Source organism: Caldicellulosiruptor naganoensis (assembly GCF_026914285.1).
Taxonomy (GTDB): Bacteria; Bacillota; Thermoanaerobacteria; order Caldicellulosiruptorales; family Caldicellulosiruptoraceae; genus Caldicellulosiruptor; species Caldicellulosiruptor naganoensis.
This window is the reverse complement of the sequence record NZ_CP113864.1, coordinates 347,501-405,171: the sequence shown is the minus strand read 5'-3', so window position 1 is coordinate 405,171 and position 57,671 is coordinate 347,501. Positions and strand designations below refer to the sequence as shown.

The window sequence follows — 57,671 nt, the reverse complement described above, 5'->3', positions numbered from 1 at the left end:
TGGAGAGTTTTTACAAGCTTTTTCACTCTCCTTTCTTTCCTTTTGCTCCCAAAGTTAGCTTCTGCTATCTTTTGGGAGAGTTCTTCAACTTTTTGTTCAAGCTCTTGGCTATCATAATCAGCTTCTAAATTGACATCCAACTCGCCAAGAATTCTGTCTTCTTCCTCATTTATCCTCTCTATTTCATTAAGAATTTCTCTTACTTTTTCTCTTAATTTCTTTTTGTATGTTCTTGTACTTCTTGCCCATACAAATGTATACTTGTTCGCATTTGCTTCAATCTTTGTCCCGTCAAGGTAGTAATACTCAAAGTTTACATACCCCAGTTTTACAAGAAGTTCAATAACTTGTGCGAAAATCTCTTCAATGCAATCACCTATTATCTCTTTTCTGAATCTATTGATAGTTCTGAAATCAGGGGTTTGAAGTTTTGAAAGCCACATAAAGGTTATATTCTCTTGAAGTGCTTTTGCTATCTTTCTTGAAGAGTATATCCCCTGTATGTAAGCATAGATAAGTACTTTCAAAAGCATCAAAGGATGGTAGCTGGAAGTCCCACCACCTTTGTATTTCTCTACTATGGTTGAGATATCTATTTTATCAATGATTTTATCGATTGCTCTTACTAGATGAGTTTGAGGGATAAAGGCTTCAGGGTCGATTGGCATTATTAATTGGTTGGGGTTATATTCTTTGAAGACTATTTTATCATGTTTGCGTGGCATATTAATCCTCCTTATCTTGACTTTGTCAGTTTGAAGCTCAAAAAGCTTGGGAGGACTGGGATTGACAAAATATGGACCTCAATTTTGTCACTACATCATTTGCTAATACCAATAAATTCTAAGCCTTCCTCATATGTCATGAAGTTTTTTGGACCCTTTATCTTCATTACATTCAGTATATCTCCAGCTTCTCCCTCAATTTTTTGCTTTATCAAATATTTCTTCCCTTTTATCTCTATTTCAAAAAAGTTCATTGAATATATTGCTTCCATTATCCTTTCACTACTTATTCCTTTACCTTTTCTCCTCAAAATATATTCCAATGTCCTTTGCAGTAAAAATGCCAAAAAACATATCACAAAATGTCCTTTTATTCTGCTTTCTGTAAAGTGATATATCGGTCGCACTTCTAAACAGCTTTTCATTACTCTGAATGACTGTTCTATCTTCCATAAATCGTGATATGCTCCTAAAACCTCTTCTACATCCATATCCTTTTTGCTCGTTTGAATTGCATAATAACCGTCAAATTTCTCATCTCGTTTTATCGCTTCCTCATCCAATACATATTCTTCTGATTTTGATTTCTTCTTCAAATATTTCCTTGCACCTTTCTTTTCTAAGGCTGTTATGCTTCCTTTGTTCTCTAAAAGCTCTTTGGCTTTTCTTACCAATCTCTCTCTGTCTTCTTTGTCTTTCTTGGCTCTCTTGCTTGAATACGTTATTATCAAATTCTCTTCTATTTTGAACTCTTTACCCTCTTCATCCTTGACAATATTTGTTCTTTCCAATACCTTATATTTGAATTCATCACCATAAATTTCTTCAGCATTCAAACATCTTTTGCCATCAAGTCTTTTATATCCTTCTTCATTAAAAACTTCATCTAAAATTTCTTTACTTGCATTCTTTAATCTGCTTGCTACTATATAGTCGTACCCAGCTTCTTTTATCATCTTTAAATTTATTCTGCTGTTAAGCCCTTTGTCTGCTACTATTATTATCTTATCTATACTAAATTTTTCCTTCAGCTTCCTCAGTATCTTTACCATCGTCTTGCTATCTATCGTATTACCAGGAAAAAGTTCATACCCTATCGGTCTGCCTTCTTTGTCCACCAAAAGCCCTAATACAACTTGCACTTCATTTACCTTGTTGTCTTTGCTAAACCCAAAATTTTTAAGTTCATCCGCTCTACAACTCTCAAAGTATATTGTCGTCACATTATAAAACACTACATCAACTACCATCTTAAATAAGTCTTTATTTCTCTGATACAGGTATGTCTCTAAATCTTCTTTTACACTGTCAAGAAAATCTAAACACCTGTACAATTGATTCAAATCTATATCCTCTTCAAATCCAAAATATTTGCTTCTCTGATGATAAGTTCTTAGTTTGCTCATTGGCTCTATCAATCTCTGTATGGTCATTAAAAAACTTACTTTGTCTACATCAAATTTTATCTTTCTCTCTTTTGCTGCTTTCCCTTTTAAAAACTTATCAATTTCAAGCTCCTGCCATAACTTTCTGTATACAATGTATCCCCAGTTTTTTACAACTGCATCCGAAATATCTTCTTCAGATTCAATAGTAACAGCTTTTGCATTCTCAGTAGTTGTTTCAGCGACAATATCAGATAGTTTTTTTACAATGTTTTTAAAAGCGGGGTCATCTTTGAGAATATCAAGTCTACCAAAGTTAAATAGTACTCTTTGCTTTAATTTACCATTTTCACGGTAATTTTCGACTAACCTAACATACTGATAACCGCCAGCATTAGTAATTTTGACAAACATATGGCAACTCCTTGAAGATAGTTTGTTATATTGTACCACAAAATATTTAAAAAGTCAAGCAAATTCAGTATATATTAAGCTAAAATTTGTCCCTACATTTTTTAAAATTTTTTATTTTTCTCTTCTTGAAACCCGCATAAATTAAGACTTTGTTATTTTTTGTTAGCTCAAAAACACCTCTTAACTGACAAAGTCAAGATAAAGGCTTCAGGGTCGATTGGCATTATTAATTGGTTGGGGTTATATTCTTTGAAGACTATTTTATCATGTTTGCGTGGCATATTAATCCTCCTTATGTAATCATTTCTGAGATATTATATCATAAATATCTTACAATGTAAATACAGTAAAAATAAAGAGGCTGTCACCTCATCTTTTTAGACAGCCTCTTTTATTACTTTAAATAAAAATCTCTTTCAAATCATTCCACAGTCACACTTTTTGCCAAGTTCCTTGGCTTGTCAACATCGCAGCCTCTTTGCACTGCTGTGTAGTATGCAAAAAGCTCTTGACTTTGTCAGTTTGAAGCTCAAAAAGCTTGGGAGGACTGGGATTGACAAAATATGGACCTCAATTTTGTCACTACATCATTTGCTAATACCAATAAATTCTAAGCCTTCCTCATATGTCATGAAGTTTTTTGGACCCTTTATCTTCATTACATTCAGTATATCTCCAGCTCCTCCCTCAATTTTTTGCTTTATCAAATATTTCTTCCCTTTTATCTCTATTTCAAAAAAGTTCATTGAATATATTGCTTCCATTATCCTTTCACTACTTATTCCTTTACCTTTTCTCCTCAAAATATATTCCAATGTCCTTTGCAGTAAAAATGCCAAAAAACATATCACAAAATGTCCTTTTATTCTGCTTTCTGTAAAGTGATATATCGGTCGCACTTCTAAACAGCTTTTCATTACTCTGAATGACTGTTCTATCTTCCATAAATCGTGATATGCTCCTAAAACCTCTTCTACATCCATATCCTTTTTGCTCGTTTGAATTGCATAATAACCGTCAAATTTCTCATCTCGTTTTATCGTTTCCTCATCCAATACATATTCTTCTGATTTTGATTTCTTCTTCAAATATTTCCTTGCACCTTTCTTTTCTAAGGCTGTTATGCTTCCTTTGTTCTCTAAAAGCTCTTTGGCTTTTCTTACCAATCTCTCTCTGTCTTCTTTGTCTTTCTTGGCTCTCTTGCTTGAATACGTTATTATCAAATTCTCTTCTATTTTGAACTCTTTACCCTCTTCATCCTTGACAATATTTGTTCTTTCCAATACCTTATATTTGAATTCATCACCATAAATTTCTTCAGCATTCAAACATCTTTTGCCATCAAGTCTTTTATATCCTTCTTCATTAAAAACTTCATCTAAAATTTCTTTACTTGCATTCTTTAATCTGCTTGCTACTATATAGTCGTACCCAGCTTCTTTTATCATCTTTAAATTTATTCTGCTGTTAAGCCCTTTGTCTGCTACTATTATTATCTTATCTATACTAAATTTTTCCTTCAGCTTCCTCAGTATCTTTACCATCGTCTTGCTATCTATCGTATTACCAGGAAAAAGTTCATACCCTATCGGTCTGCCTTCTTTGTCCACCAAAAGCCCTAATACAACTTGCACTTCATTTACCTTGTTGTCTTTGCTAAACCCAAAATTTTTAAGTTCATCCGCTCTACAACTCTCAAAGTATATTGTCGTCACATCATAAAACACTACATCAACTACCATCTTAAATAAGTCTTTATTTCTCTGATACAGGTATGTCTCTAAATCTTCTTTTACACTGTCAAGAAAATCTAAACACCTGTACAATTGATTCAAATCTATATCCTCTTCAAATCCAAAATATTTGCTTCTCTGATGATAAGTTCTTAGTTTGCTCATTGGCTCTATCAATCTCTGTATGGTCATTAAAAAACTTACTTTGTCTACATCAAATTTTATCTTTCTCTCTTTTGCTGCTTTCCCTTTTAAAAACTTATCAATTTCAAGCTCCTGCCATAACTTTCTGTATACAATGTATCCCCAGTTTTTTACAACTGCATCCGAAATATCTTCTTCAGATTCAATAGTAACAGCTTTTGCATTCTCAGTAGTTGTTTCAGCGACAATATCAGATAGTTTTTTTACAATGTTTTTAAAAGCGGGGTCATCTTTGAGAATATCAAGTCTACCAAAGTTAAATAGTACTCTTTGCTTTACTTTACCATTTTCACGGTAATTTTCGACTAACCTAACATACTGATAACCGCCAGCATTAGTAATTTTGACAAACATATGGCAACTCCTTGAAGATAGTTTGTTATATTGTACCACAAAATATTTAAAAAGTCAAGCAAATTCAGTATATATTAAGCTAAAATTTGTCCCTACATTTTTTAAAATTTTTTATTTTTCTCTTCTTGAAACCCGCATAAATTAAGACTTTGTTATTTTTTGTTAGCTCAAAAACACCTCTTAACTGACAAAGTCAAGAATAAAGAGGCTGTCACCTCATCTTTTTAGACAGCCTCTTTTATTACTTTAAATAAAAATCTCTTTCAAATCATTCCACAGTCACACTTTTTGCCAAGTTCCTTGGCTTGTCAACATCGCAGCCTCTTTGCACTGCTGTGTAGTATGCAAAAAGCTGCAGTGGCACAACTGTCAAAACTGGTGCTAAAATGTCAAGCGTTCTTGGAATATACAAAACATGGTCTGACACATTTTCTATGTCGGTATTTCCTTCCTGCGCAACAGAAAGTACAACAGCACCACGGGATTTTACCTCTTTTATGTTGCTTACCATCTTTTCAAAAAGCTTCTCTTGTGTTGCAAGCGCAATTACAAATGTTCCGTCTTCAATCAGTGCTATTGTTCCATGTTTTAGCTCACCTGCTGCATATGCTTCTGAGTGAATGTATGAAATCTCTTTGAGTTTTAAAGACCCTTCCATTGCAACTGCAAAGTCCAAGCCTCTTCCTAAATAGAAGATGTCTTTTGCATTGAAATGCTCTGATGCATATTTTTGAATGTTCTCCTTGTGTGTCAGAACATACTCAACCTTTTCAGCAAGTCTTTTTATCTCATCTCTGATATTTGCAAACTCTTCATAAGAAATTGTTCCAAGCTTTGTTGCAAAGTCAAGCGCAATAAGATACAGGCATATTAGCTGTGTTGTGTAAGCCTTGGTTGATGCAACCGCAATCTCTGGTCCTGCCCATGTATAAAGACAGTCATCTACCTCTCTTGCAATTGATGACCCAACAACATTTACAATCCCAAGCGTTCTTGAACCTCTTGCCTTTGCTTCTCTCATTGCAACAAGTGTGTCTATTGTCTCACCAGACTGGGAAATTACAATTGTTAATGTATTCTCATCTACTATTGGGTCTCTGTATCTGAACTCACTTGCTATATCAACCTCAACAGGGATTCTTGTGAGCTTTTCAATGACATGTTTTCCGACAATTCCCGCATGGTATGCTGTACCGCATGCAACGATAAATATTTTGTTGAGTTTTTGCAAATCTTCTTTTGTAATATTAATTCCATCAAGGTTCACTTCAAAACCACTATCTGGGAGCCTTCCTGTCAAGGTATCTCTGATAGCCTTGGGTTGTTCCATTATCTCTTTTATCATAAAATGTTCATAGCCGCCCTTTTCTGCACTTGATACATCCCATGTAACATGAAATACCTCTTTTTTAACTGGCTCTTTTTCAGTGTTTACAATCTCTACCTTATCCTTTGTCACAATGGCAATCTCATTTTCTTCAAGAATATAGGTATTTCTTGTGTACTCAAGGATTGCTGGGATATCTGATGCTATGAAGTTTTCACCCTGGCCAAGTCCCACAATTAATGGACTGTCTTTTCTTGCTGCAAGTATCATATCCGGTCTGTCAAGGCAGAGAACGCCAAGCGCATATGACCCTTGAATCTTTTCAAGAGTCTTTATAAATGCATCTAAAATGTCACCGTCATAGTAATACTCTATAAGATGAGCAACAACCTCAGTGTCTGTATCAGATGAAAAAGTGTAACCCTTTTTTATGAGAAATTCTTTTAGCTTCAAATAGTTCTCTATGATTCCGTTGTGGACAATTGCAATCTTGCCGCTTTGACTCACATGGGGGTGCGAATTTTCATCAGATGGCTCACCGTGTGTTGCCCACCTTGTATGACCAATCCCAACAAAACCTTCAATGGGATTTTGATTTAGCTTCTCTTCCAAAATGGTAAGTCTTCCTTTTGTCTTTACTATGTCAATCTTTGATTTATCTATATCGATAACTGCCACACCGGCAGAATCGTATCCCCTGTACTCAAGTCTTTTAAGCCCAGAGAGCAAAATAGGGACACAGTTTTTTGTACCAACATAGCCAACAATTCCGCACATTGTTTTTGTCCTCCTCTTGAGCTTTATATTTAATTTCCAAGCTGCTATTTTCTCATAGCCAATACAAGGATATAAGCCTTTTTTCTTTCTGCCTTTGTCCCAGAAGTTGCCTTCCGGGGTTTGTAGCAGAAAGTCACGAGGGAAAAAGGCAAAACCCCGCTGGGGCACCCGCCGAAAACCTCGATTCTCCCCAGTCCTCGTCAACCTCTGGAAAAAATACGCAAAGGCAATAGCGCTATAATTTCCAGAGGTCCTGGCGCTTTGAAAAAGCCTTTAGTTTAAAAGGCCTTTTTAACTTGGCCTAAAAAGTCTTATGAAAGCCTTGACTCAATCAAGCTTGCAAGATTATCTGCATCTTTTTTAATCTCTTCATAGTCTTCACCTTCAATCATTACCCTGATTAAAGGCTCTGTGCCAGATGGTCTTATCAAGACTCTTCCTTTGCCGTTTAGCTTTTCTTCAACCTTCTTGATTGCCTCTAAAATTACAGGGTCTTTTGAATAAAGGTCTTTCTTTCTATTTTCAACCTTAGCGTTTACAAGCACCTGAGGATATACCCTCATGATCTTTGCAAGGTCAGAAAGCTTTTTACCACTCTCTTTTATAATCTTTGTCAGCTGAAGGCTGGTTAAAATTCCATCGCCTGTTGTTGCAAAGTCTAAAAGTATTATGTGGCCTGACTGCTCGCCGCCAATTGAATACCCGTTTTCGAGCATCTTTTCAAGAACATACCTGTCTCCAACTTTTGTAACTTCGAGGTTGATGCCAAGTTCTTTTGCTGCAACAAAAAGTCCCATGTTGCTCATGACTGTCACAACCAAGGTGTTGCGACTTAGTCTTCCCTGCTGTTTTAGGTTTTGTGCTAAAAGAAGCATTATTTTGTCCCCATCAATAGTATTGCCCTCTTCATCAACAAAAAGCGTCCTGTCTGCATCACCATCATATGCAATGCCAAAGTCAGCTTTGTTTTTAACAACTTCTTGCTGGAGCATTTTGAGGTGTGTAGAGCCACACTCTTTGTTGATGTTTGTACCATCTGGCTGGTTGTTTATTACTACAACCTCTGCACCAAGTTCTTCAAAAACCTCTGGAGCTATTTTATATGCTGCACCATTTGCACAGTCAATGACAATCTTAAGTCCTTTGAAGCTTGCACCATTTAATGTTGATTTTAAGTATTCTTGATAGTCCTTTTTAAGGTCAACCTTATTTACCCTGCCTATCGCATCAAATTGAGCGTGTGGAACCTCATCCCATTTTTTGTTTAAAATAATGTCCTCAATTTTTTCTTCAATCTGGTCAGAAAGCTTGAAGCCCTGGGAATTAAAAAACTTAATACCGTTGAATTCATAAGGATTGTGTGATGCGGAGATCATAATCCCTGCATCAAACCCGTGGGATTTTACCAAGTGAGCTATTGCAGGTGTTGTGACAACTCCTGCTAAGTACACATCTGCTCCGACAGATGTAAGTCCGGCACAAAGGGCAGCTTCCAGCATATCACATGAGATTCTTGTGTCCTTGCCGATTAAAATTTTGGGCTTTTGCTTAGTTTCAGTGAGCACATACGCTCCAGCCCTTCCCAAGTCAAACGCAAGTTCGCATGTAAGTTCTTTATTTGCAACGCCTCTCACACCATCTGTCCCAAAAAGTTTTCCCATTCTCGTCCCCCTTTCATATGAAAGTGATTTATTACTTTATCTATTATATACCTATGTTCGAAAAATAACAATGTGAACATTTATTTAGTTGGTTCTTTGGTCAGAGAATAACTTTACTGGAGTGTGGAGTATAAATTTTAATCCAGTAGTTTTTTTCAAGAGGTATAAATTCAATGTTATCAACAAAAAGAATACCTTGAAGTTCAACTCTATTTTTCTGATTGTTAAAGAGATATTTACCATTTTGTTTCACAAAATAGATGTATTCTAATAACTGGTAAAGGCCTTCCATCATGTATTCCCTATCTGTAGTATATTTCACCTCTCCAATTACCAATTTCATCAATTCGCCATTGTCTTTATTGCGAATTTCTATTAGAATATCAGGCCTACCACTCCAAAAACTGTCATCAGAAATATCTCTGCTGCCAAAAATACAAAGAGCCAGTTGTTTAGCCATTTTCTTTGCATTTGTATATCTTTTGAAATACTCATTATCTACATCTTCCACCTCTTCAAACCCCACTTTAAACATAATGTCTTTTAAATTAGAAACATTGTGATAAAGATGATACTCAAATACCTCATCTTCCCACATAGCAATTTTATTATTTTTCCCATCTACAACAAATAACTTTTCATCTGAAGCGTTATCCCTCAAAATTCTAATTATCCAGTAGAGTTCAAACAACGTACTGTCATCAGCCACTTCAATAAAAGTTTTCTCAAATAGATTTTTTATTTCTTCCTCTTCTAAATCAAGCCGCACAACTCTTCTATATTCTCTTAAAAGCTTTGCAGCTTGGCTATATAAATTATTTCTGTGCTTTGAAACCATTTCAATCATTCTATCTGTTATCTTTGCATGGTTAAGGTCTATTTTACTTAAGTATGAATTTTTTTCATACAGTTCCTTAACAATTTTATTTATCTCTTTTCCCCTTTCATACCATTCAAATTTAGTAAACCTTTCCATACCAATATCCAGAAATATAGTTTCATACAATACTCTTACGAATTCCTTCAAAACAAGGTTTTCCTTTGTACTATACAGTTTATTTGTCTGATTGCAACACAAGAGTGTTGAATCTTTACAATTTTGGTTAAACCTCTTTATAAGTGTCTTCTGCCAATTTATCTGACCTTTAACTTGAACATGATTTGTTTCTTCACTTAGAATGGTTGAGACTTTTAATTTTCTTAGCATACTTGGAAGATTTAATACAAAATCTCTCACTTCTGATTTTAGTAAAAAATGAATTTTCAATAGGTCTTCTATCCTATGAATATTCAAATTCAATTTGTTTAAAAAAGTAAACAGTGACAATTTGCCGGATTTGAGGTAAATAATTAAATGGTCTTTAATGGCTTCATAAAGTACTTCCTTTGGTGTTTTCATAACTATCACCCATTGTCAAAAGCTAATGCCAAAAAAATCACTTACAAAATCTTTTAACTTTTCTTTCTGCTTTGCAAAATCATCGACTTCACTTTGACATAATTCTTCCACAAAGTTTTTTATCTCATTTTCTAAAAGTCCTTCAAACTGTGGTAAAATATACAAAATTACTGCAGAAGTATAATCCCCTTCAATGCTTACATATCTTGCTACATCTTCAACAATTCCTGGCCCAATTTTTCGATATCTATTAGTAATTTCCCAAACCTTTGCTAAACCCTCTTTTAAGCTAATGTTGTTAATGCTCTTGTCTTCTATTCCCCAAATTCTTAAATACTTCTCTACAAGTTCACCATCAATGTTTTTGGGAATGGTAACAGGAATGAAGGCAAATCTTCTCATGAATGCATAGCTCATCTCATAAAGAGAAGTTTTGTCATATGTATTCATTGTCCCAATTATTCTAAAATCTCTCGGCACTATATATTCATGGTCTTTGGGATAGATATCGTCATCACCCTCTTGAGGCCTTACAATTATGTTTTCTCCTTCCTTGGTCTTAAAACTCAGAATTACCCTTTGACCTGTTATCACTGAAAAAAGAGCGCCAAATGCCTTGTCTATATCTGCTCTGTTAATTTCATCAATGATTAGCCATTTATTGGTAAGTGTTTTACTATTTTTGTCTTTAAAAAGCCTCAAGAATACTCCTTCATCAAAGAACAGACTTCCATCAATGTCAGGCTTATATCCGCCAATTGTATCATATGTTGACCAATCCGACATAGCTGTAACCATTTCATACTCAACACCATAACTTTTGCATATTTCTTTTGCCAATTTTGTCTTGCCAGTTCCAGGTGGACCAATCAAGATTATATGCTTACCAGATTTTAGTGCTGTGGAGATTCTTTTGAGTAAAACCTCTTCATCTTCGAAAAATAAATTTTCTATTCTTAGGGTTTTGTCAAAATCAACACTTATTTCAAGCTTCTTTCCTTCCTGAGTACTCACTTCATTGTGTTGTTCCAAATAATTAAGCTCTTTGAATCTATCAAAAACATCAACAAGCTTTTCTTCAACCTTTGAAAAAGAAAAATCTTCTATATTTGTAATAATCTCAATATCCTCTGTTTTCCCATTTATTCTTCGTTGCAATTTTGAACCAACATAAAGGCCATATCTCACTCCTTTTGCACTCACATCAAAAAGCAGTTGTGCTGATGTTTTGTGTGTCTCTTTATCCTTAGGATACAAAGCAATCCCACATATTGAAGATCCAAAATTAGCCGGTCCTTCAAAGTCGCAGATGTATTTGTTTTCTTTGAATTCAAAATCAGAAAAGTGTTCTATTGACTTTAAAGCATTGTAAATTTTCTTTAACTCAATATTTACTTTTTCCTTGAATCTGTCATAATAGAAGGGAAATAAAATTCCAAAATCAGACCAGGATTTTAAGATATTTTTTTCTGATTTGTTTTGAATGTCATTTTTCAGCTTCTCAAAATCTTCAACTGTTATCTTCTTGTTTTGCAAAATCATATCAGCAACCTCGAATCTTATGAGATTTACTTTTTCTTTTTCTGAATATTTATTTTTTAAGTACGCAATATAATCTTCTGGAAGATTATTAATATAATCAATAAATTCTGTAATATCCTTTTCAAAAGTATGAAGCATTTTTGCATGACCATACAGATACTTGACAGCTATCTTACACATTAACTGTTTGTAAGATGTGACACAGAAAATAAAATCTTGAGTATCTAACATAGAAGGGTTTTTCATATAGCCTTTTTGTACAAAGTAATCTGTCAAAATTTCACATATTGAGTAGTAATTGTAATACTTCTCAGCGACATCTTTTGAAAATTCACCAATTCCAAATGACTCAAGAAAATCTTTAAAAGCATCATCCTTATACAAAGGATATCTACGCATATCGTATCCTGCCAATAAATATCCAACAAGTGGAGTGCCAAAACTGCCCCTGGGTTTGTAATCTTTAGCACTATCTATAAACCTTTTTATTCTCAGATTCAAATTTGCAGAGTCTTCATATAAAAAGTTTAAAAGTTCAGCCACTTTAAAAGGGTCTTGCATTGCAAAATTGAACAAATCAAACAAACATTTCCAATGAACAAAACTTCCGCTTGGGGGATTTTGATTTTGAAATTCTTTGATGACTTCCAAGACATTTTCTGCTGTAATTCTTTTGTTGTTTAAATAATCATTGAGTTTTTTCAAAACCAGCTCTTTGTATTTTTCTCCATATTCGTTACTTTCTTTAAATTTTAAATACTCCTCCACAGCTATATCTATATAATTATCTTGGAAAAGCTTTCCTTTCACATCTTCAACCTTCATTTTAATCTATGCCCCCAAAGTTGTGTTGTTTTTCCTTTGACTTATTTTAATGTTATTATAGCACATTATTTTTACTATTGGTGCCACAAAATCCTCAAATATCTTTTTAATCTTAACTTTTGCTTCAAATCTTGAAACCTTCTTTATACATTTGTCCATCTTCTATCTCAAAACTTTTCAACACAATAACACAATATTTCTTTACATATTGCCATTGAATTCTTCTTGACTTCTTCCTTAAAAACCTGTCTTTGTGTACAATACTCAATTAAATTTGTGCATATTAACTATTTTTAAAAAGCTAATCTGATTGTGATTAGTTCAGATATTATAATAATTTCAAGAGGTGTTATATCAAAATTTAATATCGAAAGGAGTGTGAGACTTTTTTCCACAAGAATCAAACATATTCCTCATAATATCTATAAGAAGGTGGAAAACGGATGCAACTTGCTATATCTGGACCTTTCAGAGCTCTGAGGCACAAAAACTACCGGTATTACTGGTTTGGGCAGGCAATATCGGTAATTGGTTCATGGATGCAGAACATGGCAATGCAGTGGCTGGCTTTAGAGCTTACAAATTCAGCACTGCTTCTAAGTATTGTCACAGCTATAGAGCAGGTCCCTGTTATGATTCTTTCCCTTTTTGCCGGTGAAATCTTGGACAGAAAGCAGAAAAAAAGAGTAATTCTGATCACTCAAATCCTTCTTTTATTCTTTGCCTTTGTTTTATTTTTGATTACATACACAGATGTTGTTCAGTATTGGCACTTAGTGGTTTTAGCCCTTATGAGAAGAGTTGTTACAACATTTGACAATCCCGCAAGGCAATCTTACATGATAATTCTCGTTGGAAAAGAGGACTTGCCAAACGCTGTTGGTCTTAACTCTATGATTTTCAACCTTGCAAAAATCATAGGCCCTGCTGTTGCAAGCTTGGTAATATCAACAGTTGGAATTGAAATGTGTTTTTAGCAAACGCTATAAGTTTTGTGCCAATCATTATAGGCGTATTTCTGATTGACGCCAAAGAACCTCAAAAAGAGGAAAATGATAAAAGTGTTTTTGCAGAGGTGATAGAAGGGCTAAAGTATGTGTATAAGACCAAAGTACTTGTGTGAGCAATATCGCTTGTTTTAATCATGGGCACATTCATACTCAATTTTAACGTTCTTATCCCTGTGTATGCAAAACTTGCTCTGGGCAGAAATGAAACAGGTTTTGGACTTTTAATGTCATCGATGGGAATTGGATCACTTATAGGCGCATTTTTGACAGCTACAAGAAGAAAGGAAAAGATTAATCTAAATCTTCTTTTTAAATTCATTCTTTCTGTTTCACTGGTTTACATTCTTCTGGGAATAAACAAAAGCTATAAAGTTGCTTGCGTGCTATTTGTGCTTGTTGGTCTTCTTGCAATAAGTTTTAACACAAGCGCAAACGCACTTTTGCAGCTTTCATCAAGCGACGAGTTCAGAGCAAGAGTACTGAGTATTTACTTTCTTTGCAATGCTGGAACAACACCAATTGGCAATCTATTTACAGGTACAATTTCACAAAAAATCTCTCCCTGGGCTGGGTTTTATATATCCGGCCTGGTTACTATTGTTTTAACCACAATGGTTCTTATCACCACATTTAAGAGAAAGTCCCTTGAAAAAACTAAATAATTTTAATCAGCACCATCAAAAACGGCATTATTACAACTGAAAACACAGTGGAATATGTAATCATAGCAGTAGCAAATTCATAGTCACCATTATATACTCTTGAAATTATAGCTGAATTTACCATCACAGGCATTGCAGACATTATGATAAACACATCACGCATGAGTTTAGGAACAGGAATAAAATGTGAAAGAAGCCAAGTGATAAAAGGTGTGACAAGGAATCTTCCTGCAAATACCAAAATGCTATCTTTGTCAAATCTAAAATTTTTAAACCCCATCTCGTACATTGTTATACCCACACAGAAGATGGAAAGGGGGGTTGTAAGTCCTCCTACCATTTTAAAACTGTCAAATATAAATTTTGGAAGCTTTATCTGCAAAAGTACAAGACCAACTCCTATCAAAAATCCAATCAAAGGCGGGTTAAATATGCGCTTTAGAGTATCTATACTCAAAACCTTTTGATTTTCGGTTTTGTTGTCTCGGATAATCCCATATACACCTAATGTCCACCATATTGTAGTGTTTGCCATGTAATAAAGCAGTGTATAAGGTGTTGCGACATCTCCAAAAAGCGCAAGAGACATAGGAAGCCCTACAAATATCGAATTTGAAAGCGAAAATATGGCTGCAAAAAGACCTCTTCTGTGAGCTTTTACATTTGCAACTCTTGCTATTATCACAGCCATACTGTAAGAAAGCAGGATTGATAAAAATGGAATCAAAAGCCCTCTTGCTGAATGTTCAAGCTCATTTTTTGTAAATGTTGAGGTGAGGTTTGCTATCATATAAAGCGGCAGCGACACATTTACAACAACCTTTGCAAAAAGGTCTGATACTTTTGAGTCAAACCACCTGTACTTTGCAAGAAAATACCCGAGCATAAGAACAAATAAAATCACAAGTACTCCCTGAATGGCATTTAAAAATGTATACAACAACATTTTTTGCCCCCTTTAAAACTTCTATTTGTAAAAAAGGACAGTTTTCAAATTATTATACCATCAAAAATTTCATTTGGTAGACAATATTTGATTGTCACCATACTGACAACTGGGGCAACTCATAAGTCTTAAAACGGTGCATGGGCTTTATTGGTCTTGGAAACATCTTTGGGCTTTTAAATTGGAATGATTCTAAAATTGGTAACAACAAGCCATTTTCGTGTTTTGGCAGACCAACACCATCCGCCCTGGATGAAGAGAAAGAGCAGCATAAATATTGCAGGGTGTATTAAATTTTTCAGCAGTTGTTTATAACAAAATATCAAGGTTTTGTAATTTTTCTTCCTAAACTACAATATCTTGATAATAAGGTTATCTCCGTTCTTTTATCTATTCGTGATAACACTTTTTGGGGCTATTAAAGAGTAAAGTTTTGTGGTAAAATTTAATAAATCTTACAAACAAAAAGAAAAAGTGGTGTTAAATTCAAATGAAGCAAGAACAAATAGCAGCTCAGCTTTTCACGCTGCGCGAGTTTTTAAAAACTGAAGAAGATATATACAATACTTTAAAAAAGGTTAGCAAAATTGGGTTTAGATCTGTACAAATTTCAGGTATGGCTAAGATTGACACCTATAAGCTAAAAAACATGTTAAATGAATTTTCCTTAACAGTTTGTGCAACACATACCCCTTTTGAAAGGCTGAAAAACGAAATTGAATCTGTAATCGAAGAGCATAAGATATTAGGCTGCTATCATATTGCAATCCCATCTGCTCCAGACGAATTTAAAAGTTTTGAAGGAGCACTTGAATTTGCAAAAGAGTGCAATGAAATTGGAAAAAAGTTAAAAGAAGAGAATATAGTGCTTTCTTATCACAACCACAGTTTTGAGTTTAAAAGATATGACAGTAAAACATGGCTTGAGATTTTGATTGAAAATTCAGAGCCACAGCTTTTAATGTTTTAAATTGACACTTACTGGGTTCAATTTGCTGGAGCAAGTCCTGAAAAGTGGATACGAAAACCAAAAGGTCGAATTCCACTTGTTCATTTAAAAGACATGGGAATGCTTGAAGATTTTAAGCAAGGTATGTTTGAAGTAGGTTTTGGGAATTTAGACTGGGATGGAATAATAGATGCTTGTATTGATGCAGGTGTTCAGTGATATATAATTGAGCAGGATATCTGTCAAAGAAGTCCTTTTGAAAGTTTGAGACTCAGCTTAGACTTTTTAACGAAAAATTATGTAAAGTAAAAAAAACCTTTCAAACATAGATAAGATAAGAACAATCAAGGGGCTTTTAGCACAAATTCTGTGCAAGCCCCTTTTTTTCCTATTTAGAATCCTTTACCTTTTATCTTTTCAATCTCCTTTAAGACCTCATCGTCACTTTCAAGAGGGAGCTTTACAGGTTTCCCTGTCAGGCTTGAGAGATAAATGGCAAGTATTATTTCAACAGGATGTCTTCCTTCCTCAGCAGGGATAAGTGGTTTTGTTCCGGTTTTTATAGCATTTATTACATCTCTGTACTGTCTTACATGTCCTTCTTCTTTGATTGCAGCAGAAGATGCACCAGCAGAGCCATCTTCCTCTTTTTTGTAGATCTCCAAATATTCCTTCTCAGACCCATCTTTGAAGTAAAGACTTTCAAGCCTGGTGTTAACAGCTATTGCAGAGCCTTTTTCACCAAAAATCTCAAGCCGCGTTTCAAAACCTGGATATGCACTTGTTGTTCCAACTATCTCACCTATCGCCCCATTTTCAAACTTGACCACTGCAACAGCTCCATCTTCAACCTCTATTCGCCTATGTGCCCTTGTTGTGCAGTATGCAAAAACCTCCACAACCTTTCCAACAATCCACTGAATCATATCTATGTAGTGTATAGACTGGTTCATAAGCGCACCACCTCCATCTAAGCTCCATGTACCGCGCCAGCTACCGCTGTCATAATATTCCTGAGACCTGTACCATTTAGTATAGCTTGTTGCTAAAACAATGTTTCCAAACTTTCCTTCTGCTGTGAGCCTTTTTAAAAGCTGCATACAATCGCTGTACCTGTGCTGTGAAATTATAGAAATCACCACGTTGTTCCTGTTTTGAGCTTCTATTATTTTGTCAGCTCTAGACAACGTTATATCCATTGGCTTTTCAACAATCACATGTTTTTTTGCGTCTGCTGCCAAGACTGCCATGTCAGCATGCATACCAGAGGGTGTGCAGACAGATACAACATCAATCTCAGGATCAAGAAGCATCTTTTCATAGTCAGTATATATCTTTTTTACACCAAAATCTTGAGCAAGTTTTCTGGCTCTGTCTTCTGCCACATCGCACACAGCAACAAGCTCTGCATCACTTGAAAGAGCTGAGATAGCAGTCGCATGTGTCTTTGATATAACCCCACAGCCCGCAATAGCAAACTTAAACTTTGACATTTCAACTCTCTCCTTCCTCATCGATGATCTTTTTAATTGCCCTATAAGCCTTTGCAAAGTTTTCAGGCCCACCACCAGGAAGGTTATTATTAAGATGAGGCTCTATTGACAAAAACCACAAAAACCTCTCCTCTTTAGTGCAGCTATCACGTCTTTTATCCTTCCATCACTTTCACCTGCAACTGTGACACTCCCGTCTGAAAATTTTGCATCTTTTACATGCACGTACTCAATATAATCCTTTAAAAGCTCAAATGCGTGAGGATAGACCTCTACTTTGCACTGAACAAAATTTGCCGGGTCAAATGTTGCTCTCAAATTGGGTGAGTTGATTGTGGAGAGGATTTTAAAACACCTTTCGGCACTGCTTCCATATTTTCCTTTTCGTTCTTGTAAAGAAGAACAAGATTTTCTTTCTTAGCAATCTCAGTAAACTTTGAAAGCCTTTCTATGACGACATCTGTATACTTTTCTTCTTCACCCTCTGGAACATAAAACGAAAAGATGCGTATGTACCTTGTCTCAAGGATGTGGGCAAGCTCAACGATGTGCTTGAAAAGATCAAGATACTTTTCGAAGTCGCAGTTTACATCAACCTTGCCGATTGGAGCCCCTATTGCTGAAACCTTTATACCACTGTCTTTTAACTTTTTTAAAACTTCCTTTGCTTCATTTTCAGTATAGTCAGCAACGCTTTTGCCATTTGCAGAACGAAACTCTAAATATTCAATACCATGCCTTTGCAAAACCTCTATTTGCTCATCTAAATTGCTTGCTATCTCATCTTCAAATGCCGAGAATATAAATTTATACACTTTCTTTTGCGCCCCCTTGTTTAAATTCCATTTTGCACAAATCCCAACTAAAATGTCAAAATGAAAACGGTTAAAAAATTGGGATTAAGAAAAATTTTTTGTTTTTGTGTGTTTTTAAATATATTATTTTACACCTATCAGTTTCAATTTTCAGCAAAGCAAAAAATAAGCCGGCAAAATTTGCCGGCTGGTTTTATTCTCCTTTGAATTTATATTCATTTTCAATCTTTTTTATCATCGAATCATACAAAAGCTTGGAAAGACCAATCCCACCTTGTTTTGAAGCCTTTTTTGAAACCTCGTCAACAAACATGTCGTTAAAAATATCATCTGCAATACTTTCTTGAAAAAGACCACCTTTGGGAATTGACTTTTGCATCTGCTTAAAAATGGCGGACAACATGACAGCTTCAAATTCCTCACAAGCCTCTTTTAGCTTTTGTTTGTCTTTCTCAGAATACGCTTTTTCAAGCTTGTTTATTACAGAATTATCTATCCCCTGCTGATAACCTGCCTGAATATTAATACTCGGTATCCCGTTCATTGATAACTACCTGCCCCTATTCTTTTATCTCTTCAGGTTATTTGCCATAGAGAGCATATCATCAGCTGTTTGAATAGCTTTTGAGTTAATCTCATACGCTCTTTGAGCAATAATAAGCTTTACCATCTCGTCAACAACCTGTACGTTTGACATCTCAAGAAATCCTTGAAGTATCCTGCTCTTTGGCCCTTCTATCTCCTCTTCAGAAACAGGGTCGCCAGATGCAGCTGATACTGCATATAGGTTTTTACCCTCTGCTAAAAGTCCTTGCGGATTGAGAAACCTTACTATTTTAATCTTAAGCCCTGAGTCCTGAACTCGCCCCTCTGCATCCTTGTATGTAATTCTGCCTGTCTCATCAATTGTAATGCTGGAAATTGCCGTCTCTGGTAGAACAATTTCTGTGTCGCCTTCTGCCAGAACAGGATATCCGTCTGATGTGACAAGTTTTATCTGCCCATCTACATTTGAAACCTTAAAACTACCATCTCTTGTATATCTTGGACCGTTAGGGGTTGATACCACAAAAAATCCTTCCCCCTGAATTGCCAAATCAAGCGGGTTTTCAGTCCTCTCCAAGTTACCTTCTGAAAAGCTCTTTGTGATAGCAGATATTGTCACACCATGACCTATTTGGAGACTTACAGGTTTTCCATCACCTGCAATAACATCTGCTCGTGACAAAGTCTCATACAAAAGGTCTTTAAACTCAGCCTTATCTTTTTTGAAAGCTGTTGTGTTCACATTTGCAAGGTTGTTGGATATGATATCAACATTTGTCTGCTGCGCTTTCATACCCAGAGCAGCAGAATAAAGAGCTCTCATCATCTTGTTCTTTTTCCTCCTTTTTCCTTTCTAATTCTCTTTGCAAGATTACCTCTTGACTACTTTCTCGCAATCTCATTGACAGCCTTCTGCAAAGTCTCATCCTGTGCAATAAAAGCCTTTTGGTTAGCCTCATACGCTCTCAAAACATTTATCATATTAACCATCTCTTGAACAGAATTTACATTTGACCCTTCCAAATATCCTTGTAAAACCCTTCCACTAAAAGCTATCTGCTGACTCTGTGCATCTGCTTCAAAGAGATTATTGCCAATTTTACGCAAAAGAGTTTTGTCTTGGAAATCTACAAGTCTTAATCGGTCCACAAATCTGCCGTCTTGATAAATGTTACCCTGCTCATCAATCCTGATTTTTCCCTGATTTTGCAGTACAATCCTTCCGTTTTGTCCAAGGACACGAAAACCTTCAAGTGTCACAAGCTCACCATTTGAATTTAGCGTAAATGCACCATTTCTTGTATAGTAAACCTGAACTTGACCTGTTTGAGGATCAACTTTTTCTACAGCAAAAAATCCACTTCCTCTTATCGCCAAGTTCAAAGGTTCGTCTGTCTTTATGTAAAGCCCCTGAGAAAAATCGCTAACAATCCTTGAAACGTCTGCTCCGAGTGACATATACCCAATTGCATTGTCGATACTATTTGAAGAGTCATCGTATATCCTGTAGGTCATCATCCTTCTAAAACTTTCAACCTGGGCAATATCTCTTTTAAACCCAGTTGTACTCACATTTGCAATATTGTTAGCAGTCAAATCCATAAGTTTTTGGTTTAGAATCATCCCTGATGCAGATGTGTAAATTCCTCTAATCATCTTACAAAATCCCCTTTTTTACCTTACTCTTGGGTCCTTTATCAAGCTTGATTCCAATTGATCAAGTGCTTCTAACGCCTTTCCTGTACCCAGCGCAACACATGAAATTGGGTCATCTGCAATTCTGGTTGGAATACCTGTCTTTTCAGCAATCAGCTTGTCCAAACCCCATAAAAGACTTCCTCCACCTGTCATGACAATCCCTGTCGAGGTAATATCTGCTGCAAGTTCAGGTGGCGTGTTCTCAAGTACCCTGTGAACAGCTTCAATTATAGCCGACACTGGTTCTTCTAAGGCCTGCAACATCTCGTCTGATGTGACAGTAATTGTCTTTGGAAGACCAGTAAGAAGGCTTCTTCCACGGACCTCCATAGATTCTACCTTTGGTTTTTTGTATGCACATCCTATGTTTATCTTGAGTTCTTCTGCTGTTCTTTCACCAATTGCAACACTGTGCTTCTTTCTTATATATCGGATAATTGCCTCGTCAAATTTATCCCCTGCAACTTTAATTGACTCACTCACAACCGCTCCACCAAGTGAAATTACTGCAATGTCTGTTGTGCCTCCACCAATGTCTATTACCATACATCCCATCGGCTTTGAAATATCAAGACCTGCACCAATTGCTGCTGCAATTGGCTCTTCAATCAAGAATGTCTGCTTTGCTCCTGCTTCATATGTAGCATCCAAAACAGCCCTTTTTTCAACCTCTGTTACGCCTGAGGGGACACATACAACAACCCTCGGCTTGAAAAACACACGCCTGCCAAGAACTTTCCCAAGAAAATACTTTAACATTGCTTCTGTCACTTCATAGTCTGATATAACACCATCTCTGAGTGGCCTTACCGCCACAATGTTTCCAGGAGTTCTTCCTATCATTCGCCTCGCTTCTTCACCAACTGCTAAAATCTGTTTTCTTGTCTGCTCTATTGCAACAACAGACGGTTCTCTCAAAACTATACCCTTGCCTTTGACATATACTAAAACTGTTGCTGTTCCCAAATCGATTCCTATATCTGTTCCAAATGCCATATGCCGCCTTTCCTTTCCTCTTTTTATTTTTGTATATTACCTTTAACAATATTTTAATTTTTAATTTAGATATTTTCAATTAATTTTATTAACAAATTTGAAAACAAAAGAAGAAGGATAACAAGGTTGAAAAGAGAAAAGTATTTATACAAAAGACAAAAGCCGTCAGCTTCTTTGCTAACGGCTTTTCATTCATGTACGAATAGAAATGGTGCCGAAGGCGGGAGTCGAACCCGCACGGCCTCAGCGGCCACCGGATTTTGAGTCCGGCGCGTCTGCCAGTTCCACCACTTCGGCACATAGTTAGTATTTTGATTTATAAGCAAGAATAGTATAGCACAAATTTTTTGGGTTGTCAAATAGGCATCTTTGTCCCATCAATAAAGTCTTTAAGTTTCTTTAAAACCTTCTTTTCAAGCCTGGAGATGTACATCTGTGATACTTTCATCTCATCAGCAATCTCTCGTTGTGTCTTCTCCTCAAAAAAGCGCTTCTGGACAAATTCTTTTTCTATAGGGCTCAATTTATCTATTGCTTTTTTTATTGCCTCAATGTTCTCTATCTGAGTAAGGCTGTCATCGCTTTTTCCAAGAACATCTCCTAAGGTCATCTCTTCATCCTCGTACATTGTCTGGTCAAGCGATTGAGGAAGGTAATTGGTTGATGCCTCCATAACCTCTAAAACTTCTTCAAGGCTCATATTCAAATGTTCTGCAATCTCTTCAACTTTTGGCGGCCGTTTTAGTTTTGTTGAAAGTATTTCAGTTGCAAGTTTTATTTTGCTTGAGGTTTCATAAATTCTTCGCGGAAGCCGGATAAGCAAGGCTCTATCTCTAAAATAGCGTTTGATTTCGCCCATAATTGTTGGTGTCGCAAAACTTGTAAATTTATAACCTTTGTTGGGTTCAAATCTCTCAACTGCATTTATAAGTGCCATGCACGCAACTTGATACAAATCATCATATTCTATTCCCCTGTTTACAAACTTCTTTGCAACAATTTCCGCTATATACAAATGCCTGTTTACAAGCTCATTTCTGAGATTGATATCTTTTGTCTTTTGATACTCTTCGAAGAGTCTATCTATTTCAGCATCATCAACATTTATTGTTTTTTTCTCATCAACCATCAAATCAGGCCCCTCAATGATATTTTTTAAGTCTTACAATGTACTTGTCTTGTAGTTTTTCAAACTCTACATCATCCATAAGTGTTTTTAAAATAACTTCAGCAAGTTCATTCTTGTTTATCTCATCTGTTGGAATATCTATCTCAATTCCCAAACAGTTCTTGTCAATTTCAAACCTTATACTAATCTGCCCTGATATTTTTTCAATATTAAATAGGTTGAATACCTCTGAAATTGCCATTTTCAAGTCCTCAATTGTTTCAAAATCAAATCCACAACGGGCAGCAATCCCAGATAAAGTAAGCCTCACTACCATAATATATTCAGCTTTAGATGGAATTGTTAACATAATTTCGTGCATATTTAGCAAAGTCCTCCTTATTCAATCCTGAACACCTTGTCAAGGCCTGTTATTGTAAACACCTTTTTTACATTTGGTTTTAGGTTTTTCAGCACTATGTTAGTCCCTTTTTGCTTTGATTTTTTGAGAGCGCCTACAAACACACCAAGCCCTGTTGAGTCAATGTAAGTAACATCGTTCATATCAACAATTACATCTGAAGAAGATGTATCTATCAATGTATAAAGCTTGTCCTTTAAAGTGGGTGATGAAAATATGTCAAGCTCACCTTTTAGCTCAATTACAATGCCATTTTCAGAAACTTTCTCTTTTAAATCAAGGTTCATAATTTGAAACCTCCGTTAACATTTTTGTATATTCTATTATACCATTTTAAACTCTACTTTTCCAACCAATATATTTTGTTTTCATTAATGTAAATATAAACAGGCAAGTATACATCGCCCTGTTTTTTGTAGACAAGCTTTATCTTTGACACATCTATATCTTTTAAATTATACCTTCTCTTGAACTGTGCTGCAGCAGTTTGTATGTCAAATACTTCAACCTTTTGAACTGGCAAAAATCTTTTGAAGTAAATCTGCCCTCTTTTTATCCTTCCAAACTTGTCAAACTCAATATACCCTTGAGAGTCATAAACTTCAAAACCCAGATAACAGAAGGTTATATTTGCCCTGTATGTGCTTTCTTGATTTACAACTGAAATTCTATAATTTTCAAGCCCAAGACTATTTAAAATATTCTCAGCCTCTTTATAAACCTTTTCTTCCACAGTTTGCTGCAACGCACCCATCACTTTCAAATCTTCATTATCAGAAACTTCAAAATAATAATAATCTTGGTAAATACTTATATAGACCGAATTTGCTGTGGTACTTTGTAAGCTTTCTGTATACACCCCAGCAGATCCATTGCTTTTCAAACTCTTTGCAATGTCCTCTTCTTTTAAGTCCAAGCTTTCGCTTTTTAGCACATATACTGAGTAAAATACTTGCTGGGAAATTGCAGCTTCATTGCTTTCTTTACTTTTTTCTTCATCAGGTCTTGTTTCTTCTTTACTTAATTGATTATTTGCATCAATAGATGCTATAGTAACCTTTCTGGTATTTTCATCCTTTGTATTGTTTGCTTCTTTAACTTTTAAATTTTTATTTCCTGAACCTTGGCTTTTTGTAGTTTGCACTGTAGCTGTAACAGTCCGGGGCTTTGAATTTGCTTGATTTTTCAAAGCCTCTTTCTCTTTTGGGTTTTGCGAAAGTGTGTTGCTATTTGACTTTTGTTCAGGCTTTTTTCTGCTACTTTCTGGCAAACTCAAAGTAGAATTTTCTTTTTTCGCTTTCTCATTAGACGTTTTGCTTTCATGCAAAGCTGGGATGTTTTTGGTGTCATCAGTTTGCTTTGCTTCTTCAGCAGAGTTTTCTTGGACCTTAGACTCTTTGCTTTTATCTATATTCAGCACCTGTTCAATCTCGTTTTTTATTAAAGAACTATCTGATACTCTAAAACTTCCTATATTCAGTTTAAAACTTAAAAAAAGCAGAGCGGTTAACACAAGGCATGCAGCAATTGCTGTTGAAATTCTAAGATAAATCCTGTCTCTTTTTCTTTTCTCATATTCTTTAAGAAGAAAATTTTTTAGCTCTTCTTTGAATTCTCTTCTGTACTCTACCCTGAATGCCTCTTCAAACAAATTGTCAAGCTTTTCATCATTCACTTTCACGCACCTCTTTTAAAAGCATTTCCTTTAAAGAATGGATTGCCCTGAAAAATAGGGCTCTTATAGCAACATCTGATTTGTTTTTCATCTTTGCTATTTCATTTAGTTTCATGTTCGCACCATAACGTAAAATCACAACCTCTTGTTGTTCTTTTGTAAGCTTCGATAGTGCTTTTTTCAAAATATCTTTTTCTACTTTATCAAAAAGCTCCTCTTCAGGTGTCTTAAGCCCTGAATGGTTTGTTATTTTTTCAATGTCTATATAATCTTTTTTGGCTCTGTAGTAATCATTTACAACATTTTGAGCAATTTTAAATATCCAAGCTGATAAAGAGTTGCTTTCTTTGTACTCAAACCTATCTAACGATTTCAAAACTTTCATAAAGGTTTCACTTGTCAAGTCCTCTGTAATTGGATGGTTAAATATTTTGTAATATATGTAAGAGTATATTTTCTCAAAGTATATCTCATACAGCTTTTCAAAATATTTCTTATCTTTCTTTGCCTTCTCAACCAATTCTCTTTCATCCATCTTCTACAAGTAAACCTCTCTTTAGCACTTTATTTTTTATCACACACCTAAAATTTTACTATAACTATTATAACGAAGAAAGAAGAATTTCGTTTCAATGTCAAAGAAGGTTGAATATTCGTATAATAATAAAGCTCCTGGAAAACTATCATTTAGAGGCAGTCTAAAATGAATTTCTTTCAAGTCTTGAGTGCAATTGTAGCCATAAACCTTGACGCACTATTTTTCGGAATTGCATTTGGTACAAAAGGCATCAAAATCCTGTTTAAGTCCAAGGTAGTAATGTTTAGCGTATCACTTTTTACTATGATGTTATCATTTTTAATTGGAAAACATTTTGGAGTCCTTATCAGCTCAGAATTTTCAAAATACTTAGGACCAATGTTAATGATTCTCATTGGAATACTTTTGATATTCCGCACATTGTCTGAAAAAAATAGACAAGATAGTCCTCGAACACTTGTCAATTTCTCTTTAAAATCCCTTGGACTTACTATCAAGATTATCAAAGAACCTTGCGTGTCTGGCATAGACCAGTCAGGTTTCATTGAGCCGATTGAAGCCCTGTTTGTCTCACTTGCTCTTTCTTTTGATGGTCTTTCTGCTTCGTTTTCACTTGGACTTAGCAATTTAGTAAACATCTATGAGATACTGTTAATTCCAATTGTTCAGTTTATTGCTATATCAACCGGAAATACCCTGGCACACAGTTTAAAATGCATAAAAAGATTATTATTTGCAAATTACATACCAGGGATTGTATTGATTTATCTTGGAGTTTACAACCTTCTTTTTTAAATAACAAAAAGAGAGGCTAAAAAGCTGCTTCTAATCAGCTTGTCTTGTTAGCCTCTCTTTTCTTCGCTTAATCTTTTTTAGATAGTCTGTAGATTGCATTTGCATAAATCTTTGCACACATCAAAAGCCGATCAATAGTTATATACTCATCCTTTTGATGTGCCACCTCTTCATCGCCCGGCATGTTAGGTCCAAATGCAACCACATTTTTTGCCCACCTTGCATACGTTCCACCACCAATTACAAGTGGCTTACTATCGTCTCCTGTAAATTCCTTGTATACATCAAGTAATGTCTTTATCAAAAAGTGATCCTTTTCAAAGTAAAGTGGTGGCATATCTGTAATTAGTTTGTAATCAATCTCATACTCCTCTATCACACTTTTAATCTCTCTTTCAATATCCTCATACTTTGTATCAACTGGATAGCGAATGTTAATTGTAAGGACAATTTTATCATCTACCTTCCGCACCATGCCAGCGTTTAAAACAAGCTTTCCTGACTTTTGGTCCTCAAACCCAATGTTCAAATTTTTACCAAATACATCATAGCCAATGTGTTTATTATAAAACTCTATAAACCTCTTAAACTCATCCTCTTTTTCGTAAAGCTCTTGCAAAATGTCAAACATATATGAAATTGCATTTTCGCCCTTGAAAGGAAGACTTCCATGGGCAGAGATGCCTTTTGTCTTTATTACAGTCATCCCATCCTCTTCATAAATCTCTGTCTTTCCTTCTAAACTTTTTTTGGATACTATATCTTTTGCCCTTTGAATGTCAAAGCTTCCCTTAAAAGTGCATCTGTCAGGCACCATATTGGGCCTTTCTCCACCTTCAAGATAGAAATTGCCATCTATATTTTTAGAAAGTTCAAACACCAAAAAGCCCTTTTCGCCTTGGATTACTGGAAAATCAGCATCCGGTGTAAATCCAACTGTGGGGTATTCTGCCCTTTTAAAGTAATACTGTAAACACTTTGAGCCACTTTCTTCATTTGTGCCAAAAACAAATCGCAAACTTCTGTCAAGTGAGATTTTTCCCTCTTCAGCAAGTTTTTTTACAACATACATGCCATAAAGCGCAGCAACTGTTGGCCCTTTGTCATCAATTGCGCCGCGACCATAGATTTTCCCATCTTTAATTACACCTTCATACGGCGGCACGTTCCAACCTTCTCCTTCTGGCACAACATCCAGATGTCCTATTACACACACATCTTCACTTTGTTCTCCAAATCTTGCCTCAAGCGCATACCCATCAAAATTTTTTGTCTCAAAACCAAGCTTCTGACAAAGCTTTTCGCAAAAAACTAAAGCATCATTTACACCTTTTCCAAACGGCATACCCTCTTGAGGCTTATCTTCAACACTTTTTATTTTAATTAGCTGAGCTGTTGTTGCGATAATATCTTCTTTAAGATTGTCAATCTCTTTATCTATAAGTGTCTTTATATCTTCCATCCTCAACATCTCCTTTGCTGTCTAGATAATTTAATACTCCTTTCAAGATAGAATAAGAAAGCCAGTCCTGATATTTTTTTGTCTGTAAAAGAGAAAGTTCCATTTGGTTTGACATAAAACCACATTCAACAAGTATAGCAGGGATTTTCAGCCCCCTGAGCATATAAACGTCAATTGGTTTTGGCATGCGTTTGTTGACAAGACCGTTTGGCATGTATTTTAACTCATTTTGGACCCAAGAAGCAAGCTTTTTTGCCTCTTCATTTGACTTTTCATAAAACACCTGAGCACCAAGGTATTTGTTAACCCGAAAACTATTTAAATGGATTGAAATAAAAATAAAAACCTCAGGTTCATTTTCCAAAACAATTTGCTTTCTTTTTTTGAGGTCGTGGGCTTTTGCATCATTTTCGCTCAAATCATCCTCATTATACCTTGTGAGAATAACTTTAAATCCAAACATCTCAAAATACTCTTTTGCTCTTTTTGCTATCTCGAGATTAATAACTGACTCTTTTATCTTGCCAAAAACAGCCCCGGGGTCAAATCCACCGTGTCCCGGGTCTATGACTATTAAGTTATGAGCTTTCTTAGGCTCTTTGTTGTTAAATACATTCAAAATTCTTGTTTTTTCCTTGTTACTAATAAAAGCTATGATACCGGCTGTTACTATGAACAAGAGTATTATAGAAAGTTTTACCTTTTTTCCACACTCAACCTTTTTAAAACCTTCCCTCAAAGTACCTTTTCTACAGTATAAATTTTATGCCCCAGCATCTTTCTTATTCTCACGCTTTTGCCCATCCTCTTTATCTTCTTGCAAAAACTCCCTGACACTTTTTGCAAAAAGTACTGGTGTAAGAGATATTAAAATTACTAAGGCCACACTGAAGTAAAATCCCTTAGAAAAAGGCTTTAATAAATTCTCACCAAGGTAGGCATACAAAAAACAAGCAGGAACTGTGCCAATCAGCGTTGCAAGAATAAAATCTTTGTATTTTATCTTAGAAAGACCACATATGTAGTTTATAGCATCATAAGGTAGAATTGGCACAAGCCGCAGAAGAAGGATTATTAAAAATCCTTTCTGGGCAATTTTGCTGCCCAAATTCGAAAACTTTGTATTTTGAAGCTTCTTTTGTACATAGTCTTTGCCAAAATACCTTGCAAAGACAAATCCAACTGTAGATGACAAAAGCGTCCCTACAACTAAAATTAGTGATCCCAAAAATGTTCCAAATGTAAGACCTGCTGCAAGCATAAATATTCCTGCTGGTATGAAGATTATAAACGACTTTATAGAATACAGAATCAAGAACGCCATCGGTGCCCATATTCCAAAATGTGATATATACTGCTTTATATACCTTGGGCTTAAAGTGTGCTGTCTTTCTGCGTATATCAAAGCAAATATTGAGACGGCAATCATAAAGATAAAAATCCAAAGCTTTATCCTATCTTTGATTTTGATTTCCTCTACCATATTTCCTACTTTCCCCTTTAACCTTGATCAAATATCATACTTTCAACAAACAACTCGTTAAACTCTGGTGAGCTGGATAGCTCAATGTATTTTACCCTCTTTTTAATCTTTTCAAATTCTTTTTCAGCACTTTTGCTCAAAAGCGCCAAGATAGCACCATTTCCGGCAGTGTTCCCGGCAGGTTTTACTTTGTCTTTTAGCCCCTCTGGAATCAGTCCTATTTTGATAGCTGCCCATGGACTTATGTAATTTCCAAATCCGCCTGCCAAATAAACTGTCTCAATATCATCTTCCGAAAGGCCAGCTTCTTTCAGCATTGTTTTAATCCCTGCGCTTATTGCAGCTTTAGCAAGCTGAATCTCTCGTATATCCTTTTGTGTGATGTAAACCGAATCTGTTATGAAAAAAGCATCTTGACCATTTGCCTGCCTGAAATTGTCTTTGTACTTTTCTTTAACATCTTCACAAAATCTTCCCGTCTCATCTATGATACCTTCTTCAAGCATGAAAGCCACTGCCAAAATTGTACCAGAACCACAAATCCCTTTTGGCTGGGTATTCTCGATTGTCGTAAATTCAATCTTTCCATCTTTGATTTTGATACTATCAATTGCACCGCTTGATGCATTCATCCCACAAGATAGATTCACACCTTCAAAAGCTGGTCCTGCTGCAGCTGAAGCTGCAACCATAAAGTCTTTATTGCCCAAAACCATCTCGCCATTTGTCCCAAGGTCTAAAAGAAGACGTACCTTCTTGCTCTTGTGCATCTCTGTTGAAAGTATCCCAGCAACTATATCTGCACCAACGTAGGCAGAGAGGCTGCCGGGCAGCTTCAAAATGGCGTTTTTGTTTATCTCAAGTCCCAGAGCTTGCCCTCTTTCTTCAATCTTTTCAGCAAAAACTGGGACAAAAGGTGATGTTGCAATGGATACTGGGTCAACTCCCAAAAGCAGATGAAGCATTGTAGGATTTCCAACCGCTACAACCTTATAAATCTCATCCTTAGTAATTGAAAGCCTGCTTGTCAAAATCCTTATGGCTTCATTAATTCCTTTAATAATCTCTTTTTGAAGTACAGAAAGCCCATCTTCCTGTTGTGCTGCAAAGTCTATTCGGGAAATCACATCTGCACCAAACTTTTTTTGTGGATTTACAAATGAATAATAGTCAACCACATTTCCCTTTAAAAGGTCTACAAGATAACACACAACAGTTGTTGTACCAATATCAATCGCTAAGCCAAACAGGTTTTCAGATTTTGTAATGTCTATGATTTCATCATTGTACAGAACTACAAAAAACTCCTCATCTTTGAACTCTGCAAGCTTTTTTAAAACAGAATGTGATACTTTTAAATCTTTTCTACCGAGCAAGGACTTTAAGCGTGAAAAATAACTTTTTTGGTCATCTAAGGTTGGTCTTTCTAAAACTACTTTCTCTGTAATTATATCACTATCAACTTCAAATTTATTTGTATAAAGATTGGAAAGTATCCTTGCCTCTTGTTTTAAATAGGGTAAAAAAACTTCAAGACTTTCAAAGAGTTTAAGACAACAGGCAAGTCTTGTTCCTTTCTGAATCTCATCTGAAGTTAAAATTCTTCTTTCTTCCTCAGTTATATTTTCCAAATAAGGCTTGCCTTCTTTGAAAACCAGCACTTTGCACTTTCCACAAATGCCTCTGCTACCGCAAGGCGCTTCTAAAAAGATTGAGTTTTCTTGCAATATGCCTAATAAGCTTTTTCCTTCTTTTGCTTCTATTGAAAGCATTCTATCTTCAGTGTGTACCACAACCCTATGCATTTTTATACTTGTTCACTCCTTTTTTGTAAAAACAGATTCTCCCGTATCTTTTTGATTGCCCCTGTTTCAAAGATCGCCTTCAAAAACACAACCAAAAGCGGACCGATTATAAACCCCCACGCACCAAAAATTTCAATGCCCGCATAGATAGAAATAAGGGTTGTAAATGTCGAAATCCCAACCTGCGATGCAACAATTTTAATTGATGCTAATTCTCTAAGACCTAAGATTATAAGATACACAATTAAGAGCTTTATACCAAAGCTTGTGTTGCCAGCAATGAAACTGCCTACTATCCAAGGCAAAAGAATTATACCTGAACCTATAATTGGAATGATGCTCAAAAGTCCCAAAAGAAGGCTTATTACCAAAAAGTAAGGTGCTTTTATTATTGAAAGACCAATAAGTCCTGATAAAAACATTAAAATTGACAAGATTATCTGGGACTTTGCATAGTCAACAACAGAGTTTATCACTTTAAAAGCAATGCTTGATAGTTCTTTGTAAACTTGAGCTGAGAAATTTTGAATAAGCCATGCGCGCATTTTGTGTCTATCTCTCATAAAGAAAAAGCTTGAAAGCACTGAGAAAAAACAAATTGTAACTCCTTTTAACGTTGCAGGAATAACCTTTATTACTTTTACGCTATATGTTGCTATCTGGTTTAGAATATTTGTAAGCTCATTGACACCCGCTTGAATAAAGTTTACAATTGGGCCTGGAAGGTCAGTGTATATGTTCTTTACGCTTGAAAATAGGTTGTTTAAGGTGTCATAGACCTTGTCATAGTCAATACTTTGCAGGCTGGAGATAAGGCTCATGCATTCATTAACAAGGATATATATTCCTTCTGCAAGGATAAATGCCAAAAGTACATTTAAAATCAAAAGTATTAATATAGCAGAAACTGTACGGCTGAGCTTTCTTTTCTCAAGGTATTTCAGAACTGGTTCAAATACTGTTGCTATAAAAAGACCAATCAAAACAGGTATAAACGCCTTTAAAATAAATCTTATAAAAAGGCCAAATGCTTTTATTAAGTATGCACACGAGAAGATAAATGCTGCAAAAAGTACAATGTAAATCATTGTAACTACAAACTTGTTTTTGGTAAACTCTTTCATCTCTTAATAGTACCCCTTTGTAAGTTTTAAGTTTACACTTTTAGCATCAAAATAGTTCTCAAAAATGCTGGTAATTTCGTCTATGGAGCAGGCTGTAAAATCAAATCTTATAACATCTGCAGGCACATCTTTGTCGTCAATATAAAGTGCTGCAGGGTTTAAAATCTCGTTTTTCAGTGTCTGGGTAGAAATCAGCTTTAATAGCTCTCCTTTTCTGTCTTGCAGATATGAACCTTTTTCAAAAAATTTGAGCTTGTTTATCATAAGCGGAATTTTCCAGAAGACCACAGTTTCAATCTCAAGGTCATTTGGAGTATTTTCCCATATTCTTTTAATCTGCTGCTTTGAAAGCTCACAAGACAAACAAAGTCTTTTTGCGCCCAGACTTTTTATAAAATCCATTGCAAAAGAATTTACAACATTGAAACTGTAGTCAAAATAAAGATCAAAGTGGTCTTTCAAAAGATCATACTGTCCAAGGTTTCTTATTAAAACTTTTTTAAAGCCTCTATTCTTTAAAGTTTTAATGTCTATTTTTTCAAGGTCGTTATCGTGCGTAATCCTGTCAAAGTATACAATGTCATTTTCTGAAAATTCATGGTCAAAAATCAAGGTGTATGGAACGTAAATGTCAAAGTTTTCAATTTTGTGCGAAAGTAAAAATCCTTTTACCTTTTGGTATTGTAAAAATGAATCAACTATAAACGAAAACCTTTTATGTGAAGTTTTCATCTTGTCAATTTGCCTTGTTTCTAAATAATAGAGCATTTCAAGTGGCTTTTGAAAACTTCTTTTAAAAGAACAAGTTATTGACTCTGACAGCTTTTCTATCACTTCTTTTCGCAGCAAGTTTAAATCTGAAATCTTGACAAAGATGTTATCATCAAGATGAACTTTTAGTCGCTTTAACTCAAAAATTGTACCACCAAGCTTTGAAAAACTGTCTAAAATATTTTGGTATGTTGTTGGCTTTGATTTTGCCTCCTCTGGCACAGGCCCTGTTGCATGTGCTTCAAAAAATTCTGTCTTTGCAATAGCTTTTATATTTTCTCCTCTTTTTATTGTAACCTCAAAATTTACCTTTCTGAACTTTTTCTCCTTTTTTAAAACTTGGTCTACCTCATCTTCAAGCTGTTTACTTTTGACCAAGAAAACTTGCCCATTTGAAACGTCTTTTAAAACCTTTTTTCTTGCAAAATCTATATCAACCTTAACTCTACCACCTTGGCACTTTGAGATATTGTTGTTTATCTCAAGCAAAACTTCCTCAAACTTTTCACTTCTAAATGCAATTATATCACCATTTGTAAGGTCATAAGATGTTTTCATAAAAAGCCTGCCATCTTTAAAGTAAAAGCTGCCAATCAAAAGCCCTGTGTTGTTGGGCGCTGATTTAAAAATGAGATTATCATAAGAGGGATTACTCAAATACCCTTTGCTAAAATTTCCTCTGTTGAAAACAAGAAAGAGTTTGTTTTTGTCCTCTCCTTCTACTTCAATCTTCCCTGTTTGATAGTACATATCTATATACTTTCTATAAATAGAGGTCAATGTATACACATAATATTTGTCCTTTAGCCTTCCCTCTATTTTGAAAGAGTCCACACCTGCTTCAATAAGATCTGGAATATGATCTAAAAGGCATATGTCTCTTGGTGACAAAAGATAGCCTTCATCTGCAATCTTTTTGTCTTTACTAAGAAGCTTATAATAAAGCCTGCATGGCTGGCTGCACTGTCCTCTGTTCCCGCTTCTTTTGAAAAGTATGCTTGAAAAAAGGCACTGCCCTGAATACGAAATACAAAGTGCACCGTGGACAAAAACTTCAACTTCTATATCAGCACCTTTTTTGATGTTCTTTATCTCATTTATATTCAGTTCTCTTGCCAAAACAACTCTTTTTACTCCAAGTCTTGATAGCACTTTTGCACCAAACAAGTTGTGAATTGTCATCTGCGTGCTTGCATGAATGGGAAGGTCTGCAAACTCTCTTTTGATTATAGCAAGCAGTCCAAAATCCTGTACAATGACAGCATCAATCCCTTCTTTATAGGCAAGTTCTAGAAGCTTTAAAGCCTTGGGTATTTCTTCGTCATAGATTAAAGTGTTTATGGCAAGATAAATCTTTTTCCCTCTTTGGTGGCAGTAATCTATAGCTCTGATTAGTTCATCTTCTGAGAAGTTTTTTGCATACGCCCTTGCTGAAAATTCCTTTGCACCAACATATACACTATCTGCACCAGCTTGAATTGCTGAGATGAGCTCTTCAAACCCACCTGCAGGTGATAAAAGCTCTACTTTTTTCATGGCAGCCTATATCATCCCTCTTTTTCTGCTATTTTGAAGTATTTCAAAATATACTCATAAACCTGTTCAATTGAACTTATATCTTTAAAAACCTCTTGTCCTTTGCCGTATGCCAAAAATGGAACCAAGTTGTATGTGTGAGTTTTAACAGACAAATCTTCAAGATTCCCGTGGTCTGAAGTAATAATTATGCACGTGTCAGGTGGAAGGTTCTCAATTATGCAAATAAAAAATTCATCTAAGACCTTTACAAGTTTTATTGCCTTTTCCATATCGCAAGAGTGACCAACAAGGTCTGTCTTGAAGTGTTCAAATAGAACAAAATGGCTCTTTTCTGAAATATTTAGAAGATTCTCTGCGGCTTTTTGGGGCGAAAAAAGCGGTACATTATAGCCACTTTCTATTAAGATTTCATTTGTGATATCGCAGTACACACCCTCACCTTTTAACAAGTCTTCAACAGTTTTTAAAGCAACATCGCTATTTAAAGCCATGTAACTTGTAACAGACATTTTAAAGTTCCTATCATTTAATAGTTTTTGCAAATACTCATCCCTATAGACATTTGCAAAGTCAACTTTAAGACCATTTTGTTTTAGAGTTTTAAATATATTCTTCTTATCAATGATTCTCTTGAGGCTTGGTGTAATCTGACCGTTTATGTGAAAACCAACCTCTTTTGCAGCATTTATTCCAGAGTAAATTGTAACCTGGCCTGTGGCACTCTGTGGAAGGCCTGGAACCTTTAATGTGGCATCTAAGAATCTCATAATTCCTTTTTCTAAGAATATATCATATGATTTAGGGTGATAATAAAAAAAGGGGTTGTGCGCCTTATTCTCCCCTTTCCCAACACCGTCTAAGAATATAAAAAGCAGCTTCATTTTATCTATCACCATCGAATGTATTTATAAAATCGTCAAGCTCTTTTTTTGTCCTATCAAGTTCAAGTTTCGTCATTTCAAGTTCTTGGGTGAGGTTTTGGATAATTTCATTTAGCTTTTCAATCTGTTCTGTCTGCTCAGCTATTTTTTCTTCCGCCTCTTTTAGCTTTTCTTTATACTCCTCAATTTCTTTCATATATTTTTCAGCATCACTTGAAGTGTTCGAGAGCTTTTCTTCACATTCTTGCAAGTGCTTAAAATACTCATCTGTTATCAAAAATGCTGTAAGCATAGCAGAAAGCGATGTGCTAAGGTGCGGTTCATTTGCAATAACCTCAGACATTTTTTTGTTTATAAAGTTTGCAATTCTCATTATGTACTCTTCATCTTCGTCAGTTTTTAGTACATAGTTCATCCCCGCAATTTTTACTTCTATTCGTTTTAAGTTATCATCTCTTCTGATATTCTCGTCCATTCCTCATACATCCTTAAAAGCTTTATAAGTGTTATTATCTATATTATAGTTTTTTTTCATATTCATTGCAATTGAAAATTTGGAAGCAAAGTAGAGTTGATATTGCAATATTCATCTCATCAAGCTAAAATCAAATTATTAAAACCTTTAAAAGGAGTCTGGAAAGATATGTATATTGCCGACCCGAACAGATACAATAACATGATATACCTTCGCTGTGGAAAAAGTGGGCTAAAACTTTCTGCTATCTCGCTTGGTTTTTGGCACAACTTCGGCTACAGTGACTCTCTTGAAAACATGCGTGAGATTGTAAGAAAAGCCTTTGACCTTGGAATCACTCACTTTGATTTGGCAAACAACTACGGACCACCACCGGGTGCTGCTGAAGAGAACTTTGGCAGAATATTTAAACTTGATTTAAAACCTTACAGAGATGAGATAGTTGTTGCAACAAAGGCAGGCTATAGGATGTGGGATGGTCCTTATGGCGATTGGGGTTCAAAAAAGTACCTTCTTGCAAGCTTAGACCAAAGCCTTAAACGAATGAACCTTGACTATGTTGATATTTTTTATTCGCACAGACCTGACCCAGAAACACCAATTGAAGAGACAATGGAAGCTTTGTATCAGGCAGTGCACAGCGGAAAAGCTTTGTATGCCGGTATATCAAATTACAATCCTGAACAAACTAAAATAGCGTATTCAGCTGCCAAGCAAATGGGATTAAAACTCATTGTAAATCAAGTTCGATATAATATGTTTGCAAGAGATGTTGAAAATAGCTTATTTGATACATTAAATGAGCTTGGCATGGGAGCTGTGATATATTCTCCTCTTGCCCAGGGGCTTCTGACAGAGCGTTATTTGGACGGAATTCCTGAAGACTCAAGAGTAAGAAAATCAGGAGTGTTCTTAAAAGAAAGCGATATAACACCTGAGAGAATTGAAAAAGTTAAAAAATTATCTGAGATTGCAAAAAGACGTGGGCAGACAGTTTCACAGCTTGCACTTTCGTGGATTTTACGAAATAAAGTTGTAGCTTCAGTAATTGTCGGTGCAAGCAAAGTATCTCAGATTGAAGATAATGTGGGTTGTATAAATAATCTTGAGTTTTCAGAAGAAGAGCTGAGAGAGATTGATGAGATTTTAAACTCATAATTAAAAAGTGAAAGGGACCTTTCCCAAAAAGAAACAAGGTTGGGAGTGAGACTATAAATAATTTTGTGTAAAGTATAAGGACCTCCTTCTTGGTAAGAATCAGAATATAAACAAAAATATCCAAGAGGGAGGTTTTTGTTATGGAAAATGTTTTAACAAAAGAACAATTGCTTGTGTTCATAAGGAAAAATAGCATCCACGGTGTAAGTGACATTTATGAGAATTTGAAGGATCTATTCAAAGACTTACTCCAAAGTTTTCTAGAAGCAGAAATTGAGGAAAGTTTAGGGTACGAAAAATATGATATCAAAAACAAGCAGACAACAAATTCGCGAAATGGTTATAGTCAAAAAACTCTCAAAACCAAGTTTGGTGAAATGGAGCTTGATATTCCAAGGGATAGAGAAGATGAATTTGAACCCAAGATAATTCCTAAATACAAAAGAGATATTTCAGAGATTGAAGACAAATTCATGGCCATGTATTCAAGAGCAATAGCAACTCGAGACATTCATGTGCAAATAAAAGATATTTATGGTATCGAAATACCTGCTGAAATGGTTAGCAAAATTACAGAGAAAATTATTCAGCAGAATAAGATAATGGCAAAATAGACCATTGGAAAAGATATATCCGTTTATTTTCAGGGACGCGATTCATTACAAGATAAAAGACGAGGGTAAAAATTGTGAATAAAGCTGCCTATGTTGGTTTAGGTATTAACATTGAAGGATATAAAGATGTTTTAGGAATATGGATTGGAGAAAGTGAAAGCTCTAAATTCTGGTTGGGTGTTTTGAATGACTTGAAAACAAGAGGAGTGGAAGAGGTATTACTATTTTGTGTTGATGGGTTGACAGATTTAAAAGAAGCAATAGAAGCAGTGTTCCCGAAAAGCGATATTCAAAAGTGTATTATTCATCAGCCAAGTCAATTCGTTCAAATATGTTTCATACAAGCATATAAAAGAATTTTCAAAGGATTTTAAAAAAGTATATCAGGCAACTAATGAAGAAGAAGCACTGGAAAATTTTTATTATGTAAAAGAAAAATGGGGGAAACAGTATCCTTATGCGTTCAGGAGCTGGGAAAACAACTGGGAGCTACCGACTTCGTTTTTTAAGTTTCCCTCGGCAGAATAAGGAAGATAATTTATACAACAAACATCATATAAGGAGTTTATAGACAATTTAGAAAAGTGACAAAGGCAAAATCAGTATTTCCAAACGATACAGCGTTAGAGAAAATGCTTTATCTTGCAACAAAAAATGTTGTAAGAAAGTGGACACAGAGGTACAGAAATTGGGATATAATATTAAATCAGCTTTTGATAATGTATCCAGAACGTTTAAGTGGATATATAAATTAATAACAAACTTCAGTTCGCTTTAGATTGCTTTCATGGAAGCAATCTAAAACAAATTAGAACCAGAAAAATCAGAGCAATATATTCCACTATTAAATTTTGTCCAGCTTTTAAAAAATTTATGCATAAAAATTTTTAAAATGGTAATACTAAAAAATAGAAGGTAGACAAGATTATCCTGAATTTAAATACACAAAATTATTTACAGACCCTTTTAAAAATTATCCTCTAATTTTTGGATCAATTCACCATCTTTCCAAATACCCTTAATTACCTCACCTGTTGCTTTATACATTGTCCCAGTTCCATTCATTTTATCGTTTTTCCACTCACCTTCATATCTATCCCCATCAGCCCATGTGTATATTCCATATCCCTCTTTGACTCCGTTTTTCCACTCACCTTCGTACTTATCACCATTTGCCCATATATATGTGCCTTTCCCATTTATCTTGTCATTCTTCCATTCTCCCTCATACTTATCTCCGTTTGCAAAAATGCACGTCCCTCTGCCATCAAACATGCCATTTTTGAAATCGCCTTTATAAACATCTCCATTTGCGCTGTAATATTCTCCATATCCATCCATTGTATCATTTTTCCAATCACCTATATACTCATCTCCATTGCTCCACTTGCAGTAGCCATAGCCATGTCTCATACCGTCCTTTATCTCACCTTCGTAATAAAAATCTTTTCCCTCTATTACATGTTCCCGTCTAAAAAGCTGTGATAAACTTAAATTCTTATTACCTTTAAGAGATTTTATTTTCTCAGAAGGAATCACCATCAAATATTTCTTATTAGGATTCTCATTATAATACCCTGTAAATCCAATACCAATAACCTCGCCCCTGAAATTAAAAGCTGCCATCCCTGTATCGTCCTTCTTAATAGCCTCTCCACCAAGAACAAATACCCCGTTATCTTTATCATATTCAGAAACAAACACATTTGTATAAATAGCTGATGTGCTAATTACTACCACTCTATCACCTGGTTTGACCTTAGTTGAGTCGCCTATTTTTACATATGGCAGATTCTTAGCCCCTTTCAATTTTAAAATCGCTATATCCTTTGAAACATCATAGTCTATAACCTTTTCAACTTCATATCTCTGATTTCCAATATATACTTCCGCTTTCTGAAGATAATCGATAGCAGTATAAGTTGTTAATATCTTCCCATCAGGTGATAGCAAAATACCACAATATGTAAAAACCTTACCTTCTTTGTTATAACCTTTTAAAACAACAACCTTGTTCTTTTCTTTCTTGAGCTCATCTAAGGTCCAATACCTTACATTGAGTGTTAATATAACATCTTTCTTATAATTTTGAACCTTGCCTTTAAATACAAATCTGCCTACATTTTGAGTAGATACTCTATTAGGAGTCCATTTTACAGGAACATAAACTACTTTCTTGTCAGAAAGGGTAGCCTTGACTTTGCTTGGCAAGGTAAAACTGTCTCCAACTTTTACTATAATGTTTAAATTATCAATTTTCACAATTTTAGTTTTGGTTTGAGCTGATAAAACAAACTGAAAACCTGATATAATGCTCAGAAAACAAATAACAATAATTACTTTTCTAATTATTTCCTTCATTATGTCATACACCTCCACATAAAAGTTTGTAGTAATGCCTTCTTATTACTCCACTATTTGAGCTATGTTGTCTGTAATACGTTGGTAAAGACTACTTTTTGGCTTTATACGTTTGTTTTTAATATACCTGATTCTACGCCATATACACCTGGAGTTATCACAAAATAGTCTTCCAAGATGTACAATCCATCAATAAAAAACTTTACTTTCCACTTACCTGTAGGCATTTCATCGCTTATCTGTATGTAATGCCACTCAGTTATGTTGTCCATTCTCTCATCATCGCTCCAAACAATACCACTGCTTTGAACAAAAAATTCCCCATTAGGCTTATACCAAAGTATACTGCTTTGATGAAAACCCAAAACATCTTTATATTCAATCCTCACACATACCTTCTCGTCTCTCCTTGAAAAAGCTCTTTTATAAATTAACTCCCCACTTTCAACTGTATCACTGCAAAAGCCAAAGTCTTTAACATATATACTTGGTTCAAAATCATATGTTAAGATTTCTCCGCTGGCATTTATAGCTATGCAGGAAAATATCTGCCCGTCTTCTGTTGGCAGTGTAAACGGTGCTGCCCAGTCTATCAGCCTTATATTGTCGTCAATTACAAAAATGTATCTATAAATATCAGAAGGATTCAAATCCAGCTCACAACACAAAACTATCATCTCCTCTTGTCATCGGAATATATTTTTTCCCTGTCTTCTCTGATATGATTTCTAAATAAACTCTCTCTGCTTCTAAAAATGTGCATTCAAACCTGTACCTCATTATTTCCAACCCCTCTTTGCTATCTCTTTATCACTTCTAAGTACATTTGTAGTCATACACTTCTTTCTGTTTTCCTCAACCCATCTTTTCCACATAACCTCAAGTTCTTTCTTCTCTTCCTCACTTAGCTTAAACTCTTTTACCCACCTCTGAAAAAATGGAAATGGATAAAGTTGTATATTACTCTTCCCAAAACCTATCAACGCTTTCTTGCCTTTTTCAATATCTCCTACCTTTCGATAATAGTAAATCCCTAAATACTCTGGATCTTCTTTCTTCATAATCTCTTCTGCCTCTTTATATTTGCCATCAATTAGTTTGTTAAGAAATTCTAACTTTTTCAATTGAAATTTATAATTCTTAAAATAATCCTTGTACTTGGGATAATTCTTTTTCCAGATATCATACACTTCTCTTAATTTATCCTTCATACCCAATTCATAATAGCAATTCCCTGAGTATGATAATAGCTCAATATACTCTCTTAAAAATTCATTCTCTTTATCCTCCTTAACAAGTTGCAAAAACTTTTCTATGTATTCAAGTGCTTTTTGGTAATTTCCATATGCTTCTATATATATTACCCCAAGTGAATAATATGCTCGTCCATTAAAATCCCAGGTTGTTTTAGGCTCATCCAAGTCATTAATATTTAAAGACATTTTTATCCAGTAAACAGCTTCACTCATTCTTTTTATCTCACCAAGTTCCTGACTTCTCTTCCCAACTGCTACACCTTTATAAAAATAAGCAACCTTTTTAACCCACAATGAGGTATCACTGTTTAACTGCTTCAAAGCAAGGTCTGCATAATATTCCTCCATCATCGGATTACCTATCAGATTGGCTATTTCACACATTTTGAAATAACCACTAATTTTACCATCAGAAGTTTTAGCATTTTTAACAATCCATTTGGCAAGAGCTGCAGCATTATTATACTCCCCCCTATCTATCATCCCATTTATCACACTAAGTGTATCATCTATTGACAAAGTGTTCATTATAACTTTGTCATCTACAATGATATATCTGTTTGAAAAAAATCTAAATCCAAAATAAACCAGTATTAAACCTATCAATCCAATTATCAGCCACTTCCTGCTTTTCCTCATCCTTTTCAACTCTCATTCCCCTTCTTACTACAAACTTTTTTACCGGGTATATTTTATCAAAAAGCAATTACTCTCTTCAATACAAAGCACACAGAGCTCTTTGCAAAGCTCTGTGTGCAAAGATTTAATAACCAAAAGCTGGTTTTGCCACTTTTGTCGTAACATCAAATACTTTTTTAAGTTTTCCTAAATTACCAGATACTTTGGCTGCCTTTGCTAACTTATCTAATCCTTTGGTACCTGCTATACTAACCCCTACTTCAAACAGTGCTTTCCCTACCATTTCTCCTTTTTTGTAAGCATCACCATTTACAAATTCTTTCTTTGCCTTAGCAACAGATTGCTCTACATATTTTAATGCTGCCTGAGGATGTTTAACTACCACTTCTACCCCTTCTACAATCTGTTTTGGATGAGTTACAACATCAACTAAACTCTTTGCAGTATTTACAGCCCCTTTGAAAACTCCAACAGCAACTCCTATCTTAAACTTTGTAGCATTTGGTACTGCGAGCCATACACCCTGCATAGTGGTCTTTATCTTATTAAAACTTTTCTCATCAATGCTTAACCCTACGCTTTTTTCGGAAGTTATCTTACCTGTTGATAAAGAATGAGTTACCTTAGCTAAATTTATTTCAGCTTTTCTATTGTCCTTTACTGCTCCCCCAACTGTTACATTAACTTCCTGATTATGTGTCTTCAAAAGCACCAGTTTTGTTCCACCTGCAACCTCAGCACCCCTTTTGTTAACTGTTACATTACCTACAATTTCAGTTTTATCATTAACTTTCGTACTCGTGATAGTCTCAAAACTCTTGCTAATTTTTCCCTTCTCTAATTCCAAATTCAATTTACCAGAATTGCTGTGCTCAACAACACCAGAAGCCTTCTTTGTATTTGCTTTGTACTGTGAAGTCTTCTCAACTCCTACTTCTCCACTTACTGAAGATGTAAATTTTAGATACATTTTGTTGCCTGCTACATTCAAGGTTATTTTTTCTCTTTTTTATAGTTTTATTCCCTACAACAGAAATACTATTTGTTGTTGTAACATCTACAGCTTTTTTCAAACCTTCTTTAATATCTTTTGCAACGGTCTCTAATTTTTTCCCAGTTGATTTTACTACTGAAGAAATTTTGTGCTCTACTGTTTTAACTGTGTTATTCAAATTTGAAACTGTAGATTTTACAAAATTGTTGACTTTGTTCTGAATACTTTTTGCAGTGTCACTAATATCTTTTTTGATATTTGAAAAAATACCCAAAATTCCTCCACTATTTCGTGTATTCGAACCATGAGTTTTACTGCTGGTAGAAGCTTTTTGCAAAGAAGTGTTTGAAAGTGTAACTTTGTATGCAGCAGTAGACTGCACAGAAGGTTTATTAGGCACAATCCAACCTGTTGAAAGCGATCGTGCAGAAACACTATGATTGGAACTATTGACCTTAAATATTGTTGTGAGTATTCTTAATCAGGTTATAATTCGTAATAATTTTACTACTCATACCCCTCACTCCTCGTTTCTCAATTTTTGTTTGATTATATCCCAAAAAAAAAAAAAAAAAAAAAAAAAAAAAAAAAAAAAAAAAAAAAAAAAAAAAAAAAAAAAAAAAAAACAATATATAATATTGATGAATTTTTTCATATATTTGTTACTAAATTTGTTTAATATGCAAAATATAAACGGAAGTTAAGGCGAAAACTAATTAAATGGTTTGTAATGTTTTAAAATTACTGATGAGGTTGTTGAATAACAGAAATAGCCATATAGAGTAAACATGGTAACAAAAGAAAAAGTTACTTCATATTTAGTTTTAATTCAGGAAATACCTAACAAAATACAATAGTAAAAAATATTTCCATGTACATTAAAGTTCAAAGTTAATATCTTTTATTCAACAACCCCTAAAAAATAAATAAAAAAAACTCCATCTCTTATATTCTTGTTTATATTCTGGTTCTTACCAAGATGGAGGACTTCATATTTTCACAAAATTATTTATAGTCTCACAAAATGAACTATCTTTTGGTATATAATTAATGACAAAACAACTTATTTTCTCTTTACCATCAATTTTGATTTCAATTGGATATGCTTTGATTTCACCTTCTCAAGTATCATGATAATGTACCACAATTTGCTTTACTCTGCCTTTTGATATTTTAAATTCAATTTTATAATAGGAACTGTCTTGGTAATAAATGCTGTCAATTTCACCTTTTTCGTTATAGATTATACTACCATATTGCTCGATATCATTAGTAGAATCAAATTTTAAACCATGGGTGTTATCTTTGTTGCTTGTTTTTGGTTTGATACAGTATAGATATTCTACACCACCAATTTTTTCTGGACTATATCTAAATTTATTTATCACTCTTTTATAACTATCTCCTACTTCAATTCCTCTCGGTCCTTTTATTCCTCTCTTGTTAATCTCTGCGTCTATTACATAATATGAATTCTTTTTAACACCTGGTGCTAATATAATGCTACCCCAATCATAGTAACAATATTCTACATAATCACCATAAGCACCCCACCATTCTTTCTTAACCTTTTTGGGTTTTCCTACTTTTTTTATCAATTCTTCCCTTGCAAATTCATATTTTAATTCTACCAAAACTGGCTCACCTTTTGCATAAATATGCTTGTTATTTCTAAAAACAAAAAGGTCATCTTTAAAGATTAAAAACATTCCCACAGCAATAATTGTTATTCCGACAAAAATTGATAGAAGCACAAATGCTCTTTTTTTTCATTTTTTAACATCCTTTTCACTTTTTGTTTTTAATTTTAGTACATCCATTGGATTTATTAAATCGCTTCTGCGCTCATAATTTATATCTGGAACATATTTGTAAGTTTTGTTATTTCTTTGAGTAAGAGGTCTACTACTATCACCTTTATAAACTTCTAAATGAAGCATTGCATCACCACCTCGATTTTATTGCTGCAATATCAGAAAAAGCAGAGTTTTATTCTGTTCATATGAAATACCCTGAGGAATTAAGAAAGCATATTCTTATCCACAAACGCCGCCTTTGTGTAAATAGCATGATTGAAAAGTAAAAAAGTAAATTCAGTTGGATATATCAATGCTGCCAAAGTCTTAGAAATTAATATTTACGGAACAAGAAGAGAACTTACGCCGTACAAAATGGAAAAATGGAGTTCCCAGTATTAGAAAATGCATCAATAACATAACCCAACTTTACAACTTACGTTATAAATTGGAAACACAAAATTCTTGACAAGTCTCCCTATAATATAACCACCTATCCCATCGGTAAAATGTAATACCTTATACCTGCCATTAAAACCTATTTTTAACATTGCCTCTCTATCTCTCCTACTACAATATTGTATCTCCTCAAAAGATACTCCTCTTCATTTGTCTTAATCTCAACTGCTCTTACAGGAATTTTAGATATGTCAGGCTCTTCAAACTTGGTCTCAAAATCTACAATAAAGTATATCTTACCCCCTGTACTCTTTAAAATCTCATTCGTAACCACTAACTTCTTGCCACCAATTTCTATTTCCTTGCCACGCATCTTAATATCTCTCCATTACCCTTCCATGTAATATTTCATCATTTCGTCCATCAATTTATTCATTAGTATTTTAATTGAGCTACCATCTTTTTTATAAAATTTTGTACTAAAACTTTTCTTTTTGTTAACCTATACACTGGAATTTATGTGTAAATCTTATCTCACGCATCTTTATACTGTCAACCCTTTTTTTAACTAATTTCTTGACATAAAACTTAATTTTTCAATATAAAATTTTCCTTTCTCCAAATATCTTGAAATTTCTACAATTTTCTTTCGCTTCCACAATTAAACATAAGCAAACCTCGGTGGCTACCAAGTAAACCTTGTATTATTTCCCATGTCAAATATAGTAGCTCACAAGCAAGAATATTTTTTCTGTGCTTTATTTGAATGTAATTTTACCGAAAATATTTCGGTAGCATTCCCAAAACATATTTAAAAAGTAACTTCCAGCTATTTACTGTAAAATTATAATAAGGTATGATTACATAAAAAAGATTTTGCTGCGAAAGGAGAATCCAGCTTGAGAAAGCTTCCCAAAAAGGAACCTATATTTTTGCCAGATGAGTGGAACATAATAGAAGAGGGATTTCATCCTGAAAAGAATTTTATGCTTGAGACCATATTTACAGTTGCAAATGGATATCTGGGCCTGAGGGGAAACTTGGATGAAGATTTTCCTGACAAAAGCCAGAGCTTTAAAGCAACATATATTAACGGCTTTTATGAAGAGTATGATATAACTTATCCAGAGGGTGGATATGGATTTGCAAAGCGTGGCGAAGCAATGGTAAATGTGGCTGATGTAAAGACATTTGAAATAACAATTGATGGTGAAAAATTTAATCTATTCAGTGGAAAAATTGACAAACATGTGAGAAAACTTGATATGAGAAACGGAACGTTTATGCGCAAGATAATCTGGGAATCTAACAGCGGCAAGAAAATTTATATCATATTTGAGCGGCTTGCATGTTTTAAAAGACAGCATTTGGGAGCAATCAATATTAGAATAAAACCTCTCAATTTTTCTGGCAGAATAAAAATTGTAAGCAAAATAGAAGGAAACTCTTCAAATCTACTTGAGACAGAAGATGTGAGGGTTGGTTCTGGAATAGAAAAATTTCCTTTTGAGACAATTAAAGCTTACTGTAATAAACTTAATGGTTTTTTAATGCAGAAAACTAAAAAGAGTAGACTCTCGTATGGCTGCATGGTAGATCATGTTTTGAGCATCAAAGAATTTTTCTACAAATCTTTTGCTGACAAAGGGAAAAATCTTGTCATATTTGAGATTGAATTTGATGCAATAAAAGATGTTGAATATAATTTGACAAAATATTTTTCATACTTTACACAAAGAGATGTTGAAGAAGATTTGATTGAAGAGGGCTGTGCTGCTGAAATACTTGAGGCAAAAAAGATTGGATTTGAAAACCTTTTGAAAGAACAAAGAGAATTTTTGGAAGCTTTTTGGGAAAACGCTGATGTTGTAGTAAAAGGAGATCCCCAAATCCAGCAAGCTATAAGATTTAGCCTATTTTCGCTGCTTCAATCAACAGGTAGAAACGGTATTTCAAACATTGCTGCAAAAGGCTTAACTGGAGAAGGCTACGGTGGACATTATTTTTGGGATTCTGAAATCTATATAATGCCGTTTTTTATTTACACGCATCCAGAAATTGCAAGAATGCTTTTAATACACCGCTACAATCTATTAGATGCAGCAAGACAAAGAGCAAAAGAACTTCATCATCGTGGTGCCCTTTATCCATGGCGAACAATTGCGGGAAAAGAGTGTTCAGCTTACTTTCCAGCCGGAACTGCGCAATATCATATAAACGCTGATATTGTCTATGCCATTAAAAAGTACTTTGAAGCAACAGATGACCTTGACTTTATTAAAAACTATGGTGCAGAGATTGTATTTGAATCAGCAAGATTTTATGCAGATTTAGTGCACTTTAGTGAAGAAAAGGATAGAAAGTTTTGTATCTTTTGTGTAACAGGTCCTGATGAATATACAGCACTTGTTGACAACAATGCTTATACAAACTACATGGTTCAAATGAATTTGGAATTTGCAGCAAGGTTATATAATCTACTGAAAGAAACAGATAAAGAAGCCTTTGAAAGACTCTGTAATAAGCTTAAACTGTCAGATGAAGAAATTGAACTTTGGAAAAAGATAGCTGATAACATGTACCTGCCGTACAATGCTAAGCTCAAGATAATTCCCCAGGATGATTTATTTATCTATAAAAAGAAACTTGATCTGTCTAAAATACCAGAAGATCAGTTTCCTTTACTGCTGCACTGGCATTATTTGGATATTTACAGGTATCAGATTTGCAAACAGCCAGATGTATTGCTACTCATATACCTTTTGAGAGATAAGTTCAGTTATGAAGATCTGAAAAACAACTATGAATACTATGAACCAATAACCACACATGATTCTTCTCTCTCACCAGCAATCTTTAGTATACTGGCTGCAGAGCTAAATCTTCTGGAAAAAGCTTATGAATACTTTAGATACACTGCAAGAATGGATCTTGAGGATTTGAACGACAATACAAAAGACGGAATTCACGCAGCCTGTATGAGCGGAACATGGCAGGCTATTGTATTTGGCTTTGGTGGCATGAGAACAGGTAAGGATTTACTTTCGTTTTCCCCAAAGCTTCCTGAAGGTATTGATTATATCTCATTTAAGATCAAATACAAGGGATGTACTATAAAAGTAGAAATAACCAAAAATAAGGTAATTTATACACTCTTGGCTGGTGAAGCTATCCTACTTTCTCATTATTCCCAAACTTTTGAGCTTAAAAGTGGGTAAGCAAAGGAATTTGTAATTGAGACATAGGAATTAAAAAATTGCCTTTACAAACAACTTAAGGCTGTTTGGGGCATACTCAAAAAACCCATACAGCCTTAAAGTTTTTAGAAACCTAAACATAACACACAGTCATCGCAGCCTTGCAGTTGACTCTCTTTTGACAAGATCTGGTTCTAAAACAATATGATTTATGGGCTGTTTCGAAATTAGATTCAAAAGCAAATAGAAAGCTGACTTGCCCATCTCGGATTTATTCTGCCTTATTGTTGTAAGTGTAGGTGTTATATACCTTGCAATAGAAACATCATCAAATCCAACAATGGATACTTTTGCAGGCACCTCAACCCCAAGGTCCTTAAACCTCTTTATAAGCCCTATTGCCATCATATCAGATGCAGCAAAAACTGCAGTGACACCTTTTTCTAAAAAGTAATCCGCTGCTTTATATCCACTTTCTTCTGTAAAATCACCTTCGACAATAAGTTCATTGTCTATTCTAATCCCATTTTTGCTCAAGGCCAAAATATAGCCATTCAGTCTTTCTTGGCTTACATATGCTTTCTTATGGCCGTTTAAAAATCCTATCCTTCTGTGTCCAAGATGGATAAGGTGTTCTGTTGCAATTTGTGCACCTTTGAGATTATCAGTAGTTACATACCCAATATTTGAATTTTTAATAGGAATATCAAGCAGAACAACTGGATAGGTACTTTTTTGTATTTCATTTAGATATTCATCATCAGTTTTTAGTCCCATTATAAAAGCACCCTCAAGCTGTTTTTCCTGCATAACTGTGTCAAAGTGGACTCTCTTTTGCTCTTCTGAAGTAGTTGACAAGAGCACAACCTCATAACCATTGTCCATAGCAGCTTTCCTAAAACTTGTAAGTATCTCATAATAAAACACTCCATATATTCCCTCTCTTTCTAAATCCTCTATGAAAAGTCCTACTCGCTTTGTCTTGTTTGTCACAAGACCTTTTGCAAAGATATTTGGAACATAGTTTAATTTTTTTGCCATTTCAATAACTTTGTCTCTTGTCTCTGGATTTATATCTGAATAGTTATTAAGAGCTCTTGATACAGTACTTGGCGACAGTCCTAAAGCTTTCGCAATGTCTTTTATTGTCACATTCTTGCTCTTTCTCATTATATTTTCTCCCTCTGTTTTTGAAATATTTTGCTAAAACCTTGAAATTAATTATACACTCTCTTCCTTGGTAAATTCAATATCATAATTACTCCTTAAGCCCTGATGTTACAATACCTTTTACGAAATATTCCTGAAAAAAGCACAAAAACTATTATAGTGGGCAAAGATAGCAAAATTGCCCCAGCTAAAACCTGGTTCCAAAACTGATAGTATTGACCATAGAAAGAGTTAAGCCAAACAGGCAAGGTGTAGAGCTCTTCTGAAGATGCTATAATACTTGGCCACATAAAGCTGTTGCAATTACCAACAAAAATAAATATTGCTTTGAGTAGCCAAGGCAGGTAGAGAAAGTGGCAAAAATATTTTAAAGAATATCCCAAAGCGAGACAGTCCATCAATAAGTGCTGCTTCTTCTAAGTCTTTTGGTATTGTCAAGAAATATTGTCTCATAAAGAATATATAAAACGCACTGACAAGCCACGGGATAATTAATCCTTTGTATGAATCAATCCACCCAAGTCTATTTAATATAAGGTAAATTGGTATTAAAAGAACCTGACCTGGTATCATCATTGTGCCGATTATCACGTAAAACACAACCTTTTTAAAAGAAAAATCAAGTCTTGCAAGGGCATACGCTGCCATTGAGTTAAACAAGATATTCCCGGCTGTTACAGCCACTGCTACAACAAAACTGTTAAAAAGCCATCTTAAAAATGGAAATTCATGTGTGATATATCTATATGAATCAAAAGTAAGTTTGTTAAAATCAATAGAAAATTTTGTAACATCTTCAACTGGCTTTAATGATGTAATGACTGCTATAAGGTAAGGAATTAGAGTTACCAACGCCCAGAGTATGCATATGGAATAAAAAATCATTTTTACTCCAATCCCATATGTATTTTTTCTGTCCCACATCTTTTTCAGCCCCTTCACTTTTTAATATGACATCTCTTCACCAAAGAATTTCCTTTGAATCAATGTTAGAATAAAAATAATTCCAAACCCAATAAACGCCATTGCTGATGCAACGCCCATGTTAAACTCTTTGAAAGCTGTTCTATAAATCATAACAACCATTGTCATTGCTTCCCCCATCGGTCCTCCATCAGAACCACCAATAATGTAAGAGAGGTCAAACATCTGCAGTGTGCTTATAAATGACACAACTGTGTTGAAAAATATCATAGGTTTTAAAAGTGGTATTGTAATTTTAAATAGCTTTGTAAACTCTCCAGCACCTTCAACCTCAGCAGCTTCGTAAAGCTGGTCAGGAATTGTAGAGAGCCCTGATAAAAATGTAACCATGTAAAAACCAACAGAACCCCACACAGCCACACTGACAATCGCGGACATTACAAATGAAGGCTCATTGAACCAGTTTCGTGGAGTTATACCTATATGGCTTAAAATCTGATTCACCAAACCATCTGTCTTGTATAAAAACAAGAATATTATTGACACAGCAACAGGGGAGGTAACTGTTGGAAGATAGTAGGTGGTTCTGAAAAAGTCTTTGAACTTTACCTTGTCATTTACTATCACAGCTAAAATTAAAGCGATAATTAGCTGAGTTGGAACCACCAAAATTGAATAGTAAAAAGTGTTTACAATCGAGTCCAAAACATCTTACTTGTCAAGGCTTCTTTGTAATTTAAAAGTCCAACAAATTTGGGCGGTGTATCTCCCAAAAACGAAAATTCCTGAAAGCTTATTATAAACGCTTTTACCAAGGGATAAGCAAAAAATATGAAAAATGATATAATATATAATATACGGCAGAAGCATTACAAATGCGGTGAAATACTCTTGAGCTTTTGTTTTATTTTTCATTTTTTATTCACATCCCCCTATAACTTACAATTATACTTTTGTAAAGTAAGGCAAGGTTTAAAGCCTGCCTTACTATGTGTCAATCTTTAAACTTTCTTACTTCATAATCTGCTTTACTCTCTCTTCTATGTTCTTTTTTAGGTCATACTTTTTCCCAATAACGTAATCTTCAAATGCTTTGTTGAAGACGTCTACAACTTTTGTGCCATCCAGACCATAGAAGTAAACTTGTGCATACTTTGCACCATCAACAAGCGCTTTTCTCTCTGGATAAGTCTTAGCAAAGTTCACACCTGCGCTCTTTAATGAAGGAAGTGCCAAACCTGCTTCAACAACAAACTTCTGTCCGCCCTCACCAGTCAAAAATCTTATGAGCTTGAACGCCTCAGGCTTGTGCTTTGAATTTTTGCTCATCACATATGCAACGGTGAATGCCATTGTTGACTTGCCAGCTGGCCCTGCGGGAAGTTCTGCAATACCATATAAGTCTTTTGGAATCTTTCTTTCGTTCAAGAATGGAATCATCCAGCCACCTTCAATTGTCATAGCCGCTTTCTTGTCTGCAAATGCATCCCCAACCCAGCCAGCGCCTAAATCCTTTGGAGTTTTACAAATTCCTTCCTTGAAAAGGTCAAGTGCAAATTTGAAACCTTCCAAAGCTTTCGGGTCAGTAAAGACTGGCTTGCTGCCATCAAATACTTTACCACCATTTTGATATGCAAAAGGTTGAATTCTTGCAAGCTCAAGATTCATTGTAAGACCTACAACTTTGCCTGTTGTAAGTTTCTTAGCATAATCTTTTAGCTCCTGCCATGTCCTTGGAGGACGAGTTAAACCTCCTTGTTTGAACATCTCTTTGTTGTAGAACAAGACCAATGTATTGTAGTCTTTTGGAAGACCGTATACTTTACCCTTGTAGATAAATGGCTGTAAAAGTGATGATTCATATCCAATTGTCTTTACATTGTATTTTTCATCCAATAGTCAAGCGGTTCTAAAACACCTTTTGCAATATACTGCCATGCTGGCATTGAATCCATGTAAAAGATATCAGGCTCTGTCTTTGATGCCGTAAGTAGCTGCATCTTTTGGTTATAGTCACCGACAATCTCAACTAATTTAATATCAACATTGGGATATAGCTTTTTGAACGCTGCAATTTGGTTTTGGACAATCTTCTTCTCAGCAGGAGAAGATGCCCACGCACCAAGCTTTAATGTAATTTTTGATGTAGCATAAGCACTCTTTTGTGAAACTGCAATCCCAATACTCAAGGAGATAATAAACACTAAAATAAGTAAACCTGCTACCAACCTTTTCATAAAATCAAACATCATTTGAGATTACTTAAATATTTTCGGAAATGTTTTTGACAATTTTATTATACAACAAGTTATTATTTTTGTCCATATTTATCTTAAAAAATTTTTGTTTTTTGTTTATATATCATAAACTATTTTGCCATAGTTCCAAGATAGCCTTAACATTTATCGAAACTATTTTCGAAAAACAAATCCCCTGTGAAAAGCACTCATCTTTGCTTTTCACAGGGAAAACTGTTTATATGGTAACTTCTTGCCCTTTAATTTTTAGCTTTACACTTCCCTTTTCAACCCTTTTTTTGACCTCAACATTATCTTTTGTAATTGTAAAGTCAAAAAGGTTTCCTTTCCACCAAATACTAAACTTCAAGCTTTCCCATTTTTCAGGAAGCCATGGATTGACATTTAGGATGTCATTTTTTTCTAAGCTAATGCCACCAAACCCAAATACTAAAGCTTGCCATGTACCACCAAGTGATGCGGCATGAATACCTAAATGAGTATTCCCTTGGTTGTCTTCAAGATCTGTCAAAGCTGTTCGCATAAAGTTGATATATGCTCTGTTTGTCTCACCAACCCTGACACCTATCAAAGCGTATATGCTCGGACTCAAAGACGATTTGTGCATAGTTCTCTTCTCATAGTAGTCGTAATTTATTTTCTTTGTTTGATCATCAAATTCTTCACCGAGCAGGTAAAGAAGCATTACAACATCTGCCTGTTTTATTAGCTGGTAGTTATTCAGCTTGTCGAGTTCTACACCTTCTGGCCAGACTGGCATATTATTCTGGTCATATTCTTTTATAACAAAATCTTTTAGGTTGAAATACCCTTCAAACTGTTCAATTAGTTTTTTGTCGGGATAGTATGGTATATAAATCTTTGAAGCTATCTCTTGCCATACGAAAGGTTCTTCATCAGATAGGTTTATCTTTTTGGATAACTTCTCAAAATACTTTGGATATTTTTCCAAAAGCAGATTGCAGAGTTCTGATGCTTTGAGTAAATTCCACTTAGCAAGATAGTTTGTGTATGCGTTGTTGTTGCAGTGTTCGTGAAATTCATCAGGGCCTATAACATTGTTTATTTCATACCTACCTTTTTCCTTGTTGTATTTACAGATTGACGCCCAAAACCTTGCTGTCTCAATTATAATCTCTGAACCGTAATTTAAAAGGAAATCTATATCATCAGTTGCGCCCACATAGTTCATAACTGCATATGCAATATCCGCAGAGATGTGATATTCTATATCACCAGTCCATATCCTAACTGGATTTCCGAGATAGTCATATCCCCACTTTGGAGTTTCTTCTTCGCCTGTATCTGCACTCTCCCACGGGAACTGAGCACCTTTGTAGCCATTTTTCTTTGCATTTTCTCTTGCCGCATCAAGCAAGTTGTATCTGTACATAAGCATCGCTTTAGCTGCTGCAGGGTTTGTGTAGATATAAAACGGAAGCATAAATATTTCAGTGTCCCAAAAAACATGTCCTTTGTAACCTTCACCTTGAAGTCCTTTCGCACCAAGGCTTACATGTTCATCTTCTGGATTTGCCATGCTAATAAGATGAAAGATGTTGAACTTTACACTTTTGTTGGCAACTTCATCTCCAACTATATCAATATTGGCAACATCCCAAAGTTTTTTATATTCCTCTATATGCTCAAAAAGTAGCTTCTCAGCACTTTTTGTTTTGAATTCTTTCAATTTATTAGTACAAGTTTCAAAAACATCTCCAACGTTTTTTTCTCTTGAGGACACCAAAACACTTAGTTTTTCTATCTCATAACGTTCTCCTTGCTTTGCTTCAACCTCAAAGTTTTCTGTAATAATGCATCCTAAATCTTTTGTAAACCTATTAAAATGACATCTTTGGTTATTCAAGGAAACTTTTGTCGAACTTGCTATTTCTACCTTATACTTTTTGTCCTTTATAGTAATACCAAGATATATACCATCTGCAAAGTCCTTCTTTTTATCTATCTCATAATGCTTCACCCTGTCATTCGGAACATCCTTAGAATTCACAGTAGTTGCGTCAATAAAGCTTTCAATATTTAAAACTGCCGAATAGTTTTCGCACACAACATTGTACTTCTGAACAATTAGATTCTTATTATTCATACTTACAAAGCGGAATCCTTCTATAGTTGTAATTCTACCTTTGTTATCTTTCAGTCTCAATTTTCTGTACAAAACACCTTGTTTTAAGTCTAAAACTCTTTTGAATTCAAGTATCTCACATTTCAAGGGATTCAAATACTCTCTATTGATATATATCCTAAGACCAATCGGATTTGGTAGATTGACAAGTTCTGTCACCTGTGCACCTGACTTATCAAAGACACCAGCAATGTAAGTTCCCGGAGTTTCATCGCAAAAAACTTCTTCGTTAATTCCTCTTATCCCTATATAACCATTTGTAAGAGCAAAACATGTTTCAAACTTGCCAGAAACTTCAAATTTATCCTGTTCAATCAGCCATTCGCGTTCTGATAATTTCATGCACAAAAACCTCCTAAACTATTTTAAAAACCTTTTCGTGAAGATTTTCAAGAAGTTCTATTGTAACCTTGTCCAATCTGTCAACTATAAAATGAGCGTTTTTTAGTCTTTCAAACTGACCATCTCTGCAAACCCCAATTGTAAGCATTCCAGCAGAAATTCCTGCCTTGATGCCGTCTATTGCATCTTCAAAAACAACACATTCTCTTGGATTTACATTCAGCCTTTTTGCAGCAGTCAAGAATATCTCGGGATCAGGTTTGCCCTTTTTAAAATCATAGCCCGTTACAATTGTATCAAACATCTTATCAATACCAAGTTTTGTCAGAATTTTGCTTGTATTTTTGCTTGAGGATGCGACAGCAAGTTTTACTGAGTTTTGCTTAAAATACTGCAAAATCCAAATTGCGTCCTCAAACGCTTCTAAACTGTCAGTTTCGACAAGCTCTAAAAAATACCTCTGCTTTTCCTCTGCCATAGAAATAAGCTGCTCTTCGGAAAGATCTCCCACAATACTTTTTATCCCATCCATCCTGGGCTTCCCATCTACTTTTTGTTTGTAATCTTCATATTCAAATTTGTATCCATGATTGTTGAACATTTCTTTCCACGCTTTGAAATGAAGCTTTACAGTATCAGTCAAAACTCCGTCCATATCGAAAATTGCTGCTTTAATTTTTCCTATAAAGTAGCAAGCCCCTTTACTAAAGTTGTTTCCTAAAGCTATTATAAAATTTTTCGAATCGTTTTCAACATTGTTTTCGATTATTTTCGTGAAGAACTTTTACATTTCCTAACTGGAAGAAGTTACCCCGATAAGGTTGGTTTTGTCAAAGAAAATGAAATAACCAGCGATATGAATAAGTCAAAATGAGTGGTTTTGTCAGGAAGGATATCAGAGAATTTTGAAAAAGCAAGAACCACCATCTAATGTATAAGTTTTTGTTAATTTTTTAACGATTTATAGTAAAAATAAAACAAACAAATCCGGCAGCCACCTACTTTCCCGTGCCGTCGCCAGCACAGTATCATCGGCGTTGCGAGGCTTAACTTCCGTGTTCGGAATGGGAACGGGTGTTTCCCTCGCTCTTTCGCCACCGGATTTGTTTGCTTCTTCTTACCTTTTTTCAGCAGCCTCGCAAGTGAATAGAGTAAGGCGCTATACCGGTCAAGCTCCTCGGGCCATTAGTACCGCCTTGCTCAACGCCTCACAGCGCTTACACATGCGGCCTATCTACCTGGTAGTCTTCCAGGGCCCTTACCACCCTTTTAGGGTGTGGGGTATCTCATCTTGGGGTGGGCTTCACGCTTAGATGCTTTCAGCGTTTATCCCATCCGGACTTGGCTTCCCAGCCGTGCCCCTGGCGGAACAACTGGTAAACCAGCGGTCCGTCCAACCCGGTCCTCTCGTACTAGGGTCAGCTCCCCTCAAATACCCTGCGCCCGCGGCGGATAAGGACCGAACTGTCTCACGACGTTCTGAACCCAGCTCACGTACCGCTTTAATGGGCGAACAGCCCAACCCTTGGGACCTACTTCAGCCCCAGGATGCGATGAGCCGACATCGAGGTGCCAAACCTCCCCGTCGATGGGGACTCTCGGGGGAGATCAGCCTGTTATCCCCGGGGTAACTTTTATCCGTTGAGCGACGGCTCTCCCACTTGAAAACCGCCGGATCACTAAGCCCGACTTTCGTCCCTGCTCGACCTGTCGGTCTCACAGTCAAGCCACCTTAACGCCTTTGCACTCCTACCGCACGATTTCCATCCGTGCTGAGGTGACCTTTGGGCGCCTCCGTTACCCTTTAGGAGGCGACCGCCCCAGTCAAACTGCCCACCTGGCAGTGTCCCATCACTCGGTTCAGAGTGTCTGGTTAGTGCCCCAGTGCACCCAGGGTGGTATCCCACCGGCGGCTCCAGGGAAGCTGGCGCCTCCCCTTCTCAGCCTCCCACCTATCCTGTACAGGGCACACCAAAACACAGTGCCAGGCTGCAGTAAAGCTCCACGGGGTCTTTCTGTCCAACCGCGGGTAACCAGCGTCTTCACTGGTACCACAATTTCGCCGGGCACACCGCCAAGACAGCGCCCAAGTCGTTACGCCTTTCGTGCGGGTCGGAACTTACCCGACAAGGAATTTCGCTACCTTAGGACCGTTATAGTTACGGCCGCCGTTCACTGGGGCTTCGGTTCGGAGCTCATCACCCCTCCCCTTAACCTTCCAGCACCGGGCAGGCGTCGGCCCCTATACCTCGCCTTTCGGCTTAGCAGAGACCTGTGTTTTTGATAAACAGTCGCTTGGGCCTCTTCCCTGCGACCCTGAAGCTCATCACCTCAGGGCACCCCTTCTCCCGAAGTTACGGGGTCAGTTTGCCGAGTTCCTTAGCGGTGCTTAACCCGTCCGTCTGTGGATACTCTCCTCGCCCACCTGTGTCGGTTTCCAGTACGGGCACCTGCCTTCGCCTACGCGACGCTTTTCTTGGCAGTGTGAAGCACGGCACTTCGCCTACTTTACCTTCGGCTCCCCATCACGGCTCACGGTTGTCGGGTGTGCGGATTTGCCTACACACCCCCGCTCGCCGCTTGGCCGGGGTCAACCAACCCCCCGGTTGCCTGCTCCTCCTGCGTCCCGCCCCGTAGGATAACCTCCGGCAGGTGGCTCAGGAATATCAACCTGATGCCCATCAGCTACGCCTTTCGGCCTCGCCTTAGGTCCCGGCTAACTCTGGGCGGATTTGCCTTCCCCAGAAAACCTTGGGCTTCCGACGGGCAGGCTTCTCACCTGCCTCTCGCTACTTATTCCGGCATTCTCACTTCTGCCTCGTCCACCCTGGCTTACGCCTTGGGCTTCACCCTAGCGCAGAACGCTCCCCTACCGCTCT

At 35.6% G+C, this 57,671-nt stretch carries 47 protein-coding genes, 1 tRNA gene, 2 rRNA genes and 6 pseudogenes (2 of these 56 running past the window's edge); 10 read left to right on the top strand and 46 right to left on the bottom strand.

Features of this window, described 5'->3' with window-relative positions; all coding sequences use genetic code 11:
• The 7 genes and pseudogenes from OTJ99_RS01915 to OTJ99_RS01885 form a co-directional block, all read right to left on the bottom strand.
• Positions 1-725 (bottom strand): annotated as a pseudogene (locus OTJ99_RS01915) (IS1182 family transposase); it reaches 970 nt to the left of the window's first position.
• Positions 726-820: 95 nt separating this feature from the next.
• Entirely contained in the window at positions 821-2,524 is a 1,704-nt protein-coding gene (locus tag OTJ99_RS01910) for an IS1634 family transposase (RefSeq protein WP_045165457.1), read from the bottom strand.
• A 587-nt stretch (positions 2,525-3,111) separates the two neighbouring features.
• Positions 3,112-4,815: an IS1634 family transposase gene (locus OTJ99_RS01905; RefSeq protein ID WP_045165774.1), complete on the bottom strand. Its 1,704-nt coding sequence runs from the start codon at positions 4,813-4,815 to the stop codon at positions 3,112-3,114.
• A 268-nt stretch (positions 4,816-5,083) separates the two neighbouring features.
• On the bottom strand, positions 5,084-6,919 hold the full coding sequence (gene glmS, locus OTJ99_RS01900; protein ID WP_045165601.1) for a glutamine--fructose-6-phosphate transaminase (isomerizing): 1,836 nt from the start codon (positions 6,917-6,919) through the stop codon (positions 5,084-5,086).
• Between the two features lie 311 nt (positions 6,920-7,230).
• Positions 7,231-8,580: a phosphoglucosamine mutase gene (glmM, locus tag OTJ99_RS01895; RefSeq protein ID WP_045165459.1), complete on the bottom strand. Its 1,350-nt coding sequence runs from the start codon at positions 8,578-8,580 to the stop codon at positions 7,231-7,233.
• Positions 8,581-8,680: 100 nt separating this feature from the next.
• Positions 8,681-9,979 carry a hypothetical protein gene (locus OTJ99_RS01890; RefSeq protein WP_045165460.1) on the bottom strand — a complete coding sequence of 433 codons (1,299 nt, stop codon included), beginning with the start codon at positions 9,977-9,979 and terminating at the stop codon, positions 8,681-8,683.
• A gap of 15 nt (positions 9,980-9,994) precedes the next feature.
• The gene (locus OTJ99_RS01885) at positions 9,995-12,346 is read right to left on the bottom strand and encodes an AAA family ATPase (protein WP_045165461.1); all 2,352 of its coding nucleotides are present in this window, start codon (positions 12,344-12,346) and stop codon (positions 9,995-9,997) included.
• A 443-nt stretch (positions 12,347-12,789) separates the two neighbouring features.
• On the opposite strand from OTJ99_RS01885, the gene OTJ99_RS01880 reads away from it, so the two are divergent.
• From OTJ99_RS01880 to OTJ99_RS01870, 3 genes are read left to right on the top strand one after another with little or no spacing between them, the layout of a single operon-like run.
• Positions 12,790-13,323 carry an MFS transporter gene (locus OTJ99_RS01880; RefSeq protein ID WP_235374677.1) on the top strand — a complete coding sequence of 178 codons (534 nt, stop codon included), beginning with the start codon at positions 12,790-12,792 and terminating at the stop codon, positions 13,321-13,323.
• Positions 13,314-13,469: a hypothetical protein gene (locus OTJ99_RS01875; protein WP_235374678.1), complete on the top strand. Its 156-nt coding sequence runs from the start codon at positions 13,314-13,316 to the stop codon at positions 13,467-13,469. The genes OTJ99_RS01880 and OTJ99_RS01875 overlap by 10 nt, the downstream gene beginning before the upstream one ends.
• 60 nt (positions 13,470-13,529) lie before the next feature.
• A complete protein-coding gene (locus OTJ99_RS01870; protein ID WP_269015417.1) occupies positions 13,530-14,018 on the top strand; it encodes an MFS transporter in 489 nt (162 codons plus the stop codon).
• Here the strand turns inward: OTJ99_RS01870 and OTJ99_RS01865 are convergent.
• Positions 14,011-14,961, bottom strand: a complete 951-nt coding sequence (locus tag OTJ99_RS01865; protein WP_083943540.1) for an AEC family transporter — start codon at positions 14,959-14,961, stop codon at positions 14,011-14,013. The two genes, OTJ99_RS01870 and OTJ99_RS01865, sit on opposite strands and share 8 nt — an antisense overlap.
• A 143-nt stretch (positions 14,962-15,104) precedes the next feature.
• Between OTJ99_RS01865 and OTJ99_RS01860 the strand changes: the two genes are divergently transcribed.
• On the top strand, positions 15,105-15,257 hold the full coding sequence (locus tag OTJ99_RS01860) for a hypothetical protein (protein ID WP_157841359.1): 153 nt from the start codon (positions 15,105-15,107) through the stop codon (positions 15,255-15,257).
• Between the two features lie 197 nt (positions 15,258-15,454).
• Positions 15,455-16,222: pseudogene (locus OTJ99_RS12950) on the top strand (sugar phosphate isomerase/epimerase family protein).
• An 83-nt stretch (positions 16,223-16,305) separates the two neighbouring features.
• On the opposite strand, the gene OTJ99_RS01850 reads toward OTJ99_RS12950, so the two are convergent.
• The 13 genes from OTJ99_RS01850 to OTJ99_RS01790 form a co-directional block, all read right to left on the bottom strand.
• Positions 16,306-17,406 (bottom strand): Gfo/Idh/MocA family protein, encoded by a 1,101-nt coding sequence (locus tag OTJ99_RS01850; protein WP_045165462.1) that lies wholly within the window; start codon positions 17,404-17,406, stop codon positions 16,306-16,308.
• Positions 17,407-17,508: 102 nt separating this feature from the next.
• Positions 17,509-17,724, bottom strand: a complete 216-nt coding sequence (locus OTJ99_RS01845) for a hypothetical protein (protein ID WP_268748486.1) — start codon at positions 17,722-17,724, stop codon at positions 17,509-17,511.
• Positions 17,721-18,221 carry a sugar phosphate isomerase/epimerase family protein gene (locus tag OTJ99_RS01840; protein WP_268748487.1) on the bottom strand — a complete coding sequence of 167 codons (501 nt, stop codon included), beginning with the start codon at positions 18,219-18,221 and terminating at the stop codon, positions 17,721-17,723. The genes OTJ99_RS01845 and OTJ99_RS01840 overlap by 4 nt, the downstream gene beginning before the upstream one ends.
• 193 nt (positions 18,222-18,414) lie before the next feature.
• Entirely contained in the window at positions 18,415-18,765 is a 351-nt protein-coding gene (locus OTJ99_RS01835) for a rod-binding protein (protein WP_045165463.1), read from the bottom strand.
• Between the two features lie 24 nt (positions 18,766-18,789).
• Entirely contained in the window at positions 18,790-19,593 is an 804-nt protein-coding gene (gene flgG / locus OTJ99_RS01830; protein ID WP_045165464.1) for a flagellar basal-body rod protein FlgG, read from the bottom strand.
• A 56-nt stretch (positions 19,594-19,649) separates the two neighbouring features.
• Positions 19,650-20,423 carry a flagellar basal-body rod protein FlgF gene (gene flgF / locus OTJ99_RS01825; protein WP_045165465.1) on the bottom strand — a complete coding sequence of 258 codons (774 nt, stop codon included), beginning with the start codon at positions 20,421-20,423 and terminating at the stop codon, positions 19,650-19,652.
• 18 nt (positions 20,424-20,441) lie between these two features.
• Complete coding sequence (gene mreB, locus OTJ99_RS01820) at positions 20,442-21,461, bottom strand: rod shape-determining protein (RefSeq protein ID WP_045165466.1); 1,020 nt, start codon at positions 21,459-21,461, stop codon at positions 20,442-20,444.
• 209 nt (positions 21,462-21,670) lie between these two features.
• A tRNA-Leu gene (locus OTJ99_RS01815) sits at positions 21,671-21,758 on the bottom strand.
• A gap of 58 nt (positions 21,759-21,816) precedes the next feature.
• Positions 21,817-22,590, bottom strand: a complete 774-nt coding sequence (locus OTJ99_RS01810) for a SigB/SigF/SigG family RNA polymerase sigma factor (RefSeq protein WP_045165467.1) — start codon at positions 22,588-22,590, stop codon at positions 21,817-21,819.
• A 13-nt stretch (positions 22,591-22,603) separates the two neighbouring features.
• Positions 22,604-22,951, bottom strand: a complete 348-nt coding sequence (locus OTJ99_RS01805) for an ATP-binding protein (RefSeq protein WP_045165468.1) — start codon at positions 22,949-22,951, stop codon at positions 22,604-22,606.
• A gap of 17 nt (positions 22,952-22,968) precedes the next feature.
• Positions 22,969-23,277, bottom strand: coding sequence for an STAS domain-containing protein (locus OTJ99_RS01800; RefSeq protein ID WP_045165469.1), 309 nt, complete (start codon positions 23,275-23,277; stop codon positions 22,969-22,971).
• 53 nt (positions 23,278-23,330) lie between these two features.
• Positions 23,331-24,665, bottom strand: coding sequence for a hypothetical protein (locus OTJ99_RS01795; RefSeq protein ID WP_045165470.1), 1,335 nt, complete (start codon positions 24,663-24,665; stop codon positions 23,331-23,333).
• Positions 24,658-25,200 (bottom strand): sigma-70 family RNA polymerase sigma factor, encoded by a 543-nt coding sequence (locus tag OTJ99_RS01790; RefSeq protein ID WP_045165471.1) that lies wholly within the window; start codon positions 25,198-25,200, stop codon positions 24,658-24,660. The genes OTJ99_RS01795 and OTJ99_RS01790 overlap by 8 nt, the downstream gene beginning before the upstream one ends.
• A gap of 168 nt (positions 25,201-25,368) precedes the next feature.
• Between OTJ99_RS01790 and OTJ99_RS01785 the strand changes: the two genes are divergently transcribed.
• Entirely contained in the window at positions 25,369-25,998 is a 630-nt protein-coding gene (locus OTJ99_RS01785; protein ID WP_045165472.1) for a manganese efflux pump, read from the top strand.
• A gap of 67 nt (positions 25,999-26,065) precedes the next feature.
• Here OTJ99_RS01785 and pepV read toward each other — a convergent pair whose 3' ends face one another.
• Genes pepV through OTJ99_RS01745 form a run of 8 tightly spaced genes read right to left on the bottom strand, consistent with a single transcriptional unit; the run spans position 26,066 to position 35,538 of the window.
• A complete protein-coding gene (pepV, locus tag OTJ99_RS01780; protein ID WP_045165473.1) occupies positions 26,066-27,460 on the bottom strand; it encodes a dipeptidase PepV in 1,395 nt (464 codons plus the stop codon).
• Positions 27,432-28,199 carry an N-acetylmuramoyl-L-alanine amidase gene (locus tag OTJ99_RS01775; RefSeq protein WP_045165474.1) on the bottom strand — a complete coding sequence of 256 codons (768 nt, stop codon included), beginning with the start codon at positions 28,197-28,199 and terminating at the stop codon, positions 27,432-27,434. The genes pepV and OTJ99_RS01775 overlap by 29 nt, the downstream gene beginning before the upstream one ends.
• A 24-nt stretch (positions 28,200-28,223) precedes the next feature.
• A complete protein-coding gene (locus tag OTJ99_RS01770) occupies positions 28,224-28,943 on the bottom strand; it encodes a TVP38/TMEM64 family protein (protein ID WP_045165475.1) in 720 nt (239 codons plus the stop codon).
• 17 nt (positions 28,944-28,960) lie between these two features.
• Positions 28,961-30,748 (bottom strand): ASKHA domain-containing protein, encoded by a 1,788-nt coding sequence (locus tag OTJ99_RS01765; protein WP_045165476.1) that lies wholly within the window; start codon positions 30,746-30,748, stop codon positions 28,961-28,963.
• A gap of 2 nt (positions 30,749-30,750) precedes the next feature.
• A complete protein-coding gene (ytvI, locus tag OTJ99_RS01760) occupies positions 30,751-31,872 on the bottom strand; it encodes a sporulation integral membrane protein YtvI (RefSeq protein ID WP_045165477.1) in 1,122 nt (373 codons plus the stop codon).
• Between the two features lie 3 nt (positions 31,873-31,875).
• Positions 31,876-34,179 (bottom strand): U32 family peptidase, encoded by a 2,304-nt coding sequence (locus OTJ99_RS01755; protein ID WP_045165478.1) that lies wholly within the window; start codon positions 34,177-34,179, stop codon positions 31,876-31,878.
• Positions 34,180-34,190: 11 nt separating this feature from the next.
• On the bottom strand, positions 34,191-35,078 hold the full coding sequence (locus OTJ99_RS01750; RefSeq protein WP_045165479.1) for an alkaline phosphatase family protein: 888 nt from the start codon (positions 35,076-35,078) through the stop codon (positions 34,191-34,193).
• Positions 35,065-35,538 (bottom strand): cell division protein ZapA, encoded by a 474-nt coding sequence (locus OTJ99_RS01745; RefSeq protein ID WP_045165480.1) that lies wholly within the window; start codon positions 35,536-35,538, stop codon positions 35,065-35,067. The genes OTJ99_RS01750 and OTJ99_RS01745 overlap by 14 nt, the downstream gene beginning before the upstream one ends.
• Positions 35,539-35,706: 168 nt before the next feature.
• Here OTJ99_RS01745 and OTJ99_RS01740 point away from each other — a divergent pair, with 168 nt between their 5' ends.
• Entirely contained in the window at positions 35,707-36,696 is a 990-nt protein-coding gene (locus tag OTJ99_RS01740) for an aldo/keto reductase (protein WP_045165481.1), read from the top strand.
• Positions 36,697-36,836: 140 nt separating this feature from the next.
• A pseudogene (locus tag OTJ99_RS01735) lies at positions 36,837-38,065 on the top strand (IS256 family transposase).
• A 211-nt stretch (positions 38,066-38,276) separates the two neighbouring features.
• Here OTJ99_RS01735 and OTJ99_RS01730 read toward each other — a convergent pair.
• The 8 genes from OTJ99_RS01730 to OTJ99_RS01695 all read right to left on the bottom strand — a co-directional run bounded on the left by OTJ99_RS01730 (position 38,277) and on the right by OTJ99_RS01695 (position 44,500).
• Positions 38,277-39,671: an Ig-like domain-containing protein gene (locus tag OTJ99_RS01730; protein WP_052671488.1), complete on the bottom strand. Its 1,395-nt coding sequence runs from the start codon at positions 39,669-39,671 to the stop codon at positions 38,277-38,279.
• Between the two features lie 104 nt (positions 39,672-39,775).
• On the bottom strand, positions 39,776-40,348 hold the full coding sequence (locus OTJ99_RS01725) for a hypothetical protein (RefSeq protein ID WP_045165607.1): 573 nt from the start codon (positions 40,346-40,348) through the stop codon (positions 39,776-39,778).
• Entirely contained in the window at positions 40,329-40,451 is a 123-nt protein-coding gene (locus OTJ99_RS01720) for a hypothetical protein (protein WP_268748467.1), read from the bottom strand. The genes OTJ99_RS01725 and OTJ99_RS01720 overlap by 20 nt, the downstream gene beginning before the upstream one ends.
• Complete coding sequence (locus OTJ99_RS01715) at positions 40,451-41,566, bottom strand: tetratricopeptide repeat protein (RefSeq protein WP_269015435.1); 1,116 nt, start codon at positions 41,564-41,566, stop codon at positions 40,451-40,453. The genes OTJ99_RS01720 and OTJ99_RS01715 overlap by 1 nt, the downstream gene beginning before the upstream one ends.
• A gap of 124 nt (positions 41,567-41,690) precedes the next feature.
• On the bottom strand, positions 41,691-42,557 hold the full coding sequence (locus OTJ99_RS01710) for a hypothetical protein (RefSeq protein WP_269015416.1): 867 nt from the start codon (positions 42,555-42,557) through the stop codon (positions 41,691-41,693).
• Positions 42,490-42,834 carry a hypothetical protein gene (locus tag OTJ99_RS01705; protein ID WP_269015415.1) on the bottom strand — a complete coding sequence of 115 codons (345 nt, stop codon included), beginning with the start codon at positions 42,832-42,834 and terminating at the stop codon, positions 42,490-42,492. Before OTJ99_RS01705 ends, OTJ99_RS01710 begins: the two co-directional genes overlap by 68 nt.
• Before the next feature lie 847 nt (positions 42,835-43,681).
• Positions 43,682-44,314, bottom strand: a complete 633-nt coding sequence (locus OTJ99_RS01700) for a hypothetical protein (protein ID WP_269015414.1) — start codon at positions 44,312-44,314, stop codon at positions 43,682-43,684.
• Positions 44,315-44,329: 15 nt separating this feature from the next.
• Positions 44,330-44,500: a hypothetical protein gene (locus OTJ99_RS01695; RefSeq protein ID WP_269015413.1), complete on the bottom strand. Its 171-nt coding sequence runs from the start codon at positions 44,498-44,500 to the stop codon at positions 44,330-44,332.
• A gap of 17 nt (positions 44,501-44,517) precedes the next feature.
• On the opposite strand from OTJ99_RS01695, the pseudogene OTJ99_RS01690 reads away from it, so the two are divergent.
• Positions 44,518-44,825, top strand: a pseudogene (locus tag OTJ99_RS01690) (IS256 family transposase); the annotation flags it as partial.
• 75 nt (positions 44,826-44,900) lie between these two features.
• Here the strand turns inward: OTJ99_RS01690 and OTJ99_RS01685 are convergent.
• Positions 44,901-45,128: a hypothetical protein gene (locus OTJ99_RS01685; RefSeq protein ID WP_045164478.1), complete on the bottom strand. Its 228-nt coding sequence runs from the start codon at positions 45,126-45,128 to the stop codon at positions 44,901-44,903.
• 526 nt (positions 45,129-45,654) lie between these two features.
• On the opposite strand from OTJ99_RS01685, the gene OTJ99_RS01680 reads away from it, so the two are divergent.
• Positions 45,655-47,973, top strand: a complete 2,319-nt coding sequence (locus tag OTJ99_RS01680) for a glycoside hydrolase family 65 protein (RefSeq protein WP_269015412.1) — start codon at positions 45,655-45,657, stop codon at positions 47,971-47,973.
• A gap of 129 nt (positions 47,974-48,102) precedes the next feature.
• On the opposite strand, the gene OTJ99_RS01675 is transcribed toward OTJ99_RS01680, so the two are convergent.
• The 8 genes and pseudogenes from OTJ99_RS01675 to OTJ99_RS01635 form a co-directional block, all read right to left on the bottom strand.
• The gene (locus OTJ99_RS01675) at positions 48,103-49,122 is read right to left on the bottom strand and encodes a LacI family DNA-binding transcriptional regulator (protein WP_045165940.1); all 1,020 of its coding nucleotides are present in this window, start codon (positions 49,120-49,122) and stop codon (positions 48,103-48,105) included.
• An 88-nt stretch (positions 49,123-49,210) separates the two neighbouring features.
• A pseudogene (locus OTJ99_RS01670) lies at positions 49,211-50,046 on the bottom strand (carbohydrate ABC transporter permease).
• Positions 50,047-50,067: 21 nt separating this feature from the next.
• Positions 50,068-50,751 (bottom strand): carbohydrate ABC transporter permease, encoded by a 684-nt coding sequence (locus OTJ99_RS01665; protein WP_235374853.1) that lies wholly within the window; start codon positions 50,749-50,751, stop codon positions 50,068-50,070.
• Positions 50,752-51,057: 306 nt separating this feature from the next.
• Positions 51,058-52,283: pseudogene (locus tag OTJ99_RS01660) on the bottom strand (ABC transporter substrate-binding protein).
• A 238-nt stretch (positions 52,284-52,521) separates the two neighbouring features.
• Positions 52,522-54,792, bottom strand: coding sequence for a glycoside hydrolase family 65 protein (locus tag OTJ99_RS01650; RefSeq protein WP_045165939.1), 2,271 nt, complete (start codon positions 54,790-54,792; stop codon positions 52,522-52,524).
• 13 nt (positions 54,793-54,805) lie between these two features.
• A complete protein-coding gene (locus tag OTJ99_RS01645) occupies positions 54,806-55,477 on the bottom strand; it encodes an HAD family hydrolase (RefSeq protein ID WP_045165938.1) in 672 nt (223 codons plus the stop codon).
• Positions 55,478-55,777: 300 nt separating this feature from the next.
• Positions 55,778-55,894: ribosomal RNA gene (rrf, locus tag OTJ99_RS01640) — 5S ribosomal RNA — on the bottom strand.
• Between the two features lie 62 nt (positions 55,895-55,956).
• Positions 55,957-57,671, bottom strand: a 23S ribosomal RNA gene (locus OTJ99_RS01635) (it continues 1,253 nt past the right edge of the window).

Excerpts from the sequence above, each read along its gene's own strand:
- OTJ99_RS01910 (WP_045165457.1), bottom strand. The coding sequence starts at position 2,524 with ATGTTTGTCAAAATTACTAATGCTGGCGGTTATCAGTATGTTAGGTTA.
- OTJ99_RS01905 (WP_045165774.1), bottom strand. The coding sequence starts at position 4,815 with ATGTTTGTCAAAATTACTAATGCTGGCGGTTATCAGTATGTTAGGTTA.
- glmS (WP_045165601.1), bottom strand. The coding sequence starts at position 6,919 with ATGTGCGGAATTGTTGGCTATGTTGGTACAAAAAACTGTGTCCCTATT.
- glmM (WP_045165459.1), bottom strand. The coding sequence starts at position 8,580 with ATGGGAAAACTTTTTGGGACAGATGGTGTGAGAGGCGTTGCAAATAAA.
- OTJ99_RS01890 (WP_045165460.1), bottom strand. The coding sequence starts at position 9,979 with ATGAAAACACCAAAGGAAGTACTTTATGAAGCCATTAAAGACCATTTA.
- OTJ99_RS01885 (WP_045165461.1), bottom strand. The coding sequence starts at position 12,346 with ATGAAGGTTGAAGATGTGAAAGGAAAGCTTTTCCAAGATAATTATATA.
- OTJ99_RS01880 (WP_235374677.1), top strand. The coding sequence starts at position 12,790 with ATGCAACTTGCTATATCTGGACCTTTCAGAGCTCTGAGGCACAAAAAC.
- OTJ99_RS01860 (WP_157841359.1), top strand. The coding sequence starts at position 15,105 with ATGGGCTTTATTGGTCTTGGAAACATCTTTGGGCTTTTAAATTGGAAT.
- OTJ99_RS01850 (WP_045165462.1), bottom strand. The coding sequence starts at position 17,406 with ATGTCAAAGTTTAAGTTTGCTATTGCGGGCTGTGGGGTTATATCAAAG.
- OTJ99_RS01835 (WP_045165463.1), bottom strand. The coding sequence starts at position 18,765 with ATGAACGGGATACCGAGTATTAATATTCAGGCAGGTTATCAGCAGGGG.
- flgG (WP_045165464.1), bottom strand. The coding sequence starts at position 19,593 with ATGATGAGAGCTCTTTATTCTGCTGCTCTGGGTATGAAAGCGCAGCAG.
- flgF (WP_045165465.1), bottom strand. The coding sequence starts at position 20,423 with ATGATTAGAGGAATTTACACATCTGCATCAGGGATGATTCTAAACCAA.
- mreB (WP_045165466.1), bottom strand. The coding sequence starts at position 21,461 with ATGGCATTTGGAACAGATATAGGAATCGATTTGGGAACAGCAACAGTT.
- OTJ99_RS01810 (WP_045165467.1), bottom strand. The coding sequence starts at position 22,590 with ATGGTTGATGAGAAAAAAACAATAAATGTTGATGATGCTGAAATAGAT.
- OTJ99_RS01805 (WP_045165468.1), bottom strand. The coding sequence starts at position 22,951 with ATGCACGAAATTATGTTAACAATTCCATCTAAAGCTGAATATATTATG.
- OTJ99_RS01800 (WP_045165469.1), bottom strand. The coding sequence starts at position 23,277 with ATGAACCTTGATTTAAAAGAGAAAGTTTCTGAAAATGGCATTGTAATT.
- OTJ99_RS01790 (WP_045165471.1), bottom strand. The coding sequence starts at position 25,200 with ATGGATGAAAGAGAATTGGTTGAGAAGGCAAAGAAAGATAAGAAATAT.
- OTJ99_RS01785 (WP_045165472.1), top strand. The coding sequence starts at position 25,369 with ATGAATTTCTTTCAAGTCTTGAGTGCAATTGTAGCCATAAACCTTGAC.
- pepV (WP_045165473.1), bottom strand. The coding sequence starts at position 27,460 with ATGGAAGATATAAAGACACTTATAGATAAAGAGATTGACAATCTTAAA.
- OTJ99_RS01770 (WP_045165475.1), bottom strand. The coding sequence starts at position 28,943 with ATGGTAGAGGAAATCAAAATCAAAGATAGGATAAAGCTTTGGATTTTT.
- OTJ99_RS01765 (WP_045165476.1), bottom strand. The coding sequence starts at position 30,748 with ATGCATAGGGTTGTGGTACACACTGAAGATAGAATGCTTTCAATAGAA.
- ytvI (WP_045165477.1), bottom strand. The coding sequence starts at position 31,872 with ATGAAAGAGTTTACCAAAAACAAGTTTGTAGTTACAATGATTTACATT.
- OTJ99_RS01755 (WP_045165478.1), bottom strand. The coding sequence starts at position 34,179 with ATGAAAAAAGTAGAGCTTTTATCACCTGCAGGTGGGTTTGAAGAGCTC.
- OTJ99_RS01750 (WP_045165479.1), bottom strand. The coding sequence starts at position 35,078 with ATGGTGATAGATAAAATGAAGCTGCTTTTTATATTCTTAGACGGTGTT.
- OTJ99_RS01745 (WP_045165480.1), bottom strand. The coding sequence starts at position 35,538 with ATGGACGAGAATATCAGAAGAGATGATAACTTAAAACGAATAGAAGTA.
- OTJ99_RS01740 (WP_045165481.1), top strand. The coding sequence starts at position 35,707 with ATGTATATTGCCGACCCGAACAGATACAATAACATGATATACCTTCGC.
- OTJ99_RS01730 (WP_052671488.1), bottom strand. The coding sequence starts at position 39,671 with ATGAAGGAAATAATTAGAAAAGTAATTATTGTTATTTGTTTTCTGAGC.
- OTJ99_RS01725 (WP_045165607.1), bottom strand. The coding sequence starts at position 40,348 with ATGATAGTTTTGTGTTGTGAGCTGGATTTGAATCCTTCTGATATTTAT.
- OTJ99_RS01720 (WP_268748467.1), bottom strand. The coding sequence starts at position 40,451 with ATGAGGTACAGGTTTGAATGCACATTTTTAGAAGCAGAGAGAGTTTAT.
- OTJ99_RS01715 (WP_269015435.1), bottom strand. The coding sequence starts at position 41,566 with ATGAGGAAAAGCAGGAAGTGGCTGATAATTGGATTGATAGGTTTAATA.
- OTJ99_RS01695 (WP_269015413.1), bottom strand. The coding sequence starts at position 44,500 with ATGCTTCATTTAGAAGTTTATAAAGGTGATAGTAGTAGACCTCTTACT.
- OTJ99_RS01685 (WP_045164478.1), bottom strand. The coding sequence starts at position 45,128 with ATGCGTGGCAAGGAAATAGAAATTGGTGGCAAGAAGTTAGTGGTTACG.
- OTJ99_RS01675 (WP_045165940.1), bottom strand. The coding sequence starts at position 49,122 with ATGAGAAAGAGCAAGAATGTGACAATAAAAGACATTGCGAAAGCTTTA.
- OTJ99_RS01650 (WP_045165939.1), bottom strand. The coding sequence starts at position 54,792 with ATGAAATTATCAGAACGCGAATGGCTGATTGAACAGGATAAATTTGAA.